The sequence below is a fragment of the Ruegeria sp. CK2 genome (assembly GCF_056536585.1).
In genome coordinates this window covers 1-57671 of record NZ_JBQFPW010000016.1, presented here as the reverse complement: position 1 = coordinate 57671, position 57671 = coordinate 1, and the positions used below count along the sequence as shown (strand labels likewise).

Here is a 57671-nt window from a genome sequence, read left to right as displayed (position 1 = left end):
AACAACACTCCCGATGATGAACAGCGTTGGCGCCCTGAGCGCGGCCGTGCGTGCATCCGTGGCGATCCGGTCAAGGCGCGACAGCAGGCGGCATTCATCCGGGGTGGTTGCATTACTGACGGCCAGAACCGGGGTGGACCCGGACAGGTTTTCAGTCATCAGACCCATGGCAATCTGGCCGATATTGGCGACGCCCATATAGATCACAACCGTCGAGTCGGGATCAGCCAACCGCTTCCAGTCGAGATCAAGAACCTTGTCAGCCTGTCGATGCCCGGTGACAAACTGAACCGATGTTGCCAGACCACGATGTGTCAAAGGCACTCCGGTCGAGCTGGAGGCTCCCTGCGCGGCCGTAATGCCAGGGGCATATTCGACTGCGACACCGCGCGCGATCAGATACGCGGCCTCTTCCGAACCACGACCAAAAACCATCGGATCGCCGCCTTTCAGACGGGCCACATTGTGCCCAGCGCGGGCCTGTTCCAGCAAAATCTCGTTGATTCGATCCTGCGGGACGGTGTGGCATTTCGGGGCTTTCCCAACGGGGATCAGCTGCGCCGCGTCCGCATGCAGGGCAAGGATGTCGTCCGAGACCAGACGATCATAGACCACCACATCGGCCTGTTGCAGCATCCGCAGCGCGCGCAGGGTCAAAAGCTCGGGGTCACCTGGACCGGCACCGATCAGAAAAACCTTACCACTCATGTGTAAACTCGCTTGTTCTGAATGTCTTCTGAACCCGGGATGTCCGGCAGATCCCATCTGCGGATCCGATGCGAAACTGGGACGTTGCTGGGTGAACCGGGCGTGTCATGGTGTGAAGGTGGCGCAGTATCTGCGCAGCTTCCTTGACTAAAGTTAAGGAGCGTGGGATTTGCGACCGCGCCCCTTTGATCTTGCCAGTAGTTCGCCATTGGTCAGGGCTCGACCGTGATCATCCCGATCATGTTCTGTGTCTCCCAATGCGGCCCGCACAGGTAGTTCTGCGGACCGGGGGTGAGGAAGGTCATTTCCACGGATTCTTCCGGGAACAGCCGATCGCTTTCGGGTGCGCTTCCATCTTTCAACAGCACGCTGTGGCTGGTGCGTTTGTCCACGTTGACCCATCGCACCGTGGCCCCTGCCTGCACCGTTAGGTCGGCGGGGCAAAAATTGTACTTGTACATCAATACCAGCTCAGCCTCGTCAACTGATGACGAGGGCTGATCGAACATCTCCAAATAGCGTTCTTCAGCCTCGGCGCAGACGGCAGCTGCGTCTTCATCCGCAGCAAACGCGGGGGCTGCGAACAACAGCAGAGAAGGAAGAAGCCGGTGGGGTTTCATGGTCCATGTCTCCGTTCCGAAAATGGGTTGAGGCCGCATAGCCCGGCCTCAATCCTCTATTGCTTGATCACGTTAACAAAGGCGCTGTCGTCATCCAGCGCCAGGCTGGTATCCAGCGTCACGTGGTGGAATCGCGCGGCGGCAAAGTCATCGTGAATGGCAAAGCCAATGGTGTAGGTCTGGCCAGGTTCCAGTGGCACGTCACCGGGCGCGCCAGAGTTCAAAGGACGGGAAAACACCACGGTCCACACACCTCCAGACAACTCGGCCGACGCTGCGATCTCACCTTCGTTGACCACACGCTGTTCCAACAGGTAACCATTTGAGGCGCTGCCATCTGCATAGACGCGCATCAGGTCGAGGAATGTGCCGTCCGTCAGGTACTGCTCGATCTGTGCTTCGGCTTGCAGCTTGTCCCAACCACCCAGCGCTTTGCCACGGCGGCCTTTGACTTCAACCTCGGTACGGCTTTCGCTGATGTATTTGGTCACCGTGTCCTGAGCCGTCATGCGACCCGCGACATCGCCATTGGCAGCAATTGCATCCGCCTCGGGCGCAAAGGGCATATAGGTGTTGTCAGCATGGCACGAGGCCCAGCAACCTACCTGGTCGCCCATCTCGATCCCGGTGCCGGTGATCATCATTGCAACCTTGATCTGGTTGTCCGGATCCATCTTGCCGCCATCGACGAACGGCACCGGGTTATGGCCCGCATCCGGCCACTGCAGACGGATATACAGATTTTCGTCGTCATGGGCTGCTTGTACCGTCGCATCGATCACACCGCGCTTGCCAGGTATCGGGGTCGGTTCCAATTCACCGCCAGCCACAATCTTGTTGCCGATCATATCCAGCTCTTTGGCGTGACAGGTGGTGCACTGGTCGCCCCCTTTGGTTAAAGGGCGCGCGCCGCCGTGGAACTTGCCGTTCTGCACCCATTCAAACGAGGCCTGGCCGGGGTAGAATAGTTTCAGATCCGCGCTGGTCACAGCGGTCCAGTCGATATCCGCACCGACGTCACTGCCACCACCGCTTGCGGGTGCTGCGGCCTCTTCACCAGCAGCATTGGCGCGTTCTTCGGCCACTGCCGCATCAACAGCAGCTGCGATCTGAGCCTGCACAGCCTCTTGTTGTGCTTGGTTCGCGGCTTTTTCGGCCTCGGCCGCGGCAACCTCTTTCGCTTCGATCCTCTCAAGGCTGGCCAGATACTCGGCCGGGATTTCGCGAATGAAGGCCGGGTTCGGGGCCTCAAGCTGCTCCAGATATTCTTCATCGGCCCGTTCACGGGCATCCGAATGTGCAATCCCCTTGTGACAGTCGATACAGGTCTGACCGACCTGCATGGCGTTCAGATGCTGCTGACGGGCGCGGGGCTTCTGAAACTCGGGCATCATAGATTCAAAGTCATGGCAATTGCGGCATTCGCGTGAGTCGGTGGCTTTCATCCGCTCCCATTCGTTCATCGCCAGATGCACGCGTTTGGCTTCGAATTTTTCGCGGGTGTTGATGGTGCCAACCATCTTTCCATAAAGCTCTTTCGAGGCCTTGATCTTGCGGATCATCTTATGGGTCCAGTCCTTGGGCACGTGGCAGTCGGAACAGACCGCGCCCACGCCAGAGCGGTTCACGTCATGGATCGTGCCTGTGTATTCCTCGTAGACGAAATCGCGCATCTCGTGGCACGAGACACAGAATTCCTTGGTGTTGGTGGCTTCCATGGCAGTGTTGAACCCGCCCCAGAAGATGATGCCAGCGGCAAAGGCCACTGCGACCCCGGCCACGGGCATTCCCCAGAGGAAATACCGTCGCCAGATCGGTTTTTTCTTTTCCGGTTCGGGCTGGGTCATGTCCGGGCTCCGTTATGGCTGTTTTGGCCGCTGTGAACGGCAAGCTGATGAATTAGGCTGTTGGTTCGCCGGGACAGGACCCGGAAATCAAAGAAAGGGCGGGCGATGAGCCCGCCCTTTCCGGTGTTAGGTTTCGAACCCGTCAGGTGACGTGATTCGACCGGTTGTAGACATTGAACTTGCCGGTCGGGGCATAGAGCCCGTCGATGCGGCCTATCTCTTCCAATGTCTTGGCGTCGAAGATCACGATCTGACCGTTGGGTTCTTTCGAATCCGACAGGTTCCACTTGGAGACCCAGACCTCGGTGCCATCCGCGTTGAATTCGAAGTGAACAGCAGCGCTGCCTTCGTCTTCGGTGATCTGGATGGTTTTCACGATCTCGCCAGTCTCTTTCGAGATGACCTGCACCGATTGCTGAACTTCGGGCTCGGGGTGCTTGGTCTGGTCCGCCCAGATGTAATCCGAGTTCGGGTGAGTCCGAACAAACAGGCCGGGTCCGTCGGTTTCGACCTCGTAGCAAACCTTCCACGCGTCATCGGGACGGTTTTCGGGGTCATTACCCCAGACTGTCACGGTGCCAACGCCCAAATGGGTCGTGCCTGCAACCGGACCGCAATTGGGATCTATCCAGTTCGCCCCCGGACCGGGGTGCGGCAGCGCGGCCGTGTCGATCATCGCCTCCAGCTTGTGGGTTTCGGTATCGACAACCACCATCTTGTTCGACGCGTTTGCGGCGATCTGGAAATAGCGGCCAGTCGGATCGAAAAACCCGTCATGCAGGAATTTGGCGCTGTCGATCTTGTCGATGCGCAGGTTGTCCAGATCGGTGTAATCGACCTGCCACAACTGCCCCAGCTCCTTCACTGCGACGATCCAAGTGGGTTCGTTCGGCGTAGTGTAGATCGCTGCCACACGGGCCTCTTCCACATAGTCCCCGTCGACGTTCACGCCACGGGTCGATACGACCTTGACCGGCTCCATTGTCTGGGCGTCAACGATAGCGAAATGCGGTGGCCAGTAACCCCCACCGATGACGTATTTTCCATCGCCGGAAACAGCAACGTCACGTGCGTCGTAGGCAATCTTGACCTCGGAAACCAACATGTTTTCCGGCGTCTGCCAGAGATCGATCTTGGTCATCTTACCGTCGCGGCCCATCGTGTACCAGAAGCGACCGGGATGCTCGGGCTCTGTGATCGAGTGATGCTCGGACGCTTTGAGAACGTGCACCGCATATCCGGTCGGGATGTGCGTCAGCACCTCTTTGGTGTCACCGTCGATCACGGCCACCTTGCCCACGTCCCGTTCGATAACAACAAAGAAGTTTTCCCAGTTGCGGCCATGCAGCGGCTCGGTCGGATAGTCGGCTTCTTCGACATAGACCTTCCGGGTTGCCTTCATCTGCTCAAGCGACATCTCTGGTGGCTTGGGGGCGTCCATCATAATGTATGTCGCCATGTCCTTGATTTCCTGCTCGGACATGATGTCCGAGAAGTTGTTCATGCCGCCCTCGGTTCCCCAGGCAATGATCTTTTCAAGGCGTTCCTGCCCCAACTGAAGCGTCCCGCCTTCGGTCACGGTGCCGTCGGCTGCGGTCTTTTTCCAATGGGGTTCCAGGTTTTTACCTGTGGCGCCTTTGCGCAAAACACCATGACAGCCTGCGCATTGTTCAAAGTAAAGCTGCTTGGACGAGTCAAAGGCTTCGTCGCTTAATGCTGGCTCTTCGGCTAAGGCTGGCGCAGCGACGCTGCCCAGCAACATTGCCAAACCGACCCCGAAGGCGCGGTCCGTTTTATTGTAGCTGATTCCAAGTGACATAATCACTCTCCATTTGCGTGGTGAGGCATGCCAGAACGTGCGGCAGGCGCGGCGTCCGCTCCTTGACCAAAGTCAACGAGAGGGGCGGAATCCCGCTAAGAAACCCCCTCAATTGCGCAAAAAAGACTGCGAAAAACCTGTGTTTTAAACACATATTTTCACCCTTTTGATTTTGGTTAAGTCAGGGGCAAAACCGCACTGCTAGGTCTGGACCACACAGATTCCGGACCAAGGACAGCAGCCATGCCAGCGGCAATCACACGTATTTTTGCAGAGGGCTTTCGCATTTTTTTCCTGTTCGCCGGGCTCTACGGTTTGTTTGCTGGCGGCGCTTGGGGTGTGTGGTTGGTAATGCAGACCGGCGCTTTGCACTTCGAGGCGGCGCCATATGCGATGACCCCACCGACGTGGCACGCCCATGAGATGATTTTTGGATATGCCGCCGCTGCGTTGGGTGGGTTCTTTTTAACCGCCGTCCCAAACTGGACCGGCAGCCCTGAGGCACGCGCAGGTTTTATCACTTTGGCCGCTACGCTTTGGCTCGCAGGGCGGCTTGCGATGTGGTTTTCGGCGTCTTTATCGCCGGGTGTGGTGGCTGTGATCGATCTGGCATTTGTGCCGGTTCTTGCTGCCAAGATCGCCAGCCAACTGATCCGCCGGCCAAAACCGCAGAACATGGTATTTCTGGCTCTGCTTACATTCATATGGCTCGCCAATCTGATGACCCACCTGGAATGGGTCGGTGCAACAGATGAGACGTTGCAGACCGGCTTGCGCGCCGGTCTGCTGACGCTTTGCGCCATGATCGCGATACTGGGTGGTCGGATCACACCGGCCTTTACCCGCAACGCGATGAAGCGGGCCGGTGAACCCGAAGCGGCCTGGCCGGTATCTGCCGCGCGTCTGGACAAGCCGGCACTGGGGCTGGCCTTGGCCCTACCGCTGAGCGCTTTGGCAGTTGGCGCAACCGGTTTTACCGGCGTTCTGGCTGTGACGCTGGGAATAGTGCAAGCCACGCGAATGGCACGTTGGCGGGCGGGTTGGGCCCTGCGCCAGCCGATTCTGATTGCTCTGCATCTGGGTCTTGGCATGCTGTCACTGGGTCTGGTGCTATGGGGATCAGCAGTATTGGGCTATGGCAATGAAGTCGCCGCATTACACGTTCTTGGCATTGGCTGCGTTGGCGGCATGACCCTGGCCATGATGAGCCGCGCCGCGCTGGGTCATACGGGTCGAGCTTTGGTCGCGCCGCCGTCGATGGCCGCAGCTTATGGGTTGATGGCTGTTGCGGCTTTGCTCAGGTGGTTTGGATCAGGGATAGATGCCGGTTACTTGACCGCAATGCTGGTGGCGGATGGGCTCTGGATTGCGGCCATCGCGCTGTACCTCATTGCCATGTGGCCCGCACTTACCGGATCGCGCTTGGCCTCACAGCCCTGACAGGACGATTGGTTTCCTGCGGCCCGTCTTGACTTTCGTTAAGGCAGTCGCGTCACCCCGTCTTCATTGTGCTTCTACTAGCTAATCGGCGCAAAGGAGAGCGCGATGCGAGAAGTCATGACAAAGAGCATGGCTCGCAATATTTTCTATGGCGGGTCACTGTTCTTCATTCTTATCTTTGTGGCCCTGTCGGCCCATTCCCATCTGTACATCGTCAATTCCGAGAACGCGGCGAAACTGGATGACAGCGTCGTCCGGGGCAAACATATCTGGGAAAAACACGCCTGCATCAACTGCCATACGATTCTGGGTGAAGGGGCTTACTTTGCCCCCGAAGTCGGCAACGTGATGACACGTTGGGGCGTTCTGGACGACCCGGAATCGGCCTTTGAAGCCCTCAAAGGCTGGATGGAAGCGCAACCGACCGAAATTCCCGGTCGCCGACAGATGCCGCAATTCAACCTCAGCGACGAAGAAATCCGCGATCTGACCAACTTCCTGATCTGGACAGACAATATCGACGCTCAGGGCTGGCCCCCGAATGAAGCGGGCTGAGAAGGGAACGGAGAAATGAAATACGAATCCCAAAAAATCGCCTATGCCTACTTTGCCGTAGCGATGGGCCTTTTCGTGATCCAGGTGCTGGGCGGCCTGCTGGCAGGTTGGATCTATGTATCCCCCAATTTCCTGAGCGAGCTGCTGCCGTTCAACATCGTGAGGATGCTGCACACCAACGCGCTGATCGTCTGGTTGATCCTGGGCTTCTTTGGCGCGGCTTACTTCCTGATCCCGGAAGAAGCCGAGCGTGAGATACACTCGACCAAGCTGGCCTATCTGCAGCTGCTGATCCTTGTGGTCGGCACGCTGGGCGTGGTGCTGACCTATACGTTCAACTTGTTTGAAGGGAACTGGTTGCTGGGCAAAGAGGGGCGCGAGTTCCTTGAGCAACCCAAATGGGTCAAGGCCGGTATCGTCGTGGCGGCGCTGATCTTCCTTTACAACGTGTCGATGACCGTTCTGAAGGGCAAGAAGACCGCGATCACCAACATCCTGTTGCTGGGTCTCTGGGGTCTGGCGCTGCTGTTCCTGTTTGCCTTCTACAATCCGGGCAACCTGTCCTTGGACAAGCAATACTGGTGGTATGTTGTTCACCTGTGGGTCGAAGGTGTCTGGGAACTGATCATGGCCTCGATTCTGGCCTACCTGATGCTGAAGCTGACAGGTGTGGACCGCGAAATAGTCGAGAAATGGCTCTATGTCATTGTCGCCGCCGCGCTGTTCTCAGGCATCTTGGGAACCGGCCACCACTACTACTGGATCGGTACCCCCGGTTACTGGCAGTGGATTGGATCGATCTTTTCAAGCCTCGAAGTGATCCCGTTCTTTGCGATGATGGCCTTTGCCTTCGTCATGGTTTGGAAGGGTCGTCGGGACCACCCCAACAAGGCTGCGCTGCTGTGGTCGCTGGGCTGTGCCACGCTGGCTTTCTTCGGTGCCGGTGTCTGGGGATTCCTGCACACGCTGCACGGGGTTAATTACTATACCCACGGCACACAGATCACCGCGGCCCACGGTCACCTGGCCTTCTACGGTGCCTATGTCTGCCTCAACCTGGCGATCTTCAGCTATGCAATGCCGATCCTGAAAAACCGGGATCCGTATAATCAGGTGCTGAACATGGGATCCTTCTGGCTGATGACCAGCGGCATGGTCTTTATGACGTTCGTGCTGACCTTTGGTGGAACCGTTCAAACGCATATGCAGCGGGTGATCGGTGATTACTTCATGGACGTGCAGGATCAGATCGCGATCTTTTACTGGATGCGCTTTGGATCTGGTCTGGTCGTGGTCCTTGGCGCGCTGTTGTTCATGTACGCCATCTGGGTGCCCCGGAAAGAGATCATCGAACCTGGTGCCGCTGAAACCCCTGCGGAGTGATGGATATGGATGGCTCCTTACAAATGGAACCGGGGGCGGTTGACGCCCCCTTCTACCTCGCCCAAGGCGACGAATGCGACTTGTTCACCGCCGCTTACAACAACGACCTGCCAGTCCTGCTGAAAGGTCCGACGGGCTGCGGGAAGACCCGCTTTGTCGCGCATATGGCCGCCCGTCTCGGCCGCCCGCTTTACACCGTGGCCTGCCACGATGACCTTGCTGCCGCCGACCTGATCGGGCGTTATCTGCTGAAAGGCGGGGAAACCGTCTGGGTCGATGGTCCGCTGACCCGCGCGGTGCGCGAGGGAGCTATTTGCTATCTGGACGAAGTGGTCGAGGCCCGCAAGGACGTGACTGTCGTGTTGCACCCGCTGACCGACGACCGGCGCATCCTGCCAATTGATCGCACCGGAGAGGAGCTTGAGGCCACCCCCGGCTTTATGCTGGTGGCATCTTACAACCCCGGATATCAGAACATCCTTAAAACCCTGAAACCCTCGACCCGGCAGCGGTTCATCTCGCTGGAATTCGACTTTCCTTCGCCTGAGATGGAAGCACAGGTTGTCGCCGAGGAAAGTGGCTTAACGCTCGAACGCTGTAAGCCACTCATCAGGTTGGCGGGCAAGCTGCGTGGGCTCAAGGGGCAGGATCTTGAGGAAGGTGTCTCTACCCGTTTGGTCGTTTATGCCGCGACACTGATCGCGCAAGGCATGTCAACAGACCGCGCCATCCTTGCCGCTATGATCGAGCCTCTGACCGATGACGAGGATGTCAAACGCGGGCTCCTCGATCTTGTCACGGCTGTCTTTGGGTGAGGCCAACTGATGGTTAAGATCGATTTTGAGCCATGGGAACCCGAAGAAACAATCGGGAAACTGTGGCACACCCTTGCCAGCCGCCTTGATGCACCCCAGGTGCACGATGGAGCCGCGGTCGACCTTTCCGAGGTCGCGGGGCGGCTGGCCGTCCTCTTCCGAGGATTGGGGGGTAGCCCGGGCGTCGAATTGCGCCCGGTCTCGCCCGAGGTCTCGCACCACCGCCTAAGCTGGCGACGCAGGTTGGGGACCGAAGTGGAATTGATGCCGCGCGCCTCGTTTGATGGCGAAGTGTTGCGATTGCCAGATCGGCTGGCCGTATTTCCAGCTCGCGAAGCCAATGGCGCACTGTATGTCTGGCTTGCGGCTGTCGCTGCCCACGCCGGAACCCGAATTGAAGAAGAAGACCCCCTGCGCGCCGATCTCAGCGCTCTAACAGCTGCGCAAGCGACGGTCTTGGCCACGCTGGACGATGCCCCCGGCCTGCGCCCGCTTTACACAGAGCTTTGCAAAGGCTTGCTGCACCAGCGCGATATTCCGAACCTGCCACCTGCAGAAGCCGCGGTCGAAGACCTGATCCGCCACATGCTGGGAGATCCTCAGCCCATGCCTGCGAAAGGCGAGCAGCTGTTGATGCTGGACAACGAACTCACCGCGCCGCGCGGGTACCAGAATTTCCGCCCGGTCCCTTTGTGGCCCGACCTGCGTGCCGTTGGGTTTTCCGAACACACCGAAGTTGAAAACCCCGATACCGAAGGCCCGCCTGAAGAAACTGGCGAAAAAACCCACCGCGCCCGCCGCCGCAAATCCGATCAAGCCTCGCGCAGTGACAGTTTCATTCTGCACAAGTTCGAAGCAATCCTCAGCTGGGCCGAGTTCCTCAATATCAACCGACGCATTGATGACGACGATCCCGACAATGCCAAAAAGGCCGCTGACGATCAGGAAGAGATCGGCCTTGGGCAAATCTCCAAAGGGCCGCCCACCAAGCTGAAACTGCATCTGGATCTCGCGCCCGAGGATGTGAACCGCGAGCGTTTGTCGGGCCGAATTCTCTATCCCGAATGGGACGTGCGCACCGGACGGTATCTGCCTGATCACGTCAACGTCCTTCTCTCGGATGCCGATATCCGCGAGGATGCCGCCGAATTCGGCAAAGACCCCGCCACCGCCCGCCGCATCCGCGCCGTCAAACGCCAGTTCGAAGCTCTTCGCCCAGGCCGTGTGATGACGCGCGGCCATCTGGATGGAGATCAACTGGATGTCGAGGCCGCCGTGCGCAGCGCCGTGGACCGAAAAGCCAGCGGTGAAGGAAACGAGCGCATTTGGATGCAATCCCGCCCAGAGGCCCGCGATCTGGCGGTATCGATCTTGCTGGATGTCAGCCGGTCCACTGAAAGCGCTGTCACAGGTCGCGCGGTGATCGACATCGAACGCGAAGCACTGGCGGCCCTGGCATGGGGTCTGAACGCCTGCGGCGATGATTTTGCCATCCATGCCTTCAGTTCGCTGAAACGCCAGCGTGTCTATGTCCAGCGCTGCAAGCGTTTTGATGAAGCTATGGGCACAACGGTTGAGCAACGCATCGCGTCGCTGCGGCCTGGCCACTACACCCGTCTTGGTGCAGCGATCCGCCATTGTTCGTCTGATCTGGCAGACCAGTCCCGCAAGCGTCGTTTGCTGCTGGTGATCACTGATGGCAAACCCAACGATCTGGACCATTACGAAGGCCGTCACGGCATCGAAGACACGCGGCAGGCGGTCCGCGAGGCCCGTCGGGTTGGCCAATCGGTCTTTGGCCTCACCATCGACAAAACCGGAAAAAGCTGGTTCCCACGCATGTTTGGGCAAGGGGGGTTTGCTGTCATCCCCGACCCACAACGCCTGACCATGGCCCTGCCGCAGATCTACCGCCAACTGGTCGGCGCATGAGCGACGCATCCCTCATCGACGAGCTGCCGGGCGAGTTGCTGATGTGGGTGCTCATCATCTCGGAACTGCTAGTATTTGGCGCAGGGCTTGTCGCCTTCATGAGCGTCCGCCTGACCGACCCGGTTGGCTTTGCCGAGGCGCAGTCTCATCTGTATCGCACCGGTGCGGCGCTGAACACGGCGGTTCTGGTCACATCCGGACACCTGGCGGCACAAGCGTTGCATTGGCGCCGTGCCGCCCAGCGCGTCGCGGCACGAATAGCCCTGATTGGCGCGTCCGCACTGGGTGTCGTTTTCCTGTTCATCAAGAGCACGGAATACGCAGGCAAAGCGGCGCAGGGCATCACCTTCGAGACCCACCCGTTTTTCATGTTCTACTATCTGCTGACGGGGTTTCACGCCGCCCATGTGCTGGCAGGTACTGCTATCCTGCTGCTGGTTGCCTGGCGGGATGACCCCCGCAACGTCGAGGCTGGCGCGCAATTCTGGCACATGGTCGATCTGGTGTGGATCATGTTGTTTCCAGTGATCTACCTGTTGGGATAAGAGCGGTGCCCAAAGCTTCATCTTTTCGCAAATACTCCCGCCGGAGGCACCCTAACCCTCTCTCATGCGCATGGCTCACTCTGTTGACGCTGAGTTCTGTCACAGCGCTACTGACGAAGCTGCCCGGCATGCCAGAGATTGCCGCAGCGGGTATACTGTTGCTTGCCTTGATCAAAACACGCGTAATTCTCGCCCGCTACCTCGACCTTGCCCAAAGTCCGGCCTGGTTGCGCGGGTTCACATTGGTTCTGACGGCTTTGGCGGTCGTGATCTTTGTTCTCTATTTGATTTGAGTGCGGAAAAGCCGCCCGACCGGGCGGCAATTCTCCAAACAAGTGACGCTTTGACTATTGTGCCGCCATCGGCATCCTTGCGATCTGACACCGCTGCCACAGAACCGACAATGCGCCGACCAGATGGGCGATATCTTCGTCCGTATGAACCGGAGATGGCGTGATCCGCAGACGCTCGGTGCCCTTGGGAACGGTTGGGTAGTTGATCGGCTGGATGTAAATACCGAATTCCTCCAACAGTGTGTCCGAGATGAATTTGCATTTGACCGGATCACCAACCATCACCGGGATGATGTGGCTTGGATTGTGCAGGTATGGAATACCTTCAGCATCTAACCGGGCTCGAACCTGTGCCACGCGGACCTTTTGCAAATCACGTTCACAATTTGACCGTTTCAGATGCCGGATCGAAGCCGCTGCGCCTGCCGCAATAGACGGTGGCAAAGCCGTTGTGAAGATAAACCCACTGGCAAAGCTGCGCACAAAATCACACAGCGCCACCGATGCCGCGATATAGCCGCCGACCACGCCGAATGCTTTGCCCAGTGTGCCTTCGATCACTGTCAGGCGATGCATCAGACCTTCGCGTTCGGCAATACCGCCACCACGTGGACCGTAAAGCCCAACGGCATGGACCTCATCCAGATATGTCATGGCGCCGTACTTGTCGGCCAGATCACAGATCTCTTTGATGGGGGCGATATCGCCATCCATGGAATAGACCGATTCAAAGGCAATCATCTTGGGGGCGTCACGATCTGCGGCAGCCAGCTTGGCCTCAAGATCTGCCAAATCGTTATGCCTCCAAATCACCTTCTGCGCGCGCGAATGGCGAATGCCTTCGATCATCGACGCGTGGTTCAATGCATCCGAGAACACGATCAAGCCTGGGATTTTAGCAGCGAGCGTTCCCAGGGCAGCCCAGTTCGACACATAGCCCGAGGTAAACAACAGCGCGGCTTCTTTGTCGTGCAGATCAGCAAGCTCTGCCTCCAACAGGACGTGATCATGCGTTGTTCCGGAGATGTTACGCGTGCCGCCTGCGCCCGCGCCACAACGGTCCAGCGCGTCATGCATAGCGCCGATTACCGCAGGATGTTGTCCCATGCCCAGGTAGTCGTTCGAACACCAGATCCGCACGTCGCGATGGATGGTGCCATCAGTCTGCCGCGCGTTTGGGAAAGACCCGCAGCGCCGTTGCAGGTCGATGAAAACGCGGTAGTTTCCTTCGTCCCTCAGATCATCGAGGCTGCCGCTAAAAAATCGCTCGTAATCCATCTCGCTTGCTCCCGGGAATACTGGCTTTGGCCGAGCGTAGGCGCGCGGCGCCCCCGGTGACATGACAATTGTCAAGTTCGGGCAACAGAAAAAGACGGGTGCGCGAGATACCGGTTTCGGATAGCCTGTAGATGAGGGATGTACCGGTCAGATCACCGACCAGGGAAAAGGGGGACCCTTCGTGGCGTATGAAGCACAAAAAGCGATCGCTCGACAGTCGCTTTTGCTTAAGAGCTTACCGGAACACCATATCGACACGTTGCTCAGCCATGCGATCTGGCGGGAATATGACAGGGGCGAGACGATCTTTCTTCAAGAGGAAGAAGCCAAGGCCATTCATGTGGTGCTGGCGGGATGGGTCAAATTGTTCCGCATGTCACCATCCGGCGCCGAGGCTGTGGTAAGTGTCTTTACCCGTGGCGAAAGCTTTGGTGAGGCTGTTGCCTTGCGCAATGTCCCCTACCCTGTTTCCGCTGAAGCTGTATCCCCTTGCCAAGTCATGCATCTGCCCAGCCCGGTTCTGCTGTCCCTGATGCGCGAAGACGCGGAAATCGGCGTTTCGATTCTGGCGGCTACGTTTACCCATTTGCATTCTCTGGTGTCCCAGCTTGAACAACTGAAGGCGCAGACTGGTGCGCAAAGGGTGGCCGAGTTTTTGTTGAACCTGTGCGACAGTGACACCGGGGATTGTGATGTTGAACTGCCATATGACAAATTGCTGATTGCCGGACGTTTGGGCATGAAACCCGAGAGCCTGAGCCGCGCGTTCTCACGGTTGAAATCCGTTGGCGTTAAGATCAACCGAAACCACGCAGAGATTGCCAATATTGAAGCATTACGGGATTACGCTGACAGCGACCATCAGAGAGGCCGCCTGGCGGGCATCGCTGCGGTTCCCCGCAGCGGGAACCAATCTTAACGGATTTTCTTACCTCGTTCCGCGTTCACCGCGCTCGGGCCGCTGGGAATCACTAATGTCTCAAAGCTGTAGGTCTTTACCCGAACCGGCCTTCGCGCCTTTCAGGAAACCTTGCGCGGCAGTTGCTGCGGCGGTGATGTGCGCCTCAACAGCCTGACGGGCGGCATTCGGGTCACGGCTGAGGATCGCATCGTGGATTGCCGTCAACTGTTTCAGCCCCTTACCGTCGCGACTGCGGGTCGAAAGCGTCAAGGCGCGTAGGCGACTGATCCTACCGTTAAGGCGCTGAACAATCTCCCAAGCTACGATATGTCCCGCCTCCTTGAAGATAAGCTCGTAAAAGCGCGTCGTGGCCTGCAAGAGATTGGCCCATTCAGTGTCACCCATTGCCGTCTTTACAGCGTTCAGGGCGCGGTCAAGTTCGGGGGCAAAATTCTGCCCATAACGTTGGGCACAGGCCGCAGCTGCTGCGCCTTCAAGTAACAGGCGTACATCATAAATCTGCTTGGCTTGAGCCCAGTCCAGGGTCGAGACAACGGGGCCACGGTTGGGAAGGACTTCCACCAGACCCTCCGCTTCCAGAAAACGAATTGTCTCGCGGATCACCGTCCGACTGACGCCAAGCTGATCACAGAGCGGTCGCTCGACAAGTCGCTGACCAGGGGCAAAACGTCCATCAATGATCGCTTCGCGCAACCTGTCTTGCACAATATCGCGCAGGGTCTGTGGCGCTTTGTCGATTTTTTGCAAAGGGGGTTCTGAGGATTTCATCAGGGATTTCGTATCCGCGTTGGGTTCTGAGGACAAGTAAGATTGACCTATCATAGTATGGTATACCATATTACCAATCGAATCACATCATCAAAGGAACACCCAATGCCCGCTGAGGTTCGCAAAACGCTTCTGTATGAAGAAAATACGCTGATCGAAGGCGGCAAGGTGGCTGAAAACCCGCTAAAGCTGATTGCTGCGATGGCTGTAATCCGCAACCCATGGGCCGGTGCGGGCTTTGTCGACGACCTGTCCCCCGAGATCCGCGATTGCGCCCCGGGACTGGGGCAGATGCTGACTGAAATGATTTTGAACGCCGCCGGGAGCGGCGACCATGTCGAAGCCTATGGAAAATCTGCAATCGTCGGATTGAACGGTGAAGTCGAACATGCCTCGGCCCTGATTCACACCTTGCACTTTGGCAACCACTATCGGAACGCGGTCGGGGCAAAATCTTATTTGTCGTTCTGCAACACGCGGGGTCCGGCCAATGCGCCGTTGATGATCCCATTGATGGACAAGAACGACGGGGGCAGGCGGTCGCACTATCTGACGATCCAGACGTCGGTCGCGGATGCGCCAGCTGCGGATGAGATTCTGATCGCGCTTGGGGCCTCGATCGGTGGTCGCCCGCATCACAGGATCGGCGATCGATATCAGGACCTCAAGGAATTGGGCCATGACGTTGACAACCCGGCAGCTGTCTGAGTCTGCAAGCCACGTGACGTTCAGAGATCACGGCGCGGGTACGCCTGTGGTTTTGCTGCATGGCGTTGGAATGCAATCAGCCGCCTGGGAACCGCAGATCGCCTCGCTGTGCCAAACCGGTCGGGTGATCGCAGTTGATATGCCGGGACATGGGGGCAGCGCGCCCTTGCCAATGGACAGCCAATTGCCCGATTTCGTGGCGTGGTTGCATGATGTCGTACAAACCTTGGACCTTGGCCCAGTGGCCGTTGCAGGGCATTCCATGGGCGCGTTAGTCGCTTTGGGATTTGCTATTGAATACCCGGATTTGACGTCCCGTGTCGCCTTGCTGAATGGCGTCTACCGCAGGGATGCCGCCGCCACCGAGGCGGTGATCGCGCGCGCAGCAGAAATCACTGCAGGCCGCTTTGATCTTGAAACCCCACTTACGCGATGGTTCGGCAACAACCCCATCGAAAAAACTGCACGAGCCAAGGTCGCGGAATGGCTCAGCTCGGTCGATCAAGATGGATACGCCACAGCCTATGCCGCCTTTGCACGTGGTGACGCAACATATGCCGACAGAATGGCATCGCTAGAATGCCCATTGCTGGCAATCACAGGTGACGGTGACCCAAACTCGACCCCTGAAATGGCAAGCGCCATGGCGGCAGCCGTGGAAAATGGTCGCGCTGTGATCATCAAAGGGCATCGCCATATGGTAAACCTAACCGCACCTGACACTGTGACGGCGCATCTTTTGGACTGGCTCGACCAGGGCCAGCCCATCCTGCAAAGGAAGCTGCAATGACCCCGAATGATACGCGCGCTTTGCGCAATGCTTTTGGAACTTTCATGACCGGCGTCACAGTTGTGACCTCGCAGGATAAATCCGGTCACCCGCTTGGATTTACCGCCAACTCGTTCACTTCGGTGTCGCTGGATCCGCCCTTGGTACTGGTCTGCCTCGCCAATAGCTCGCGCAACTATGACGCCTTGGTGCAGGCCGAGGGGTTTGCCGTAAATGTCCTGTCCGAAACCCAGATCGACATTTCGAATACTTTTGCGCAACCCGTCGAAGATCGGTTTGCAGACATTGACTGGCGCCACGGGCCGCAAGGTTCACCGATCCTGGACGGCGTGTCGGCTTGGTTTGATTGCACCTTACATCAGACCGTGGACGCGGGTGATCACGTGATCCTGATCGGTGCTGTCAAAGCCTTTGACAGCGCATCGGCACCGGGGCTTGGATATGCGCAAGGAGCGTATGTGACGCCTTCAACCGCGGCAGAGGCGCTTTCGCAAAACACCAATCTGGTCGTGTCCGCCCTGATCGAGCGGAACGGAGAGATATTGCTGGTCGATGATGGAGCCGGAGGGCTTGGGTTGCCCGAAATGGTCGCAACCAAGCTGGGGGCGACGACGGCACTGAAACAGCTGATCGAAAACACCGGCCTGACGGCGCAGCCAGGATTTGTCTATTCCGTGTTTGAAGATATCGGTCGCAAAATTCAGCACATCTCGTTCCTGTGTCAGGCTGAACAGGGTATCCCGAAGACCGGCGCTTTTGTGCCACTGGAGGCGTCGTCTTTTCACGATGTCACGGATCGCGCCATCCTGACCATGCTGGAACGTCTGGCCGAAGAAGCCGAGCTTGGTAACTTCGGCATCTACTATGGCAATCAGAATTCAGGCGAAGTTCGCCCGGTCGCGACAAAGGGTCTTTGAAATGCACTTTTCCTTGTTTGTTCATATGGAGCGCACCTCGCCAGATCAGGATCAACGCCAGCTGTATGATGACTTTCTAGCACTTGCCAAAATGGCCGATGAAGGCGGCATGCATGCTGTCTGGACCGGTGAGCATCACGGGATGGATTTCACCATTTCGCCGAACCCGTTCCTCAATCTGGTCGATCTGGCGCGGCAAACCAAAAACGTGCGGCTGGGCACAGGTACCATCGTGGCACCGTTCTGGCACCCGATACGGTTGGCAGGTGAGGCCGCAATGGCGGATATGATCGTCGAAGGTCGTCTGGATCTGGGCATTGCGCGCGGCGCCTATAACTATGAATACCAGCGCATGATGCCCGGCATGGACGCATGGGAGGCTGGCCAGCGCATGCGCGAAATTATTCCCGCGCTACAGGGATTATGGCAAGGCGACTATGCGCAGGATGGCGAATTTCACGCGTTTCCGACCGCGACGTCTTCGCCCAAACCTGTACAGGATGGCGGGCCGCCAATATGGGTTGCCGCGCGCGATCCCAACACACATGAGTTTGCGGTCGAAAACGGGTGCCATGTACAGGTCACGCCCCTTTGGCAGGGCGATGAAGAGATCATCCGACTTATGGAGACGTTCAATGCGGCCTGTGCGAAATTCCCAGATGTTCCGCGCCCCAGGATCATGTTGCTGAACCACACCTATATCGCCTCGGACGCGGAAGATGTCAGGTTGGCGGCTGAAGAGATCAATCGCTTTTATTGTTATTTCGGCGCGTGGTTCAAAAACGAACGGCCCGTGTCTCAGGGGTTGATCAAGACCCTGACGGACGAAGAAATCTCGGCGCATCCGTTCTATTCACCCGAGGCAATGATACGCGACAGTATTATTGCAACGCCCGAGGACGCGATCAAGCGCATCAAGGCCTACGAGGATCTGGGATATGACGAGTATTCGTTCTGGATCGACAGCGGGATGAGTTTCGAGCGCAAAAAGGCATCGCTGGAACGGTTCATCAAAGACGTCATGCCAGCCTTCGCCTGAGGAGAAGAAATGCAGCAGTTTCAACAATATATCGGCGGCAGGTTCTCGGACGGGTCCGCGCGATTTGAAAGCCGCGATCCCGCAACCGGGTCGGTTTGGGCGATGATGCCCGAAGCGAAAACCGCAGATGTGAACGCAGCGGTGGACGCGGCCGAAACGGCGTTCTTCGCATCGGAATGGGCGGGGATGACGGCCACTGCCCGTGGTAAGCTTTTGTACCGTCTTGCCGATCTGGTCGCTGAAAACGCGCAAGTGTTGGCTCAACTGGAAACCCGAGACACGGGTAAGATCATCCGCGAGACATCGGCTCAGATTGCCTATGTCGCCGAGTATTACCGGTACTATGCCGGGCTTGCCGACAAAATCGAAGGGGCGCATCTGCCCATCGACAAACCGGATATGGAGGTCTGGCTGCGGCGCGAGCCTGTGGGCGTCGTGGCCGCAGTGGTGCCTTGGAATTCGCAATTGTTCCTGTCGGCTGTGAAAATCGGGCCTGCTCTGGCTGCGGGGTGCACGGTGGTTTTGAAAGCGTCCGAGGACGGCCCTGCCCCGATGCTTGAATTTGCTCGCATCTTTGATCAGGCCGGGTTTCCTGCCGGTGTTTTGAATGTGATCACCGGTTTTGGACCCGAATGCGGCGCGGTGCTGACCAGCCACCCCAAGGTCGATCATGTTGCCTTCACCGGTGGGCCGGAAACTGCGCGCCAAGTGGTGCGAAATTCTGCTGAAAACCTTGCATCGACGTCATTGGAACTGGGCGGGAAATCACCGTTCATCGTGTTCGAAGACGCCGATATCGAAAGTGCGGTCAACGCGCAGATCTCGGGTATTTTTGCAGCCAGCGGCCAAAGCTGCGTCGCAGGATCGCGATTGATCATATCCGGCAAAATCAAAGACGCGTTCCTGACCCGTCTGACGGAAAAAGCGGCAAGCGTCGTGATTGGCAGTCCCGATGACATGGCAACCGAGGTCGGCCCGCTTTGTACTGAAGGTCAGATTCGAACAGCCGTTGACTTGATTGCAGCGTCTCAGGCTGCAGGGGCCAAAGTGATCACTGGTGGATCACCTCTGGATTGCGACGGTAACTACTTCCCCCCCACAGTCATTGATTGCTCGGACGCGCCAAACGCGCCGTGTCTGACGAATGAGTTCTTCGGGCCAGTGTTGTCTGTTCTGAGTTTTGACACCGAGGATGAAGCACTGCAATTGGCAAATGACTCCAAATTTGGGCTGGCGTCCGGTGTGTTCACCAAGGACCTGACCCGCGCACACCGCATGACGCGCAGCCTTCGTGCCGGGGTCGTGTGGGTCAACACCTACCGGGCGGTCAGCCCGATTGCGCCGTTTGGTGGGCACGGTTTGTCCGGGTTTGGGCGCGAAGGCGGCCTACAATCCGCGTTGGATTATACCAAGGTCAAAGCGATCTGGTTGCGCACCAGCGATGATCCGATCCCAGATCCGTTTGTTATGCGCTAGCCCGATGGGCTGAAGCGCCTCAGATATTCGTCAGATGGGCACCCAGCCTCTTCAACATGCGGCAACACAACTCTAGCTGTTCCAGTTCAAGATACTCATCTGGTTTATGGGCCTGATTTATGGAACCGGGACCACACACAACCGCATGTGTGCCTAGTTGTTGGAACAAACCGGCCTCGGTTCCAAATGCAACAAGGTCGGTTCCGTTCGCACCCGTCAGTTTGGTCACCAAATCCCGCGCAGCGTTCTGCGCCATAGGCTCAAGCCCGGTAACCTCGGCTATGGTTTCAAGCTCAATATCGGCCAGCGGGTGAACGGCTTTCATCCCGGGTTTCAGCGTTCCATCGACGTAGTCGGCCACCTTGCTGTTGACAAAATCCGCGTCGGTCAATTGAACCGGGCGCATTTCCCAATCGACCTCGGCCTTTCCAACAATCACGTTATGAGCCACGCCGCCCGAGATGCGCCCGATGTTGATGGTACTCCACGGCGGGTCGAACTTGCTGCTTTCGGGTGCCCTTGCTTTCAACGCTTCGCGCAGTTCCAGCAATTTTGCCACATAGCGCGCGGCGTATTCAGCCGCATTCACCCCGACATCCGGCGCCGATCCGTGCCCTTCAAGACCAGTGAACCGCGTGGTGTATTCGTAACACCCTTTGTGGCCTTCAATAACCCGCATCTCGGTGGGTTCACCGACGATTGCAATATCAGGGACAATTCCTTTTTCTAGCAGATCCGCGACCAGGTTTTGTGCGCCCAGACACCCTGTCTCTTCATCATAGGTGAACGCAAAATGCAGTGGCTGGCTTAGGCACGCGGCATCAATCTGTTCAGCCAGCGCTATGGACGCCGCGATGAAACCCTTCATGTCGCACGTTCCGCGGCCGTAGAGCTTGCCGTCCCGTTCCGTCATGTCAAAGGGGTTGCTGGTCCAATCCTGATCGGTGACAGGCACGACATCGGTATGGCCCGACAGCATGATACCGCCGGGCAGATCTGGCCCCAGCGAGGCAAACAGATTGGCCTTGGCGCCGCTGTCATCATGGGTCACGATACACCGCGCGCCCAGCGCATTCAGCTGTTCCGAAAGATAGTCAATGAGCTGCAGGTTCGAATCCGACGAAACCGTTGGGAAAGCGATCAAATCCCGTAAAATCTCGACAGAACGGTTCAGCATTCCAAGATCACAAGCAAGCTGTGCGAAAACGAGGGAAAGCGGGCGTTTTCCGATTGCATAGATGCGGGGTCAGTGTGCGACATCGACAATTCCGTTGCGGGACAAATCCAGTTGACACAACTGCACCAATCGGCTCACGTCAATAGGTCGAGTATTTGGAGGGGAAATGCGGCTTATCAACAACCCACATCGGGGGGGACAGAAACTGATCCCATCCGCGCCTTACCCTTCAACAAATGCGGCGCGTGTCGCAGATTTGCTTTCACGATGCCCAGCGGCAAAAGAGACACCGCTTGTCGAGGCTGAAGGCCTGGCGCCTGTCGCGCGCCTGTGGGTCAAGGACGAACGACACCGCATGAATCTGGGTTCTTTCAAGGCCCTCGGGGCGGCTTACGTGATCGCACGGCACGCAGCAGACAAAACGGACGCGCCTGGCGCGACGACTTTGAACGGCACTACTTACGTGACGGCCAGCGCTGGCAATCACGGGATGAGCGTTGCAGCCGGCGCAAAGATTTTTGGCGCCAATGCCGTCGTATATATTGCCGAAACGGTTCCTGAAAGCTTTGCCGAACGCCTGCGCGCGCAAGATGCGCAAGTGGTTCGCAGTGGCCACGACTATGCCGCCAGCATGGATGCGGCCAGCGCCGCCGCCCGCGACAATGGGTGGATTTTGCTGTCTGATAGTTCCTGGGAGGGATACTTTGAACTGCCTCACACCCTGATGGAAGGCTATCTTCAGATGGCGTCCGAGGCGGTTGATCAATGTTCCGAAACCCCGAAGCATATTCTGTTGCAAGCAGGCGTTGGTGGCCTTGCAGGCGCCGTCGCGGCCTACGCCCGAACAGCCTGGGGCGACGCGCCGGACATCATCGTTGTCGAGCCCGAAGTCGCACCCGCCCTGCAAGCCAGCATTGAGGCCGGGAAGTGCGTTTTCGCTGATGGGCCAGACAGCATCATGGGGCGTCTCGACTGCAAGGAACCGTCGTTGATCGCATTGAACGGCTTAGCGAGAGACGCGGATCGTTTCCTGACCTTGACCGATAGTGAAGTGACCGATCAGTTGTGTGCAATGGCCAAAGCCGGGCTTGAAACCACAGCTTCGGGCGGGGCCGGAATTGCCGCTGTGCTGAACCGCGACATCAGGGCCGCCTTGGGCATCGATGCAGGGTCACGCGTCTTGTGTTTTCTGTCCGAAATCGCCGAATGAGAGGTTTTGATCAGGTCGAATTTGAAGCGCGCACACAGCGCGCCCAGGATCTGATGAACGCATCGGGTCTTTCGGCCCTTTTGCTGACCACCGAAACGGACGTGCGATATTTTACGGGGTTTCTGACCCGCTTCTGGGAAAGCCCGACCCGCCCCTGGTTTCTGATCGTTCCGGCCAACGGTACGCCCGTAGCGGTAGTCCCGTCCATCGGAGCGGCGCTGATGGGTCAAACATGGATCAATGACATTCGAACCTGGATCGCACCTGACCTGCACGATGACGGTGTATCATTGCTGGCTGACGCGCTGAATGAACTCACCCCCGGCGACGGCACAATCGGGATGCCCGACGGACACGAGACGCATGCACGCATTCCGCTGGCCGATCTCAACCGTTTGTACGGCGAGATAGGTGGGCGCAATATAGCAGGGGACAACGGGATCCTGCGTCAGCTACGAATGGTCAAATCTGCCGCCGAGATTGCCAAGATCGAGACCGCATGTGACGTTGCAGGTCGCGCTTTTGCGCGCGTGCCCGACATTGCCCGGGCCGGGGTGGCACTGGACGAGGTGTTTCGCAGGTTTCAAATGCTGTGCCTTGAGGAAGGCGCTGATTGGGTGCCCTATCTGGCCGGTGGTGCGGAACCCGGCGGTTACACAGATGTAATCTCACCCGCGCGCGCTACGCCCTTGGTGGATGGCGATGTCTTGATGCTGGACACCGGTCTCGTCTGGGATGGATACTTCTGCGACTATGACCGCAACTGGTCCATCGGCTGTGCCCAACCAGAAGTGAAATCGGCTTATGCACGGCTTATCGAAGCCTCGGACGCCGCCTTTGACTTGGCAAGGCCCGGGACCACAGCGGCGGACCTGTTTCACGCCATGAACGCGGTGCTTACAGCAGATGCCGAAAGCACGGATGCCGGGCGTCTGGGGCACGGTTTGGGAATGTCTTTGACCGAGTGGCCCTCGCTTATTCCGACGGATCATACCGTATTGCAACCGGGCATGGTGTTGACACTTGAACCGGGCATTGCGGTCAACAACAAGATCCTGGTTCACGAAGAAAACATCGTTATCACGGAGGGTGATCCGCGCTTTATCAGCCCGCGTATCGGGCCGGAGATGATCGAACTATGACTCTGATTCCCTACACACTGGACGCGGATGATCCCAAAGCCACACCGATGGGGCTGATCGTTCTGCAGACCGACGAAACACTGGAACCGGAGTTCAGCGCCTATTTCTCGGACCGGGCGTACCCGATCCATGTCAGCCGTATTCCAAGCGGCATTGAAGTGACCACAGACAGTTTGGCTGAAATGGAAACCGCCCTGCCTGCAGTAGCCGGATTGTTGCCCAGTGCCCGGCCCTACCGCGTTGTCGGTTATGGGTGCACATCTGCCAGTTCCGTCATCGGATCTGATCGCGTGGCGCAGCTGGTCAAGCAAACCTGCGATACGGTCGAGGTCACAAACCCGCTGCGGGCCGCTGCAGCTTGCGCCGAAGACCTCGGCGTTTCAAAATTTGCCCTTTTGTCGCCCTATATTGAAGAGGTCAACGTCCCGCTGCGTCGTGCATTTGCCCAAAATGGCATAAGCACGGATGTCTTCGGCACGTTTGGCGAAGCAGAGGAAGCAAAGGTTGTTCGTATCTCGGGTCAGTCCGTTATCGACGCTGCGACGCAGTTGGGCTCGGACCCATCAGTGGATGCCGTTTTTCTGAGTTGCACCAATCTCAGGACCATGTCGGCCATCCCAGAGATTCGCGCCAGAATCGGAAAGCCGGTGCTTTCCAGCAATCAAAGCCTGGCATGGCATATGAAGACGCTAAATAACGCGAATTGAGTTATCAATTCGATATCTCAATTGGCAAAAACAGCATTCATTGTTGCATTACATGTTCGGCTTGGTCTTAACTGATTCCACTGATCAATGAAATCCGATGCCTTCGGATAATCATTTGACGAAACAGGGGGTCTTGTGACCGAAACATCAAACGACGCCGCGTTTGTCGAATTTCAACGCGTTCAAAAGTCTTATGATGGCGAAATTCTCGTCGTTAAGGACCTCAATCTGGCTTTGCCAAAAGGTGAGTTTCTGACAATGCTTGGGCCGTCAGGGTCGGGCAAGACAACTTGCCTGATGATGTTGGCCGGGTTCGAAACCGCCACCCATGGTGAAATCCTTCTTGATGGGCGCCCCATCAACAATATCCCGCCGCATAAGCGCGGAATAGGCATGGTTTTTCAGAACTACGCATTGTTCCCGCATATGACAGTGGCCGAAAACCTCTCATTCCCGTTGGAAGTCCGTAAAATGGGCAAGTCCGACCGTGAGGCAAAGGTCAAACGCGCGCTGGATATGGTACAGATGGGCGAGTTTGGCAGTCGTCGGCCCGCGCAATTGTCGGGGGGGCAGCAGCAAAGGATCGCTCTGTCACGCGCTCTGGTGTTCGAGCCCGAGCTTGTTCTGATGGACGAGCCTTTGGGCGCATTGGATAAGCAATTGCGCGAGCACATGCAGTTCGAAATTACCCGGCTGGCGCACGAGTTGGGGATCACCACCGTGTATGTCACCCATGACCAGACCGAGGCGTTGACAATGTCCGACCGCGTGGCCGTGTTTGACGATGGGCGCATTCAGCAACTGGCACCGCCCGATCAGCTGTATGAGGAACCAGAAAACAGCTTCGTGGCGCAGTTCATCGGTGAGAACAACACTTTGGAAGGTGTCGTGAAATCGATCGATGGCGACACCTGCGTGGTTCAGTTGGATGACGGGTCCGAAATTGATGCTGTTCCGATCAACGTCCACAAGGCGGGCGAGCGGACCAAAGTGTCGATCCGGCCGGAACGGGTCGAATTCAACAAAGACCGCCTGCACGCCGATGCGCATACGCTGAAAGCTACGGTCAAAGAGTTCATATATATGGGCGATGTTTTCCGGTTCCGCATGTCGGTGGCTGGCAATGACGAATTCATTGTCAAAACACGCAACGCGCCGGACGCCGTCCGGCTTGCCCCCGGTCAGGAGATCGAGATTGGCTGGCTGGCTCAAGATTGTCGTGCGTTGGACGCATAGACCAAGCTGCGCGAAACAAGCGGAGCTAAGCTGAGGGACCGGCTGGTGAAAACCCGTGCATTGGCCGAACAAATACAAGACGGGATAAACTGGGAGTAACACATGAAACCAACAAAAACCTTACTGACGGCTGCTGCTCTGGCGACGGCGGCGGGCAGCCTGTCTGCCGAAGAGATGACCATCGTGTCCTGGGGCGGCGCTTATTCCAATTCACAGCTGAAGGCCTATCACGAGCCCTATTCGGAAAAGACAGGTGTCACCATCCTGAATGACGACAGTTCGGCAGAAGCGGTGGCAAAGCTGCGCGCCATGAACGAAGCGGGCAACATCACGTGGGATGTGGTTGACGTCGTGGCTGCTGATGCGATTCGTCTGTGCGACGAAGGTCTGGCGATGGAGATCGACCCGGACACCATGCTGGCGCCAGCACCTGATGGCACATCCGCCGCAGATGATTTTGGTGACCTGCTCGTCAGCGACTGCTTTATTCCGCAGATCGTTTACTCGACCACTTTCGGGTATCGCACCGATATGGTGGGTGACACCCCGCCAACCGATATCTGCGCCGTTTTCGATCTGGAAACCTATCCGGGCAAGCGTTCGCTGGAAAAGCGCCCGATCAACAACATGGAATGGGCGCTACTGTGTGACGGCGTAGCCAAGGACGACGTTTATAGCGTTCTGGAAACCCCTGAAGGTCAGGATCAGGCGTTGGCCAAGCTTGGCACTATCAAGGACAGTGTCGTTTGGTGGTCTGCCGGTGCGGACACACCGCAACTTCTGGCGGATGGCGAGGTTGTCATGGGCTCGACCTACAACGGTCGTCTATTCAGCGTGATCGAAGAGCAGAAGCAACCTGTAGCCATGCTGTGGGACGCACAGGTGTTCGATCTGGATGGTTGGATCATCCCGGCAGGCCTGAGCGAAGAGCGTCAGAAACGCGCGCTGGACTACATCATGTTCGCAACCGACACCCAGCGTCTGGCAGATCAGGCCAAGTACATCTCGTACGGTCCGGCCCGCGCATCTTCGGCTCCGCTGGTTGGTCAGCACGCCGACCTGGGCATCGAAATGTCGCCGCATATGCCGACCGATCCGGAAAACGCCAAGAACACGTTCCTGTATAACTACGAGTTCTGGGCAGATTACCGTGACGACATCGACGCCAAATTCCAGGCGTGGCTGGCGCAGTAAGCTCCGCTTGCATTGATAAATCTGTCGAGGGCGGTGCGCCGCCCTCTGACCCAAGAAAAACCAAGGGGCAACGATGACTGACGCAAGCCAAAACGCGGGACCTATGCTGGCAGCGGACGGTACACCGCTAAAGCAGTCGCTGGCGCGTTCTCTACGACGGCAAAAGCTGCGTGCATTGCTACTTGTGGCCCCTCTGCTTCTGTTCGTGATGTTTTCCTTTATCGTCCCGATCGCCTCGATGCTATTCCGCTCGGTTGAAAACGGCATTGTAGAAAACACGCTTCCGTTGACGGTCCAGGCGCTGAGCACATGGGACGAACAAAGCGGCGAATTGCCGGAAGAAGACGTTTACGATGCGTTTGTCCGCGATATGGTCGTTGCCATCGACAACAAACAGCACACCCGATTGGGATCGCGTCTGAACTACGAAGAAACCGGTATGTCTTCGATGTTCCGCAGGTCCGGTCGTCAGCTGAATAAGCTGGACCCCGAAACCGACGGCCCGTTCAAGGACCAACTGATCGAGATTCACGACGGCTGGGGCGATCTGAAGACCTGGGCCGTGATCAAAACCCACTCACCCGCGGTCACCAACGGCTATTTCCTGAACGCTGTGGACATGCGCCGCACACCCGAAGGCGCGCAATCACAGCCCGAAGACAAGCAGATCCTGATTAAGTTGTTTGGCCGAACGCTGTTCATGTCACTGGTGATTACCGCGTCCTGTATCCTGTTGGCCTACCCGGTGAGCTACCTTTTGGCGACCTTGCCGATGCGTGTGTCGAACCTGCTGATGATCCTGGTGCTATTACCGTTCTGGACATCCTTGCTGGTGCGAACGTCAGCTTGGAAGGTTATGCTGCAACAACAAGGTGTGATCAACGATACGCTGGTCTGGCTTGGGCTTGTCGCCGATGATGCCAGGCTGATCATCATCAACAACCAGATCGGCACGATCATCGCCATGACGCACATCCTGCTGCCGTTCATGATCCTGCCGATGTATTCCGTGATGCAGACGATACCGCCATCTTACACGCGCGCGGCAAAATCCATGGGCGCAACCAACTGGACAACGTTCTGGCGCATCTACTTCCCGCAATCCATTCCTGGGATTGGTGCGGGCTCGATCCTCGTCTTTATTCTGGCGATCGGCTATTACATCACGCCCGAGATCGTTGGCGGCACCAAGGGTGTCTTCATTTCGAACCGGATCGCCTATCACATCTCGTCCTCGCTGAACTGGGGGTTGGCAGCCGCCTTGGGCACGATCCTGTTGGCGGTGGTACTGCTGCTCTACTGGGTCTACGACAAGATCGTGGGCATCGATAACGTGAAGTTGGGATAATCAAGATGGCAGCACTTACACCAATATCCCGCAAACCCATGTCCGTCGTCCTGCCCATCGTGGCGCTGGCTGGTGCTTTCGCCGGCATGTTTGTCGGCGCTGGCAACGGATCGATCCCCTTGGGCATTCTGGGCGGCGCTGTTCTGATGACAGGCTTGGCTTGGGTCTTTATCAACGTTCTCAAGAATGAACAGATGGCGCGCTGGATCACTATTCTGGCCTTTGGGATCGCCGGTATTCTACTGTCAGGTCCGATGGGCGGCGTTTTGGGGCTGCTGGGCGGCTGGTTCTTTGCTTGGTTTATCTATTGGTTGTACGAAGGGCGGTACCGCCAAAAGCTGCTGCCCTACCTGACGGCGAAACAGGTTTTTTATCACTATCTGTTCCGGGTGATCTGCGGCGCGATCTTTGTCTTTCTGATCACGCCCATCCTTGTGGTCCTGCCCCTGTCGTTCAACGCGCAGGACTTCTTCACCTTCACGCCCGAGATGTTGCGGCTGGACCCCGAGGGGTACTCACTCAAGCATTACCGTGACTTCTTCACCAACAATGAATGGCAGCGCAGCTTCAAAAACTCGCTGATCATTGCGCCCATCGCCACCGTCATTTCGGTGTCGCTTGGCACATTGGCGGCGATCGGGCTCAGCCAATCCCATGTGCCCGGACGGCGCGCAATTATGGGCATTTTGATATCCCCTATGATCGTACCCCTGATCATCTCGGCCACGGGCATGTTCTTCTTCTACAGCGACATCGGGCGGTTCCTGGAGGGTACGCTGGGTATGAACAAGAACTTTGTGGGCTATCTGAAGGTCATCCTTGCTCATGCCGTTTTAGGCATTCCCTTTGTGATCATCACTGTGACTGCCACACTGGTCGGCTTTGACAGGTCCCTGACACGCGCTGCCGCCAATATGGGGGCTGGTCCGGTGCGCACGTTCTTTTCGATCCAGATGCCGCTGATCCTGCCGGGTGTGATCTCGGGCGGGTTGTTCGCCTTCATCACCTCGTTCGATGAGGTTGTCGTGGTGTTGTTTGTGGGATCGGCCAGCCAGAAAACGCTGCCATGGCAGATGTTCACTGGCCTTCGTGAACAGATCAGCCCGACCATTCTGGCCGTGGCAACGATCCTTGTGGTGCTGTCCATCGGGCTGCTGGCAACGGTCGAGTTGCTGCGGCGGCGGTCGGAACGCTTGCGGGGTCTCTCGCCTGCTTGACGGGGCGTCCTGTCTGATCTAACGATTCACCCGTTCACCCCAGTCGCGATGGCGTCGCGGCATCATCGGGGGTGATCGGCTCTCGGACCCCGAGACCGCCTGTCCTGAACGCCGGGACATGTGGCCGGGTATTGCCGCCCGGCATAGATGAGAGACCAAAAGATGAGTGATACATCAAACCGCCCCGAATTCTTCACCTGTCACAACGGCGAAAAAGCCGCCCTGCCGTTCAGCAAAGACGAATACGCACGCCGATTGACTGCGCTGCGATCGATCATGGCCGCACGTGATATTTCCGCGGTACTGCTGACTTCGATGCAGAACATCGCCTATTACTCGGGCTTTCTGTACTGCTCGTTCGGGCGTCCCTATGGCTGCGTGGTCACGCAAGATGCCTGCACGACCGTCTCGGCCAATATCGATGCTGGTCAACCGTGGCGACGTTCGGTCGATGACAACGTCATCTACACCGACTGGAAACGCGACAATTACTGGCGCGCGGTCGCCGACCTGATCGAAGGTGCCAAGCGCATTGGGATTGAAGGCGACCACATGACGCTTGCCGCCCGCGACACCGCGTTGGCAATGCTGGGAGCGCCGGAGCTGGTCGATATCGCGCCGGACACGATGGCGGCGCGCATGATCAAGTCAGCCGACGAGATCGCGTTGATCAAAGGCGGTGCTCATACCGCTGACGTCGGCGGTGCCGCCATCCATGCGGCAATCCGCGAAGGCGCAACCGAGATCGAGATTGCGATGGCAGGCCGCGATGCGATGGAGGCGGAAATCGCCCGTGCCTACCCCGATGCCGAATATCGCGACACCTGGGTGTGGTTCCAATCCGGTCTGAACACCGACGGCGCCCATAACCCGGTGACAAAACGCGCACTGCAAAAGGGCGATATTCTGTCGCTGAACACGTTCCCAATGATCTCGGGCTACTACACCGCGTTGGAACGCACGCTGTTTCTGGGTGAACCGGACGCCGACAGCCTGCGCCTGTGGAAAGCCAACGTGGCAGCGCATGAGCTGGGCCTGAGCCTGATCAAGCCCGGTGCCACCTGTTCCGGCATTACTGCTGAAATCAACCGCTTCTTCGCGGATGAAGGCCTACTGCAATACCGATCCTTCGGGTACGGTCATTCATTCGGTATCCTCAGCCACTATTACGGGCGCGAAGCCGGGCTGGAATTGCGCGAAGACATCGACACCGTGCTTGAGCCGGGCATGGTTGTCTCGATCGAGCCAATGTTGTGGATCCCCGAAGGCCAACCCGGCGCAGGCGGCTACCGCGAACACGATATTCTGGTTGTTGAGGAAGACGGGGCCGAAAACATCACCGGCTTCCCGTATGGACCGGGCCACAATATCATCGGAGCTTAAGCTTCGGGTGGGGCTGTCTGGCCCCACCAATTACCGCCGGGCGCGTTCGTGGAAGATGAAGCCCAGAAAGTTCAGCAACAGCTGCGCCGCCAGAATCTGCGTGCTTTCCATCGGATCATAGGCCGGAGCGACTTCGACCAGATCGATGCCAACGACATCCCCGCGTTTGGCAAGCCCCTGTAGAATTTCCAACACGTCATAATAGAGAAACCCACCATGGCTAGGCGTCCCAGTGCCCGCAGCGATAGACGGGCAAAACGCGTCGATATCTATCGTCACGTAGTACCGCGCACCTGCAGGAATGCGGTCCAGCACTGCCTCAGGCCCCAATTGCCGGACCTGACGGACGGAAAGGATATCCGATCCGCGTGCGCGGGCATCCTCGTAGCCTTCTTTTGCCGTTGAAGACACGTTGCGAATGCCCAACTGGGTCATCCCCGAAACATACTCCTTTTCGATGGCCCGCCGCATCGGATTTCCGTGCCCGTTGGTGACACCATGGCGTTCATCAACAAAATCAAGGTGCGCATCGATTTGCACTACGTGGATGGGACCATGTTTGGCGCAGTCATCCGCAAAGGCCGAAATGCAAGGAATGTTGACGGAATGGTCGCCACCGATAACCAGCGGCAACGCGCCGGCATTCAATATCTTACGGACGCCAAATTCGATGTTCTGGTGGCTCTCATCCGTTTTGGTGTGGATGATATCCGCATCCCCCAGATCGACCATCCGCACCGAGCCATCAAGGTAGGTCGCATCGTCTTCGTGATCATAAGCCCCAGCATGCCCAAAGCTGAACAGGGTCGAGGCGTCACGGACCGCTCGTGGGCCAAACCGCGCACCCGCGCGCCATTGCGTCCCGAAATCAAAAGGCGCGCCCAGAATGCACACATCGGCCTCAATCCTGTCCCAATCTTCCACGTAGGGAGATTTTCCAAATGTCGCGATCCCCGTGAACGGTAGGTTCAACCTGCCAGACGTATATCCATGATTTTGCACTCTCTGTCCCTTCGACGGTTTCCTCAGGCACTTTAGGAGAATTCCGAGGGCCGAGCGCTAAGATTTTGCAAGCGGCGCGCATTTTTAAACAGGCAGGTCGACACCTAGGTCCGATCGGGTGCCCGTCTTGACGCGATCATCTCCAGCAACTGATCTTTCGTGCGCTGGATGTGACGCACCAAAAGCTGGCAAGCCTCATCTGTCTGGCCTGATTTTGCCAGCTCCAAAAGCTCCTGATGCTCTCTCTTGGCCGGGGCCCGCTGCTTCATCACGCTCAGGTGCATTCGGACATAGCGGTCCGACTGCAGGCTGATGCGATCCAGCACTTCACAAGTCAGGTGCCGACCTGAGGCCGCGTATAGTGCAGAATGATACCGGTGGTTCAGGGCGCCCCATGTTCCAACATCGTTGCCATCATATGACGTCTCCATCTCGACCAGAACCCGTTCGCAATTCGCGATGTGTTGCGGTGTCATATTCGGAATCGATCGGCGAAACAGATCCTCTTCGATCAGGCATCTCAGATCAAAAATTTCGCCAATTTCTTCCAGAGAATGCTTGGTTACAGCTCCGCCCCGGTTGTTGGCCCATTGGACCAACCCTTCAGCGCTAAGACGCTTTAGCGCTTCCCGGATTGGCATGCGCGATACGTCATATTCCTCAGCCAGGGCTTCCTGACGGATGGTTTCCCCTTCAGCAATCTCGCCGCTCAGAATCCGTTCGCGCAGGTCGTTTGCAATAACGTCCGGAAGGCTTTGCTTGGCAATCACGCGTTTCCCGGACATCTCAGCCTCCTGTCGTGGTGTGGTTTTGCCGACCACAGCAATGCAAGTTGAGTACAGGGATCGCAGTCATTTCACTGAAATCAAATTTCACCACTGTTACACCCCCCAGGTATCCGACAACCGATAACCGCCGGGCCAGGGGTCTTCCGGATCAAGCATGTGTTGGTGAATTCCGGTGATCCAGCCACGGCCGCTGATCTCGGGAATAACTGCAGGTCGGTTGCGCACTTCCGACGTGTCTACGATTTGTCCCACAAATTGCGAGCCGATAATTGAAACGGCCTCAAAACTCTGCCCCCGTACAATCTCACCTTTGGCATGCATCAGCGCCAGCCTTGCGGATACGGCTGTCCCGGTGGGTGAGCGATCAACCTTCCCCGGCTGGATCGCGACAGCAGATTTACCGGTCAAACCGGTGTCTGATTGGGTCAGTGGCCCGCAGAAAGCACAGAACGAGATATGATCCCAATCGGGGTTTTCGGGATGCGTGAACCCAAGCTGTTCGTTGGCAGCATTGGTAATTGCCACACCCAACCGGGCGATGTCACGTGCTTCGTGCTCAACGATTTCAAAGCCAAGAGACTTGGCATCAACGACCACGAAACTGTCGCCGCCATAGGCTGTGTCGACAGTTATGGATCCCAGACCTGGAACATCCAAGGGCACCGAAATCTTGTCGACAAAGCTGGGTAGGTTTTGCACGAAGATGCGTTCGGCCTTGCCGTTTTTGCATTCCGCCCGAACGCGGACCAGACCACCCGGCGCTTCAAGCACCAGATGGGTTTCCGGTTCCCGCATCGGAATGATCCCACCGTCCAGCAACACAGTCGCAACACAAATCGAGTTCGACCCGGACATAGGTGGCGTGTCTTCGGGCTCCATAATGATCCACGCCGCATCCGCGTCGGGACGTTTGGGCGGAACCAGTAGGTTCACATGGCGGAACACACCACCGCGAGGTTCGTTCAGCACAAAGTTCCTGAGCGTCTCATCCTGCGCGATAAAGGTTCTTTGATCCCAAAGCGTATCCCCCGGCGGAGGAGTGACACCGCCGACAATGACGTCGCCAACTTCGCCCTCGGCATGCGCGGAAATGACATGGATGGTCTTACAACTGCGCATGCGAATCCTCCGTATCAGAAGCGGGACGCCGCAAAAGGCGACAGATCAATGGTCGGTGTGGCGTTCGTCACCAAATCTGCCACAAGCTCTGCGGTTCCTGCGGATTGAGTCAGCCCCAAATGGCCGTGTCCAAAGGCGTATAGTACTGCTGGAGTGTTTGCCGATCTGTCGATCACCGGAAGACTGTCCGGCAATGACGGGCGGAACCCCATCCAATGAGTGCCACCGCTAATGTCGAGATCAGGCAGAAACTGTCCCGCTTTTGCCAAAAGCGCGTCGGCGCGTTTGTAGTTCGGCGCCAGTTCAAGGCCGCCCAGCTCGACTGCGCCTCCGACCCGAACACCGTCATTGATCCGTGAAACGACAAACCCGTGCCCGCCAAAAGTCAGATGGGTGCGCAGGTCAAACGCCCCTTGTGGCAGGGTCGTATTGTAACCACGCTCGGTTTCCAGCGGGATGTGGTCGCCAAGATGCTTCGCCAACCTATTAGACCAAGCGCCAGCGGCAACGACGACCTGACTTGCCCGGACATCGCCACTTGGTGTATTTAGAACCACACCATCTTCCACCGGCGTCAACGCGGTGATCTGAGTGACATCAATCGGACCCCCACGGGTTTGGAATTGTAACGCGAGATGCTGGGTCCATTTCTGCGGATCAACAGTGTTCAACCAGGTAGGCGTAAAGCCTGCATGGGTGAAGCGGCGATTTAGCCCGGGCTGAATCTCGGCGATGGCGTCCGGGCTGTGCAGCAGGTCAAACGAGATGCCGCGTGTCTTGCGCAAGTCCCAATCCTTTTGACTGGCGCGGAACTCGGCTTCTCCTTCGAATAGCTGCAGCTGGCCGTCGCGCTGCATCAAGGCTTCGCCATTCACATCAGCGATTTGCCGATCAAGCGCTGCGCGAGAATGATCCATAAGGGCAGATTGCGCATTGATCGAAACCTCATAACGATCACGCCAGCTTGCGCGCCAGAACCTGAGCATCCAGGGGGTTATGTTCAAAGCATAGGCAGGTGGAACGGACAGGGGGCCCAGCGGATCCAGCAACCATTTCGGCGCCTTGCGCATGATACCGGGTTTGGCCAATGGTTCGATTTCAGCAAAGGCAAAGGCTCCGGCATTGCCACGCGACGCGCCAGCGGCAATTCCTTCGCGGTCCAGCACAAGTACATTGCGACCCCGTTTTTGTAGCTCGAGCGCTGTACTGATGCCGATGATACCGGCACCGATCACCACAATATCGTTCTCTGTTTCAAGCCGCATAGTGTTGTTCCGCCGAAGAGGTGGGATCGCAGGAGCCGCTGACAGATCAGTCCCCAGCTGGCGTCAGCTGTAGATACCTGCCCGAAACGGATCGTCGTCGTCAAAGATCAGTTTACCTTCGGCCATCACATAGGCCTGCCCGGTCAGCGAGGGGGTCACACCGCCGTTTCGCCCGGGCTGGTAAGACAGTCTATAAGGGCTGCCGATCACGCTTTCCTGCAGGATTTCTTCCCGCGGTGCCAAGCGGCCCGCGGCAGCGAGACACGCCAACCGCGCAGAGCTGCCTGTGCCGCAAGGCGATCGGTCGTACTGATCATCCGGACACAGCACGAAATTGCGACCGTGAACACCTGCATTCGGAGAGGTACCCTGAAAGATGACGTGATCGACGGGCTCGTGGTTCTCGCCACCAACCCCCTGCGCCACGCAAGCTTCGCGGATTTCGATTGCCATATCTGTCATGTGACGGATGTTACCCGGCACCACACGTATTGGGCTTGGCTCGACTATAAAGAACCAGTTGCCACCATAGGCGACATCGCCGGTTACCGCGCCGTAGTTTTTTGTTTCGACCGTGACAGCCGTCTGCACGAGGCGGCTTTCGACATTGGTGACTCGCACGGTATTCGGATCCAGCACGTCTATCGTTACCACGCCAGCCGGGGTTTCGATCTTATGAGACCCCGTCCCAATCCGACCAAGATGTGCAAGCGTCACGCCTAAACCAATAGTACCATGTCCACACATCCCCAGCACCGCGTCGGCGTCAAAGAAGATCACTCCGGTCTCGCAGCTGGGATCCACCGGGTCGACGAGCAGCGCTGCAACCATGCCGGGCTGCCCGCGTGGCTCCAGTAGAACGGATTTGTAGAATGCTTCATGCTCCGTAGCGAGTCTTTGGGCGCGGATTTCCTGCGGCCCGGACCCCAAATCCGGACCGCCCTCCAGAATTACCCGCGTGGGCATTCCACCTGTATGGCTGTCGATTACATGCATTCAGCGATAATCCCACCCTGACGGGACCAGTCGGCAAACCAGGCGCGGAACAAAGCATATTGCTTTTCGCAATAGTTACGCTGCGCATCGGTCAATTCATCGGTTTCGTTGAAGTGGAGGCGATATTCCTCCTCACCATTCAGCACCAACAAGTGTTTGTAGTAGAGAACTAGGTCTGTGCCCTCATCAAAACTAGCGAGAACGCCAAGGGCCTCCTCCAGTTCAAGCGCACGTTTCCGAGCTTCGGCATGGCCTGCGGCGGCTTTCTGAGAGAGCGCCGCCAGAAGCAGGGCTTCTTTCGGAAGGGCTGTTCCGATCCCGGTAATCGATCCGGTGGCCCCGCAATTCACAAACCCATGGTAGACCTCGGTATCTACACCCACCATCAGGGTGACTTCGTCATCTTTGGATGTGATATGCTCTGCCGCATAGCGCAGGTCGTCCTTGCCACCGAATTCCTTGAACCCAACAAGGTTTGGATGCGTGGACCGCAACGCGAAGAACAGGTCTGCCTTGGTGGCAAAACCATAGACCGGGCTGTTGTAAATGATCGCTGGCACATCAGGTGCCGCCGTCAGAATTGCTTTGAAATGATGTTCCTGCGCCGCCATGGATGACCCACGCGACAAAACCCGCGGGATCACCATCAAGCCGACGGCGCCCACCTTCTGGGCATGAGCCGCATGCGCCACCGCTGATTTCGAGTTGATCGCGCCGGTTCCAACTACAACCGGAAGACCCGCAGCCGCCAGACGTTCGACCCCCTCCATCCGTTCAGCGTCGGTCAAAAGGGGCCAGTCCCCCATCGAGCCACAATAGACCACTGCAGACATCCCGGCCTGGATCATCTCTTTGCCCTTTTTGACAAGGGCATCGTAATCCGGCGTCCGATCCGCTTTGCAGGGTGTCATCAAGGCCGGCATGGTGCCAGAGAAGATCGTCTTGGGCATTTCGCGTCTACTTTCCTGAACGTTTCAAAAGCTGCCAGAGCAACGACTTGCCGGACCAGTTCACACTGAAAGGCCTGCCAAAGACGTCTTATGGGATATTGGATACAAAATCCACAGATAATTTCACCTGAGGCCCATAACCCGTTCGCCAAAATATCTGGCACTTCCAGGTGACCTGTTTCCCGACCAAAGAAACAGAACGCCGCTAAGCGCCCTGCTCAGTAGATTAAGTTCAACATCAAGAGAGAGACCACCAAGAATAGAACTGTCATGACCCCACCGGAGCGCACAAAATCCATAACTTTATAGCCCGCAGGGCCCATGATCAGAGCGTTCACCTGATGCGTCGGAATGATAAAGCTGTTGGAGGTCGAAATAGCCACTGTCAGCGCAAAGACGGCAGGATTGCCGCCGGCCGCGACCGCAATCGATACGGCGAGTGGAACAAGTAAAACCGTGGCTCCGACATTTGACATCACCAGCGAAAAGGCCGTGGCCAATATCGCAACGCCGGCCTGAAGTGCCCAAATCGGCCAGCCGTTGAGAATGATCATGATCTGCTGGGCAATCCACGCGGCAGTTCCGGTATTCTGCACGGCTTGCCCCAGCGGTATGAGGCAGGCGAGCAGGAATACAGTGTTCCATCCGACGGCGCGATAGGCCTCGTCGACGCTAAGCACTCGGGTGAGCATCATTCCGGCCGCTCCGGTCAGCAAGCAAAGAGACAATCGAACGTCAGTGAACAAAATCAGTGACAGTGAAATTGCGAAAAACGCCAAGGCCCACCCGACCTTTTGCGGACGCAGTTCATCTTGCGGAAAGTCCGTTGTAACGACAACAAAGTCCGGATCCCGTTTGATCCGCATCAGGTTGTCCCACCTAGTGTGGGCAACCAGCATGTCCCCAGCATGAAAGTTTTCAAGCCCGATCTGGGTAGAGTCATGTGTTTCTGACTCGACGTGGCTGAGGGTTTCCTCGCCTCGGTGGATGGCAAGCAAGGACATGCCATAGGTCTTGCGAAACAAAAGCTCACGAGGGCATTTTCCGATCAGCTTGCTGTCGGGTGTCACAACCACTTCGGCAATTCCGGCATTGGTAGGCGCAAACTCTTCGACAAAGATATCCAGTTCCGGAAGAACGGTCAGCCCAAATTTCTGCGCGAATTCCTCCACGACCCAGCGTCGTCCAATGATGGCAAGCCGACAAGGCGCGGCAATCTCGGCCGTTAAAACCTGCACCATTGAGGTCTTACCACGGTAGAATGTCGAGATAATGTACAGGTGGTTTTCATGGTTGATATCAGCCAGAACCTGCCCCACCAAAGGGCTTTCGGCTGGCACTATCACCTCAAAAACATCCGCTTTGAGCCCGTAGACACGTTGCAGATACTCCTGCGTACCCTGCCCCGTCCCGGTGTTTTCAGACCCGGTGCCACCAGGCAGCACCCACCGCCCCAGCAGTAGGAAATACGCGATCCCAGTCAGAATTAGGGCCGCCCCTATAGGCGTTACCGAGAAAAGGCCAAACGGCGCTATTTTTTGACCTTCCGGCAGGCCTTCGTTTGCCGTCAGGATTAGATCGTTCAGCAATATCAGTGGCGACGAACCAACCATCGTCATTGTGCCACCCAAGATGGCGCAAAATCCCATGGGCATCAGCAGCCGCGACAGGGGAATCCCGGACCTTGACGATATTCGGCTGACGACCGGCAGAAACAATGCTGCCGCCCCGACATTCTGCATGAAGGACGAAATAACACCGACGGTACCCGATATGATCGGCAAAACCCGACCCTCGGATGTGCCGCCGTACTTCAGAATAACCGCCGCGACCTTGTTCATGATGCCCGTTTTGTCCAAACCCGCGCCGACGATCATGACCGCGATGATGGAAATCACGGCGTTTGAGGCAAACCCATCAAAAAGATGCGTAACATCTGCGAGGTTCTGAAGCCCTGGCGCGTAGCTCAGCAGACCAACAATCACGAGGACCAATATGGCGGAAAGATCAATTCTGACAATTTCGGATACAAACAGAAAGACGGTAAAGGCCAACAGAGCGCAAACCACTCCCATTTCAAACGTAAAGGCCACTTGTTCCACAGAATTCACCGAGACGTTGTCTTCTTTTGTCTAAAGAGAACAGTTAAACCATCACGCCCACGCTGTCATGAAATTTCGGTTTTCGCGACACAAACGAAATAAAATTTCAAACCTCGCCGATAGCTGCGTGCCCTTCACCTGTTCACACAAGAGAATGAGACTGCTCCTCTAGTAAATCGCAGCGTACTTTCCAACACTGGTTTGATTACGGAAGAATAAGGCTTCGCAGTGTGGGGCCTGCTTGCGTTGTGAGCTACTCAGAACGCACAAATCCGCCTTTCTGAGTCTTGTTTGTTTTAGTGGTTGCGGGAGGGCGCGACCACCTTTGTCGAACGCTGCTAAGGTGTCTGGTTTGAAGTTCAGGAAGCCGACACCAGCAAACCTCTGTCGACGCTACTGTCACGCGCTACTTGCTTGTCGTTCACTGAAGCACGGATAGGGTAGCGATCTGGATAAGGTCAAGCTTGCGAGTCTCTATAGTTTTGCAAATTGGAGAGTTTCGGAATACTGGCGGTTTTTGCCATCAAGTAAGTTTGCCAAAAACCTTAGAAAATAGCGTTGACCACCATCCAGCTACTCTTCTTCAAGCAATTTGGGATCACTCGAAGCCTTATTCGGCGAAATTGACGTATTTGGCATTTTGATACCAGTTGGAGATCTCCATTCGTAGGGACAAAAGCACAAGACCCTATCAAAGGTTAGATCGCCAAATACTCTTCCCTAAGCTGGCTATTCTCCAATACATCGTTTGCTGTACCGTCAAAAACGATGCTTCCAGTATCCAAAATGATCGCTCGATCAGCCAGTTCGAGGGCGCGGACCGCGTTTTGCTCGACGATTATTGTGGTCATACCTTGTTGCTTAACGTGGACAAGTGTCTTCTCGATCTCGTCGACAATTACCGGGGCCAAACCTTCATAAGGTTCATCCAACAACAGAACTTTGATGTCTCTGGCCAGCGCTCTCGCAATCGAAAGCATTTGCTGTTCGCCGCCGGACAAGGTGATCCCTTCTTGTTTGCGACGTTCGCCAAGTCTCGGAAATAATTCGTAGAGCCGTTCCAACGACCAGCCAACCGGAGGTGCGATCTGGGCCAGCTGCAAGTTTTCTTCCACGGTCAGCCCTGGAATGATCCGCCTGTCTTCGGGCACAAGTCCGAGACCTTCTGTTGCGGCCTCATAGCTGGCCATCTTGTGAAGAGGTTGATGATCGAGCCAAATTTCCCCGCGCCTGACTTCTGGATCCCCTAAACGAGCTATCGAGCGCAACGTCGAAGTCTTTCCAGCACCGTTTCGGCCCAATAAGGCCAAAATTTCACCTTCGTGCACGTTAAAGCTAACACCCTGAACGATGTAGCTTTCGCCATAGTATGAATGCATATCCCACACGGACAGAAACGCCGGGGCCGTGCTGGCTATGTTTGCGTTCTTCGAAAAGTCAGGTTTCTCGTTCATAGCATTGACCTCACGCTGCTTCGCCTAGGTAGGCTTCTCGAACCTTAGGGTGGCCGCGGATTTTTTCCGGGACATCTTCGACCAACGGGGTACCTTGCGCCAGGACAGTAATCCTTTCGGCAAGGCTGAACACCACATGCATGTCGTGTTCGATGATCGCGATGGTAATGTCCCGTTCATCTTTGATCTGCTTCAGCAAATCGATTGTGTTATTGGTGTCCGCTCGCGCCATACCGGCGGTGGGTTCATCAAGCAGCAAAAGTCGAGGGTTTTGGCTGAGGCACATGCCAATTTCCAGCCGCCTCTTGTCGCCACGCGAAAGCGACGCTGAATGCATATGACGTTTATCCGCCATATTCATTTCCTCAAGCATCGCTTCGGCCTGCTCAACAATCGCTGTTTCGTTGGCAATCGTCTCATAGGCGTGCATTCGGAAGGCACCATCCCGCATCGCGAAAATTGGGATCAGCATGTTTTCCATAACCGTCAACTCACCGAATATCTCCGGAGTTTGGAATACTCGGCTTATACCCATCTGGTTGATCTGATAGGGCTCAAGACCAAGAACCGAAGCATTGTCAAACAACACGGCACCGGTATCAGGCATCAACTTACCCACAAGGCAATTGAGCAAAGTTGACTTTCCTGCACCGTTTGGGCCGATAATGGCGTGAACCGAGTTTTCTTCGACACTCAGGTTTACATCGGTAAGGGCCTTGAGGCCACCAAACCTCTTGCTTACGTCTTTGACTTTCAGGATTGCCATCGTCGCTTACCCCTATTCTGCCGGCTCGGATTCGCCCGACTTGGTTTCATCGGTTTGTGGCTTCTTTCGTTTCAAGCGGTTCAAGATGCGCTGACCTCCTTCAACAAGACCGCCTGGAAGGTAAATCACGACAAGCATGAACAAGATGCCAAGTGTCAGATGCCATCCTTTGCCGATGAACGGGTGTATGACGAATACAACGGCGTCCTCGAGCCCGTCTGGTAGGAATGCAAACCAACTGTGAAGCACGTTGTCGTTGATCTTTGAGAAGATGTTCTCAAAGTACTTGATGAAACCTGCTCCCAGGACCGGTCCAATCAGAGTGCCAGACCCACCGAGAATGGTCATTAGAACAACCTCACCCGAAGCGGTCCACTGCATACGTTCTGCGCCTGCCAACGGGTCCATGGCCGCCATCAGCCCGCCAGCCAGACCAGCATACATGCCCGAAATGACAAACGCCGCCAATGTATAGGGCTTGGAATTCAGGCCAGTGTAGTTCATCCGTTGCTGGTTTGATTTTACGGCGCGAAGCATCATACCGAATGGCGAACGGAAAATGCGGATCGCCAGATAAAACACCACCATCATGATCACGGCGCACATATAGTATCCGGCGTTGAAGTCGAAACTCCAGGCCCCGGCGTCCAGAGTATAGGTCGCACGCATCGGGACACCGAACAGATGTGGCAAGTCCGGAGCGTTCGCACTCTGCAAAATCTGCGGGTCGTCTGAGTAAACTTGCAGCCCTGTTTCGCCGTTAGTGAGGTTAAACTTTGGGTTGGACAAAACCGAATAGGCTAAGGCAAAACTCATCTGTGCAAAGGCCAGAGTCAGGATTGAAAAGTAGATTCCCGAACGACGCAGACTGACAAAGCCGATGAGTAGTGAAAACAAACCTGCCACGACAACACTCAGCGCGATAGCGGGGATAACGCTGTAACTGAGCAGTTTGAACATCCAGACGGCAGAGTACGAACCTACCCCCAGAAAAGCCGCATGGCCAAAGGACAGATAACCCGTCAGGCCGAACAGAATGTTAAATCCGATCGCGAATATCCCGAAAATCACGAAGCGCTGCATCAGGTCCGGGTATCCCGCGTTGAACTGCGCCATTGCACTGTTGGTTGGGAACGGGTTCAGAATGAACGGTGCCAACAACGTGAGGATAGCAACAACGATGAGTAAGCTGGTGTCTTTTTTATTCAGTCCCAACATTGTTTATTCCTCCATCACGCCTTTGCGGCCCATCAACCCTCGCGGGCGCGTCAGCAGCACGACGATGGCAACAAGGTATATGATGATCTGGTTGATGCCGGGTATCGTAGTGGTGGCCCAGGTCGTTGAGGCAAAGCTTTCCAAGATACCCAAAAGGAACCCTGCCAATACTGCCCCAGGCAATGAACCCATGCCGCCGACAACAACCACGACGAAGCTGAGAACCAGAAAGTCCATACCCATGTGATAATTTGGAGGGTTCAGCGGCCCGTACATCACTCCGGCAAGCCCAGCTACAGCAGCGGCGATGCCGAACATGATAGTGAATCTTCGGTCAATGTTGATACCCAAAAGCCCAACGGTTTCGCGATCCGCCATCCCGGCCCTGACAACCATCCCAAAGGTTGTGAATTGCAGGAATGAGAAGACCGCACCGATGATTGCGACAGCAAAGCCAAAGTAAACCAACCGCCAGATTGGATAGATTATTGCGTTCGTATCAAAGCCGACCATGATGCCTAAATCAATCGAGCCGCTTAGCGCATCTGGCGCAGGTGTCTGGATAGGGTTCGCACCAAAGAAATACTTGACGATTTCCTGCAGAACGATTGCCAAGCCGAAGGTCACAAGAATCTGGTCTGCGTGCGGGCGCTTGTAGAAATGCTTGATTAAACCTCGTTCCATCACATACCCGACCAGCAACATGATCGGGATCGCAAAAAGAATGGCCAGCGGGACGGACCAGTCAATGATTGTGGCGCCAACCTCTGGACCGAACCACGCTTCGACGTAAGGGGTTTCAACCTTTAACGGGTTTCCCAGAAAATCCTTCTGGGTTTCGTCAAGAGTTTCGAAACTCAGGCCCATGAGCTTTTGCACGGTCACGGCACAGAACGCACCGATCATGAACAGGGCCCCGTGGGCAAAATTCACCACACCGAGCGTGCCGAAGATCAAAGTCAGGCCCAACGCGATGAGCGCATAAGCCGAACCTTTGTCCAGCCCGTTGAGTATCTGCAATAGGATGGCGTCCATCGGCCCACCTCAAGGTTGGTCAGAATGTGTTGAGCGGTATCGGTCGGGCTGATTTACCCGGCCACAAGTGTCTGGCCGCCGAGTGGCGGCCAGATCTCAGCCAGAGTTTTTTAAGCGCCGGGATTACACTTGCCCAGTTCGCCGCCAGCAAACATCGGATGCTCAGGATCGTACTCGACCTGCGCGCGCGGTGTGATCTCCACGATTTCCAGCGTGTCATACTCGTTGGTCGGGTTTTCCTTGCCCCGCACAACCAGTACGTCCTTGAAGCACTGGTGATCCGCTCCGCGATACCAGGTCGGGCCGTTGCCCAGCCCGTCAAACTCAAAGTCCTCCAGCGCCTCTGCAACACCACATGGGTTGAAGGTGCCTGCGCGCTCACACGCGTCTGCATACAGTAACGTCTGTGCATAACAGGTCTGGGCGGAGTTTGACGGTGGCTTGCCATACTTTTCACCGAAGGATTTCACGAAGGCTTTGGTGCCCTCATCCTGCAGCTGCCAGTTCCAGTTCATCGAACCCAGCACGCCTTTGATGTTCTCGCCCGCGCCAGCGGCCATCAACTCCGAGTACAATGGCACAACGATCTTGAAGTCCTTGCCATTCGCGACTTTGTCGAGCAGCCCGAACTGAATGGCGTTGGTCAGTGAGTTCACCATGTTCCCGCCGTAGTGGTTCAGAACCAGAACATCAGCACCTGAGTTCAAAACCGGCGTGATGTAGGACGAGAAGTCCGTCGATGCGAGCGGTGTTTTGACCGTGTTAACCGTTTCCCATCCCATGGCTTCCGTGGATGCAACAATCGACTCTTCCTGGGTCCAGCCCCAATTGTAGTCGGCCGTCAGATGATACGCACGACGTTCTTTACCCATCTCAGCTGCAAGTACTGGCGCCAGCGCGGCGCCCGACATGTAGGCGTTGAAGAAATGGCGGAAACCATTGGCTTTCTTGTCTTTGCCCGTGGTGTCATTCGCGTGGGTCAGACCGGCCATGAAGATTACGCCAGCTTCTTGGCAAAGGCCTTGAACAGCAACAGCCACACCCGAGGACGATCCTCCGTTGATCATGATCGCCCCGTCTTTTTCGATCATGGATTTGGCCGACGCACGAGCAGCGTCCGACTTGGTCTGGGTATCGCCAGTAACGAATTCGACTTTCTTGCCAAGGATACCATTGCCCTTGAGAACCTTCGAAGAGAAGGTATTCATGCAACCGCCATCGCCTTCACCGTTCAGGTGTTCGACGGCTAATTGCTGAGCGAGCAACTCATCATTGCCTTCTTCAGCGTAAGGTCCGGTTTGAGGTACGTTAAAACCCAAAACAACCGAAGAGCCTGTCGGCTCATTCGTGTAAGCTGCGGCAGATGAAGCTGTAAAGATAGTAGGTAGGGCTAATCCGGTACTTGCGACGGCACCAGACTTCAACACGCCGCGGCGTGTGACGTTTTTGTTAGTCATAGATTCCTCCCATTTTCACTTTCCAACGCCTGGCTCCTCTTCCAGATGATGGAAAAGCACATTCGTGCAAATTGAGTATGGAGACACCCAGAAAAATTAGACAATAACTATCTAATCTTAAAATATAATTTTGTAAACTTCTCAACAGATTATCGGAATTTCTGTCTATAAAACCATCATTTCTATATTTACTTATTATATTTACACGATAATTTTGTAAAGCTTTCGACATAACCCGCCGGAGTTGGCTCGATATTCGATAAGGAACATTTTAGAAATGTGCCGGGCAGAAAACTGAGTTCCCCATACAGTTGAATACTCGTGAAAGCATACAAACTTGAAGGTGTCTGTTGGCAAGGTGCCAAGGAAGCAGCCGAGAAGCCGGGATAAAGCGGTTGTTGGCGCGATGCGCAGCATATGTCAAATGGGCTCGAAGCGGTCATCTGATGCTTTCGGTGGGTCATAGATCCAGCTTTGGCGGTTGCAAGGTCTGGAAGGCGGACAAAACAGACTTTCGCCGCGCCTGCAATTTGCTAGGCAAGGCACGGATTAGCTGGCCACCTTCCGGACTTTCGCTGCATGCGCAGTACCAGTAGCCACGAACGTCCGTTTTACGCAGAATAGCAAACTTTGCAAATTTTCGTGGATGTCAGCTTCGAGCCTAAAGCCTCGGCGCAATTTCAATCACTCTGTATGCCTTGCAAAATGGTTGCAGCTAAGACTTGTAATGAAGACTCGTAATCCTCGGTTTTACGCCGTTCCCTTCGAATAGTGTTGTTTTCATTGACACATTGCCTTGCATGCGATCCGCTAAACTACGTCATCTGTTTTAACGCAAGGATTTGATGTCATGCCAGAATCGCTCAACCTGCATAAATTTGAAAACCTAAGTCCTTTCCAAATCAAAGACGAACTTATCAAGTTGGCGCAAAAAGAGGCGCGGCAGATGGCTCTGCCATATCTCAATGCCGGTCGAGGGAACCCTAACTGGATCGCCACTAAAGCGCGGGAGGCATTTTTCCTTTTAGGACAATTCGCTATGACAGAAGCACAGCGCCATCGCAATGAGCCGCAGGTCGGTCTGGCTGGGATGCCGCAAGGGCCAGGCTGTTATGACCGGCTAAAAACGTATTGCGCCAAGTCGGTTGAAGGAAACGGCCCTCCAGGTGCGGAAACTTTGGTGGCCGTAGTGGATTTTGCGATTGAGAAGTTTGGTTTTACACCGGACGATTTCGTGCTTGAGCTGACCGACGGTATTGTTGGCGACCACTACCCGATGCCCGACCGTTGCATGGAACACAACGAGGCGATTGTCCACGAATACGTTATGTGGGCGATGTGCGCGGGCCACCGACCGGATGCGAAGTTCGATATCTACGCGGTTGAGGGTGGAACCGCTGCGATGTGTTACATCTTCAAGGCACTCAAGAACCAGCGGTTGCTGAATGCCGGCGACACCATTGCGTTGGGTACACCGATTTTCACACCCTATCTGGAAATGCCGGTACTTGAAGACTATGGGCTGAACACAGTGGATGTATCTTCGAAAGAAGAGGACCACTTTCAACTGAACGACGATGATTTCGAACTTCTGTCCGATCCGAAAGTCAAAGCGCTGTTTCTGGTTAACCCGGGCAACCCATCATCTGTTGCAATCAGCCCCGAAGTCATGACCAGGCTTGTTGAGTTCGTAAAAACCCGCCGTCCGGACCTGATCATTTTGACTGACGACGTTTACGGGACCTTTATTCCAAACTTTCAGTCGGTCATGGGGCATCTGCCTGAGAACACCATCGGGGTCTATTCCTACTCCAAGTATTTTGGTTGCACCGGATGGCGTTTGGGTGCGATTTTGGTGGCCGAGAACAACATCTTCGACAAGATGATTGCGGAGGCTACGGACGAAACCAAGGCCGTCGTCAACGCCCGGTACGAAACGTTGACACCTGATCCATCCTCGTTCAAGTTCATCGACCGGATCGTCGCCGACAGCCGCGATGTTGCGCTGAACCACACCGCAGGTCTGTCACTGCCGCAGCAGGTGATGATGACTTTGTTTTCACTGGTCGAGCTTATGGATGAAGAGAAAACCTATCAGAAATTCTGCTGGGGTATTCTGAAACATCGCTTTGACGAATTGGTCGAAGGGATGGGCATCGAAGTTCCCGATAACCCGCTGTTCGACAAGTACTACGGTATCATCGACTTCGAATTCTGGCTTCGTAAATACGTGGGCGAAGAGGTGGTTGAGTGGATCAAGGAGAATGTTCACCCGCTAGATATATCCTTCAAACTGGCTCAGGATCACGGGATCGTTTTGCTGAATGGATCGGGCTTTGACGCGCCTAACTGGTCGGCGCGGGTCTCGTTCGCCAATTTGGATGATAGTGCTTACCGCCAGATCGGAATTGCAGTGCGCGCGGTGGCCACTGGCTACGTGCAGGCCTACCGTGCCTCGAAAGGACTTCCCTTGCACGGTTGAAATCTCGCAATAGCGAAGAGGAACGGATCAGCGGGATGATTAGCACACACGCTGATCTCACCCTTCAAAACTTTGATCCCGGTTGCCTCGCCCGTTTCGGCTCGACTTACGCAACAAAAGCAACAACCAGCGGCCCCCAAAGCGTCAGAAAGATGTTGGCCACGGCATAGGTCATGGTGAAGGCTGGTGTGGGTGTCGAGTTCCCGGCTTTTTCCAACAGTGTCGCAAAACCAGGATTGCCCGAGCGTGATCCGGTCACAACCGCGCAGGCCTCAACCGGGTTTTTTATGCGCAGAGCGAAATAGTTGATCGGGAACTGCACGATCATGGGCATCAAAGTAACCACTACACCCAAAAGCAGCAGCGTGATCCCATATTCCTGAATTGCCTCTAGTGCAGGTTTGCCTGCATTGAGGCCAACGACACCAACAAACACAGCTAAACCAAAGCTCTGAAGGAAATTCGCGGCCCCACGGTTAATACCGCCGATCTTGGGTCGCCGGATGCGCAAATAGCCGATGATCAATCCTGTAACAAGGCAACCGAGGCCGGACCCCAAAGCCACCTTCGTTCCCGCGATGACAAAACTGATCTCTCCTATCAGATAGCCGATGGCCACGCCGATCCCCAATGCAATGAAATTGGTGACCGAGGCCGAGGGCGGCACGTAGCCCGCAACTTTCGCAACTCGGTTCAGGTCGTCCTTGTGACCGACAATGCTGACCTCGTCACCTGCGTGGATCTCAGTGTTGTGCAGGACGGGGACATCATGGCCCATGCGGGTGATCTTTGAGATGTGAACACCGCGCCTCTGATCCGCGGTCAGAGCCTCGCGCAATTCCGCCAACGTTTTACCAGTCAGTCTGCGGTTGGTGACCACTACGTTACGACGTTCCTCTACAACTGTCAGTTCAGGAGGATACTCTCCGATTTCCCCACTGGCGCTACCCTCGAACTGAGTCAAAGTCGCGACGAGCCCGGAGACGACCACAACATCTCCGGCATTGACTACTGTTTCAGGAATCGGATCCACGGGAGCGCCATCGTGGAGTAACCGTTCGACGATCAGATCGCCATCATAGCCGCTTTCGATGTCTTTGACGCATTTTCCAGCAATGGTTGCATCGCCATTTACTTGATAGGCTCGGGCGTCAAACCGGTTCATAGGAAGGAACTCACCTTCCTCTAGTTTGCGACCGCCGCCGCTGAGTTTCTGAGCCAGCTTAATCGCTTCTTGCCGCAGGTCGACACGCATAATAATTGGAATGACACTAACTGCCAATATTGGGCCGATTGAGCCGAAGATATAAGTAACCGAGTATCCTACGGCGATATTGGTTTTCAACTTTTCCGCCTCGTCTGCGGCCAGCCCAAGCAGATCGATGGCATTTCCAGCGGTACCAATGATTGCAGATTGTGTCAGGCCACCAGCGGCCAATCCAGCCGCCAGCCCTTTATCCAAGCCGGCCAACCGCGCAACGACTATAACAAAAAACAACCCCCAGAGCGTCATCATAAACGCGGCAAGTAACTTGGTCAGCGCAGTTCGGTTCAGGGCCGCAAAAAATTGAGGCCCGCCATTGTAGCCGACCATAAATATGAAGAGGGAAAAGAAAACATTCTGAACATCGGTGCTAAGGTTGATACCGCCGATCTGGCCAATGAAAACCGCTACCAACAACGTGCCAGCGATGCCCCCCAGTTCGAACTTGCCGACCCGAAGCTTTCCGACGCCGTATCCCAGACCCAGACAAAGAAACAGTGCCATGATCGGGAAAGCGCGCAGCTGTTCTGTAATCAATTCCATTGTGAAATCTCCCGCGTCCCAACGCTGGTCGTTGCCGCTCAAGATACAGCGCCTAACTGTATTGAAAACAAAAAAATTTAGACAACCGGTGTTGTGCGGACATTTCGAAACTACTTGGAACAAACTCTTTTAAAGGGCAGATGCATTTGCAGCCAAAAAAACTACTTTGGAAGGTAAGTCACGCCATTCACTCATTGTTTTTGGGGAGTGAGTCTTGGACATCTCGATGGATTTTTGTGTTCCCTTCGGAGATGCTGCAGATATTCTCACGTAAGTTGTAGCGAACAGAGGTTTTTTTCTGACCTGATCTGCAGGAATGAAGCCATAAGTTTGAACTTCGGGTGACTGTGTACAGGACTGAGCAGCCTCATAAACGGAGTTAAGTCTTCAGTCTCTTTCTCAGACAATTTCAGTTCCAAGAGTATGGCAGCGTTGTTGGCGTGCAACTTTTCTTGGGTCTACTGGAAAACAACCAGCAATTTTACGCTAGTGAAAAGACGATCATCCAAGCTGGCAGGTTTTTCCGCTAACCTGCCAAGTGCGGCTCAAATCCAATGTCCGCTTCAGGATGGACCTGCTGAATGCACCCGCAGCGGCAAAGTCACTCGGCAATGGCTGGTAAGGGCTCCTGAGCGGACGTCCGACGCTTTCGTAAAGGCTTGCAGTCTGTCGCGACGCGATCAGCGGCGGCAGTGCGGGCGCGGGCGCCGTTATAGACAAGCGACCCCAACCTGTTCGGTGGGAACCTATCATTTCAGTATATAAAACAGTTTCGCTGTTCTTGCCGACTACTAACCCTTGCGGATCTCCACTTTAGTGGCGTCCGACTTCTTGGGCTTTGTCTTTGGGATAGTAATTGTCAGAACACCATCCTTTATATGAGCGTCGACCTTATCTCCCTCGGCGTCGGGTGGCAGACGGAAAGAGCGGCTGAAAGATCCATATTGCCGCTCTGAAAAGAACCAGGTCTCGCCCTTTTCTTCACGCTCCGTCCGCTTCTCGCCCGTAAGCGAAACCACCCCGTCTTCAACGCTTAGGTGGATGTCCTTTTCTTCTACGCCCGGCAGTTCGACGGCAATTCGGTACGCATTGTCATTCCCGGCAGCTTCAGAAGCTGGAGCCAACCACTCTGCTACTCGCTGGCCCATCTGCCGGAAGGGATCATAGATTGAGGGCCAAAAGCCACTGGTGTGAGATTTCTCGACCATCTTTGAACTCCTTTTGCTAAATGGTTCGCTAGGATTGTGTATCCGCTGATCTCGAAGTTCATTGACCCTGATCAACTCTAGCAACTAGGACGTCAAAACCATCTATCGGCCGCTTTTGGTGTGGCACCGCAAGATTCCGGTAGGGCTCGAAGCGGTCATATGACGGTTTCAGTAGGCCATCAGGCCGGTTCAGACGGCATCAGGGTCTGCTCTGCGGCCCCATAAGAGACATTCACCATTCAACCCAGCGCGGCGGCGCAGCTTTTGCCAGACCGGAACTTCCCTACCACGTAGTATCTGGTCTCCTGTGAATTCACACACTCCAAAAAACTTGTAGCTCAACTGCCGTTGGCGCCTGAGGGTTCGTACGGCCGCAACATTGGAACCCATCTTAGCACCGCCGCCTTGTGCCGTAGGTACTCCTCGCCAAAGCGTCGTTTCAACTCCGGCTCTTCTACGAATATGAAGCATACCGTATTGAGGAGAAAAAACACTAACGCCCAGCTAATCAGGAGCGGGCTGTTCAGCGCCACGGCTTCAGCCAATATCATTAGGATGACCGATGAAAGCATGGGATTGCGTACGAAACGATAAGGTCCACTGATCACAAATTTTTGAGGTGGATCCCACGGTGCAGGAGTTCCATGCCCATCATGAGCAAACAGCTTCATCGTGTTGGCAGCCAAAACAAGCGCGGGGACAGCCAACATCGCCGCCACAGTGCAATGGAGACGAGTCCCGACACTTACGCCAAATCGCCAGCGTTCGCTGAACCGCTGGATCAAAACTGGGATGTAAATCAGCGCTGTTCCGGGAAGGATAAGCACTGTTTTGGTCATTGGCCAAAACATGGAGTAGACTTACCATATCTTGTCTATCGTCGGGATCGCGCCGCACTAGATTTTCATTTGCGGAAATCATTTGACGGGACAATCATGCCTTGAAGCTTTGGGAATTCTCATATTTCTGTCTTGGAGTTGTTCATCTTTGTGACCTGAATTGCTACGATTGTAGTTGAGGCAACAAGCAGGACATCGCGATGCGCAATGCAATCTTCTTTCCCCTAGCGGCATTGTTCCTGGTGGCCATCATGAACATCGAACCGGCAGCCGCCGCCTCGCTCGGACGATACGAGGTATTTGGCGTCGAAGACGGTGACATGCTGAAAATGCGTGGTGGGCCTGGAACAGGCTACATTGTGATCGTTGGTCTGCCAAATGGAACCGCCGTACGAGTTCACAGTTGCGAGCAAACCGGTAGCACCCGATGGTGCCGTGTTTCCTTGGAGCGCGCACGTGGGCTCAAGGGGTACGTCTCTTGGGCATACTTGCGAAAAATTTGAAACAACGGTGATCAGCGTTATTAACCGAACAGTATACATGAAGTGTCGACAGAAGAGGCCCTCCCGCTCTAGTTGGCACTGCTTACATGAGCTTTGAACTGACTTGTGAGCCACAAAGGAGTCGGCCCTTCAATTGAATCGGTGAAGTCATTCGCGGCCCAGAGCCGACCTTGAGCACAGTCTTTAATGCTGCGGTCGCAGCGCGGACTCAGGACTTTAGCTGCAACCGCAAAATCGCAATCAGCTTGGAGGTCGGGACCGCGGGAGATGTGCGCATTGACCGAGCATTTCCTGTTTTCTGCTCAGCAGAATGATTGCCACTGGCTGGCAAACCACCTTTGCTGCAAACTTGCCCTTATTCTTTCAGGCAGGGTGTTCGATTGTTCTCGCGTTTACTCAGTGTCTTTACGGGCGTTTTTCTTCACGCAAACATCGCACGCCTGACAACGATTCTGCTTTTCGTGTTCTCTAGCGTATCCGCATTTGCTCAGGTACCCGATCCCGACCTCGATGCCATCGAAGAACATGTCCGTCGAACGCTTGAACGTGATCGCGTACCGGGCGCTGCCATCGCCATTGTTCGGCGATCGCAGGTTCTGTTCCTGCAGGGTTTTGGTGAAGATGGCCGCGGTCGGCCCGTTCACGAAGACACGTGCTTTGTGATCGGATCAATGAGCAAGGCATCACTGCATTGGTTGCGACGCGTCTGATCGAAGCGGGACGCTTGGCGCTCGACAGTCCTGTCGGTGCAACACTGTCCGAACTGTCAGACATGGGCGGTTCCGTCTGGCACGACATTACTCTGCGTAAGTTGCTGACACACACGAGTGGTGTACCAACCCGAACGCCGGACTTGCCGCCGGATACATCGCTCGCACATCACATTGAGGTTCTTGCGGATGTAGAATTGAATGACCCATCCGCGGCGCGCCATGCGTATTCGAGTGCCAATTATCTTCTCGCGGCACGCATGTTGGAAACGGTCAGCGGCACATCATTCGACATACTTCTGGCGGATCAGGTATTCACCCCGCTCGGCATCGAACAAAGTCGAGCGCGACACGAAGAATGTCGATCCACGGGCCACCAGTATTGGTTCGTCTGGCCCAGGCCTGCTGATCACCCACTCGAACCCGGGCGTCTGGCCACGGCGGGGATAACAGTAAGTGTCTCGGATATGGCGAAGTTTCTCCAGTTCCAGTTGGGTGATGGAACGTGGGGCGAGGAGACAGTCCTCAGCGCAGCAGGTCTTGCTGAGATGCACGACGGGACGGCCCAGGGCGACGGCTTCACCTACGGGTTGGGTTGGCGAAACGCCGATCTGGCCGGAGTTCGAACGGTCCAGCATGGCGGCGTCCTGCCCGGCTTTCGGGGAAAGATGATCCTTCTTCCCGAGCAGGACGCAGCTGTCGTGGTGCTGACAAACGCGTCCTCGGTGTTACCACTGCCGATCCAACCAACCAGCCATCGGCTCGCCAACGATATTGCCCTTCACTTGGCCGGAGGGCCTCTCGGACTACCAAAGCTCGGTTATCGGACCTGGCTGATATTGTTCTGGAGCGGGTTGGGTCTTGTGTTACTCCACCAGTCAGTCACCTTTGTGCGCATTGTGATGGGGCGGGACCCAGCGCGCCATCCGCTTCGAAGTGCAGCCGCCGATATTGTAATGGTGCTCGCGGTCGTTCTTGCTTTGCCTTGGGCTATCGGTCTTTCGCTTCGAAGCATCGTGGTCCAGACGCCGGATCTCACCTTGTGGTTGGCGGCAATGTCCACAATGGCGGTCTGCGCCGCCATCATTAGAGTGTTTCGCGCGCGGGCGGACTGACGCAGCTTTACCCTCTAACATTCTACGCCTATGTGTTAGCCGTTTCTGGGCGGCAGAATACCGTCCCGCTGACACATATCCCTCAAGAAAATGTGATTTTTAACGGTTCGTTGACACCGATCAAAGCGCTGAAAACCAGGATCTGCTAGTGCCCTCGCAAGTATAGGGACAGGAGATGAAAGCATGGGAATGGCGATAGCCAACAACGTTGCACAAGAGACAAACAAATCGGCGGCTTCAGACGGAGCGAAGCTGGTTGCGAATGAGATGCAATCGATTCCGAGCCCTGAAAGGGTTCGCCACGCGTTCGAAAGCGGCGAATACCCTTATCGACGAAAAATGTCCCGACGCTTGTACGAGGCCGAAAAAGCCAAGCTCCAGGCGGAACTGCTCAAAGCTCAGATTTGGGCACAGCAGACCGGACAGAAATTCGCACTACTCTTTGAAGGACGTGATGCAGCTGGTAAAGGCGGCACGATAAAACGGTTTATGGAGCATTTGAATCCGCGAGCGGCCCGAGTCGTCGCATTGAACAAGCCCACCGATGAAGAGCGCGGACAGTGGTACTTCCAGCGCTACGTTCAGGAGCTGCCCACCTCCGGTGAAATGGTTTTCTTTGATCGGTCCTGGTACAACCGAGCAGGTGTTGAGCGGGTAATGGGGTTTTGTGACCCCAACGAATATCTGGAATTCATGAGACAAACCCCTGAACTGGAACGCATGCTCGTGCGGTCTGGCATTCGGCTTTACAAGTACTGGTTCTCGGTCACACAGCCAGAGCAGAAGAACCGGTTCAAAAGCCGTGAGACAGATCCCTTGAAACAATGGAAACTGTCTCCCATCGACAAGGCCAGCCTCAACAAGTGGGACGACTACACCGAAGCAAAAGAAGCGATGTTCTTCTACACAGACACAGCAGATGCTCCGTGGACAATCGTCAAGTCCAACGACAAAAAACGGGCTCGACTGAATTGCATGCGTCACTTTTTGTCTACTTTGGAGTACCCCGGAAAAGACCTCGGGGTCGTCGGGGCTCCGGACCCACTAATTGTTGGGCAGGCAAATCACGTAGTACACCGATCAGATCACATCCTTGGCGCTGCTCTACATCCGAAGGCACGCAAAAAGGCAAACTGAGTGCATGTCGTTTCACGTGACACATCTGCGCAGACTCCAGGTAAGGTCTAAAGAACTCATCGCAGCGTTGGGTGCGAAAAAATGCTGGTGTTTCGGCTGTTTTGATCCATTCAAGGAAATTCGCATTAATGCCCGAGGAGTGATTTGTACGTTAATCCCACTGGAGAAGGAGAGGAGTATGATCAGTACTCGTCGTTTCGCTTTGACATGGCTTGTCACAATGCTTGTTGCATCATGCTCAGAATTCGTCCGGGACGATAACGTGATGCCTACCCGCGCTGACGGAGAAGCGTTTTTTTTGGCCAATTGTTCGTCTTGTCACGGCGTCGAGACTCGAGGGAATGGTCCAGAAGCTGCCGGTTTGCTTGTTGTGCCGCCGGATCTGACCACACTAAGCAAGAGAAATGGCGGAAGTTTTCCGCAAGCACGTGCTTTGAGCTACATCTATGGCGATCCTCAAAACAGCCACCTCTCCAGAGTGATGCCTGAGTTCGGCGGTGCAATGGTAGAAGACCTTGTCCCAGTTGAAATAGAGGGTGTATTAACCCCGACACCAAGAGAGCTCGCCGGACTGCTGTTCTATCTTGAAAGCATCCAACGGTAGAACAAGTGTTAATCCGCTATCGACCGGTGCCGACTGGAAGGCCATGACGGCCCAATGCTGCCGTCCAACCATAGTAACCGATGCTGCGGCGCGACCCGTCATTCCGGACTTTCGCTGCGCGTGCGTTGTTGAGCGACCGATGAACTCGCACACTGCGGGACTATTCTGCCGTTCTGGATGTTGCGGCCGATGTCGGCTTTGGTATTTGATCGCGTCGGTCTGAGCTCCAGCCTGAAGTTCAGCCCAAAAACTCGGCCGCTTGGGAGGAGATGATCAGTCTGGGCAGCAGCTTTTTGCGCAACGACTTCAAGAGCAACATTTATGGTCGCAAAGCAACGACGTTGCAGACATACACGATCCAAATGGCGACGCAACTCCTAGAGGAGATTTGTATGACAGAGCATCACTCAAACATGACGCCTAGCCCCTGCCCGACGCGGACAGCAACGAACGAAGTGAAGTGGCAGCAACAGAATCAGGCGGGAAATCCTCAATGATCAGTTTCGAGGTCGCCGATCGCTGGCAAGGCGGGTTCCTGGGTGAGATCACGATCACAAACACAACCGACCGGACCATAGAGGACTGGTCTTTGGATTTTGACACCACTGGGTATGCAATCCGTGGCGCATGGGGTGGTGATTTGGGTATTCATGGCAACATGACCAACTTTGAGGCCAAGGGTTGGACGACCAATATCGCCCCCAGTCAGTCAGTCACTTTCGGCTTTGCGGCTGTGGGCGAAGAACCCTCAGAACTGGGAAGCCTCGTTTTTCAGGCGAACATGGAAGATGGCAGCACGATAACCGTGCCTGAAGGCGCAGAGCCTGCAGGCGGGATACCGACCACGGATGATGACGGCGTTACGCTTCCGCTTGGTGGAGACGACGGTGAGCCCTTTGGTGCAGCCGACTACGACGCCGTTCTGAACAAATCCATGCAGTTTTACTATGCCAATTATGCGGGCGATCTGCCTGACGATCACCCGATTTCGTGGCGTTGGGATTCAACGCTTGATGACGGTTCGGATGTCGGACGCGATTTGTCTGGCGGCATGTTTGACGCGGGCGACCATATGAAGTTCGGCTTGCCGATGGCTGGCACCGCAACGACCCTTGCCTGGGGTGGGCTCGAGTTTGAGGACGGATACATAGGCACGGGCGCCTATGACGCGTTAAGTGACCATCTGCGCCAGCTCAATGACTATTTCCTGAATGCTTATGACGACAAAGGCACGGCGGATCTATCGGATGACGTGTTCCATGCCCAGGTGGGGGACGGCAACGACGACCACGCCTTTTGGGGCGCCCCGGAGGACATGCTGATGGATCGTCCAGTCTATTCCCTTGATGCTGAAAACCCCGGAACAGAGGTTACCGCCCAAACGGCCGCCGCCATGGCCTCTGCATCCATGTTCTTCCGCGCGCAAGGCGATACGGTCTACGCCGACGAGTTGCTCGAAAATGCCGTTCAGCTGTTCGAATTCTCCGAGATGTATTTGGGAAAATACACGGACACCGTGACTGATGCCGCACAATTCTATTATTCCTGGAGCGGCTATGAGGACGAGTTGTCATGGTCTGCAAACTGGCTTTACCAGGCCACCGGAGACGAGGCCTATCTGCAGAAATCCATCGACTACTATGTGGAGCCGAACACCCGTTTTGCCTATGGCTGGGACAACATGAGTAACGGCACCACGCTTTTGCTGGCGCAGCAAACGGGGGATGCACAGTATATTGATGATCTGAACCGGCATCTGGATTACTGGATGGAGGACATCGCGACCACGCCTGGGACCGACACCAACGATGGCCTGGCCTGGGTCGATCAATGGGGGGCTAACCGCTATGCAGCCAATACATCACTTCTGGCCACGGTTCACGCGAAACATCTGGCTGAGGCTGATCCCGATGACAATGCGAAGCGGGTAGAGGATTTGCTGGATTTCGCCTCTGATCAAATAGATTTCATGATGGGCGACAATCCGGATGAACAGAGCTTTGTGGTTGGCTTCGGCGAAGATTTCCCCCTGAACCCGCATCATCGCAGCGCATCAGGCAAAACGCATGTGGAGGACCCCGAGCCCAACGCCTACATCCTCCATGGGGCGCTGGTCGGCGGCCCCGCCCGGAATGGTGATTATAACGATGTGCGCAGCAACTACGTCTCAAACGAAGTTGCAACGGATTATAATGCTGGTTTTTCGGGTGCAGTGGCGGGCGTCTATGAGGGCCTGGTCTACGACGACTGGATGTGACACCGTTCAATATACCCAAAGCAGTCGTTCATGCGCCGTGCAGCGTTTTACAATTTGGGCTCTCCTGACGCCTTCGCCGCGATCTACACTAAAGGCCGGTCTGGTAAGGCACGATTTTTGCTGCACGCCGCATGAACTGGCGCGAGGCGGACAAAGCTGCCGACAAGTCAGTTTATCGAGATGTGTGAAAACGGCCCATAAGAGACATTCGGCATGCTGTTGCCATGCTGCGTTTGCAACCCTCTTTCCGGACATTCGCTGCAGGCGCAAAATTCGGCGCTGGTCGAACTCACACACTGCGGACGAACTGTGAATTCGCTGCATCTGCCGCTATGGCGGCTTTCTTTTTGACGTTTGCCAAGCCAAGCTTCAATCGTGCCGTGCGGTA

Annotated in this window: 50 protein-coding genes and 1 pseudogene (1 of these 51 running past the window's edge); 27 read left to right on the top strand and 24 right to left on the bottom strand. The window is 55.8% G+C overall.

Annotation, left to right across the window (positions count from 1 at the left end; translation table 11 throughout):
- The 4 genes from cobA to ACR0BU_RS20230 all read right to left on the bottom strand — a co-directional run.
- A protein-coding gene (gene cobA / locus ACR0BU_RS20245) for a uroporphyrinogen-III C-methyltransferase (RefSeq protein WP_480736620.1) crosses the window boundary here: on the bottom strand, positions 1 to 708 show its 5' portion. Its footprint begins 54 nt before the window's first position; only the first 708 of its 762 coding nucleotides appear in the window; its start codon is at positions 706 to 708; its stop codon lies beyond the left edge, outside the window.
- A gap of 212 nt (positions 709 to 920) precedes the next feature.
- Complete coding sequence (locus tag ACR0BU_RS20240; RefSeq protein WP_298937591.1) at positions 921 to 1328, bottom strand: cupredoxin domain-containing protein; 408 nt, start codon at positions 1326 to 1328, stop codon at positions 921 to 923.
- Positions 1329 to 1384: 56 nt separating this feature from the next.
- Positions 1385 to 3175 (bottom strand): NapC/NirT family cytochrome c, encoded by a 1791-nt coding sequence (locus tag ACR0BU_RS20235; protein WP_480736621.1) that lies wholly within the window; start codon positions 3173 to 3175, stop codon positions 1385 to 1387.
- Positions 3176 to 3317: 142 nt separating this feature from the next.
- Entirely contained in the window at positions 3318 to 4994 is a 1677-nt protein-coding gene (locus ACR0BU_RS20230; protein ID WP_480736622.1) for a cytochrome D1 domain-containing protein, read from the bottom strand.
- Between the two features lie 243 nt (positions 4995 to 5237).
- Between ACR0BU_RS20230 and ACR0BU_RS20225 the strand changes: the two genes are divergently transcribed.
- From ACR0BU_RS20225 to ACR0BU_RS20195, 7 genes are all read left to right on the top strand, one after another.
- Complete coding sequence (locus ACR0BU_RS20225; RefSeq protein WP_480736624.1) at positions 5238 to 6434, top strand: NnrS family protein; 1197 nt, start codon at positions 5238 to 5240, stop codon at positions 6432 to 6434.
- Positions 6435 to 6539: 105 nt separating this feature from the next.
- On the top strand, positions 6540 to 6989 hold the full coding sequence (locus tag ACR0BU_RS20220; RefSeq protein WP_299084427.1) for a c-type cytochrome: 450 nt from the start codon (positions 6540 to 6542) through the stop codon (positions 6987 to 6989).
- Positions 6990 to 7004: 15 nt separating this feature from the next.
- Positions 7005 to 8372 carry a cbb3-type cytochrome c oxidase subunit I gene (locus ACR0BU_RS20215; protein ID WP_299084429.1) on the top strand — a complete coding sequence of 456 codons (1368 nt, stop codon included), beginning with the start codon at positions 7005 to 7007 and terminating at the stop codon, positions 8370 to 8372.
- Between the two features lie 5 nt (positions 8373 to 8377).
- Positions 8378 to 9187: an AAA family ATPase gene (locus tag ACR0BU_RS20210; RefSeq protein ID WP_480736626.1), complete on the top strand. Its 810-nt coding sequence runs from the start codon at positions 8378 to 8380 to the stop codon at positions 9185 to 9187.
- A 9-nt stretch (positions 9188 to 9196) separates the two neighbouring features.
- On the top strand, positions 9197 to 11119 hold the full coding sequence (locus tag ACR0BU_RS20205; RefSeq protein ID WP_480736627.1) for a nitric oxide reductase activation protein NorD: 1923 nt from the start codon (positions 9197 to 9199) through the stop codon (positions 11117 to 11119).
- Complete coding sequence (locus ACR0BU_RS20200; RefSeq protein WP_480736629.1) at positions 11116 to 11664, top strand: cytochrome c oxidase subunit 3; 549 nt, start codon at positions 11116 to 11118, stop codon at positions 11662 to 11664. The genes ACR0BU_RS20205 and ACR0BU_RS20200 overlap by 4 nt, the downstream gene beginning before the upstream one ends.
- Positions 11625 to 11957 (top strand): cytochrome C oxidase subunit IV family protein, encoded by a 333-nt coding sequence (locus ACR0BU_RS20195; protein WP_480755757.1) that lies wholly within the window; start codon positions 11625 to 11627, stop codon positions 11955 to 11957. The genes ACR0BU_RS20200 and ACR0BU_RS20195 overlap by 40 nt, the downstream gene beginning before the upstream one ends.
- A gap of 54 nt (positions 11958 to 12011) precedes the next feature.
- Here the strand turns inward: ACR0BU_RS20195 and hemA are convergent, their stop codons facing one another.
- Positions 12012 to 13235, bottom strand: a complete 1224-nt coding sequence (hemA, locus tag ACR0BU_RS20190) for a 5-aminolevulinate synthase (protein WP_480736633.1) — start codon at positions 13233 to 13235, stop codon at positions 12012 to 12014.
- A gap of 181 nt (positions 13236 to 13416) precedes the next feature.
- On the opposite strand from hemA, the gene ACR0BU_RS20185 reads away from it, so the two are divergent.
- Positions 13417 to 14154: a Crp/Fnr family transcriptional regulator gene (locus tag ACR0BU_RS20185; RefSeq protein WP_298937632.1), complete on the top strand. Its 738-nt coding sequence runs from the start codon at positions 13417 to 13419 to the stop codon at positions 14152 to 14154.
- 60 nt (positions 14155 to 14214) lie between these two features.
- On the opposite strand, the gene ACR0BU_RS20180 is transcribed toward ACR0BU_RS20185, so the two are convergent.
- Positions 14215 to 14925 carry a GntR family transcriptional regulator gene (locus ACR0BU_RS20180; RefSeq protein ID WP_480736635.1) on the bottom strand — a complete coding sequence of 237 codons (711 nt, stop codon included), beginning with the start codon at positions 14923 to 14925 and terminating at the stop codon, positions 14215 to 14217.
- Positions 14926 to 15030: 105 nt separating this feature from the next.
- On the opposite strand from ACR0BU_RS20180, the gene ACR0BU_RS20175 reads away from it, so the two are divergent.
- The 5 genes from ACR0BU_RS20175 to ACR0BU_RS20155 are packed head-to-tail and all read left to right on the top strand — an operon-like array spanning position 15031 to position 19855.
- Positions 15031 to 15633 carry an amino acid synthesis family protein gene (locus ACR0BU_RS20175; RefSeq protein ID WP_299084442.1) on the top strand — a complete coding sequence of 201 codons (603 nt, stop codon included), beginning with the start codon at positions 15031 to 15033 and terminating at the stop codon, positions 15631 to 15633.
- Positions 15605 to 16423, top strand: a complete 819-nt coding sequence (locus tag ACR0BU_RS20170) for an alpha/beta fold hydrolase (protein ID WP_480736637.1) — start codon at positions 15605 to 15607, stop codon at positions 16421 to 16423. The genes ACR0BU_RS20175 and ACR0BU_RS20170 overlap by 29 nt, the downstream gene beginning before the upstream one ends.
- Positions 16420 to 17340 carry a flavin reductase gene (locus tag ACR0BU_RS20165; RefSeq protein ID WP_480736638.1) on the top strand — a complete coding sequence of 307 codons (921 nt, stop codon included), beginning with the start codon at positions 16420 to 16422 and terminating at the stop codon, positions 17338 to 17340. The genes ACR0BU_RS20170 and ACR0BU_RS20165 overlap by 4 nt, the downstream gene beginning before the upstream one ends.
- A 1-nt stretch (position 17341) precedes the next feature.
- Positions 17342 to 18379 carry an LLM class flavin-dependent oxidoreductase gene (locus ACR0BU_RS20160; RefSeq protein ID WP_480736639.1) on the top strand — a complete coding sequence of 346 codons (1038 nt, stop codon included), beginning with the start codon at positions 17342 to 17344 and terminating at the stop codon, positions 18377 to 18379.
- Between the two features lie 9 nt (positions 18380 to 18388).
- Positions 18389 to 19855 carry an aldehyde dehydrogenase gene (locus ACR0BU_RS20155; RefSeq protein WP_480736640.1) on the top strand — a complete coding sequence of 489 codons (1467 nt, stop codon included), beginning with the start codon at positions 18389 to 18391 and terminating at the stop codon, positions 19853 to 19855.
- Between the two features lie 19 nt (positions 19856 to 19874).
- On the opposite strand, the gene argE is transcribed toward ACR0BU_RS20155, so the two are convergent.
- On the bottom strand, positions 19875 to 21032 hold the full coding sequence (gene argE / locus ACR0BU_RS20150) for an acetylornithine deacetylase (protein ID WP_480736641.1): 1158 nt from the start codon (positions 21030 to 21032) through the stop codon (positions 19875 to 19877).
- 166 nt (positions 21033 to 21198) lie between these two features.
- Between argE and ACR0BU_RS20145 the strand changes: the two genes are divergently transcribed.
- The 8 genes from ACR0BU_RS20145 to ACR0BU_RS20110 all read left to right on the top strand — a co-directional run bounded on the left by ACR0BU_RS20145 (position 21199) and on the right by ACR0BU_RS20110 (position 30469).
- Complete coding sequence (locus tag ACR0BU_RS20145; protein WP_480736642.1) at positions 21199 to 22242, top strand: pyridoxal-phosphate dependent enzyme; 1044 nt, start codon at positions 21199 to 21201, stop codon at positions 22240 to 22242.
- Positions 22239 to 23384, top strand: coding sequence for a M24 family metallopeptidase (locus ACR0BU_RS20140; RefSeq protein ID WP_480736643.1), 1146 nt, complete (start codon positions 22239 to 22241; stop codon positions 23382 to 23384). Before ACR0BU_RS20145 ends, ACR0BU_RS20140 begins: the two co-directional genes overlap by 4 nt.
- Positions 23381 to 24091 carry a maleate cis-trans isomerase family protein gene (locus ACR0BU_RS20135; RefSeq protein WP_480736644.1) on the top strand — a complete coding sequence of 237 codons (711 nt, stop codon included), beginning with the start codon at positions 23381 to 23383 and terminating at the stop codon, positions 24089 to 24091. The genes ACR0BU_RS20140 and ACR0BU_RS20135 overlap by 4 nt, the downstream gene beginning before the upstream one ends.
- Before the next feature lie 135 nt (positions 24092 to 24226).
- A complete protein-coding gene (locus tag ACR0BU_RS20130; protein ID WP_298937615.1) occupies positions 24227 to 25327 on the top strand; it encodes an ABC transporter ATP-binding protein in 1101 nt (366 codons plus the stop codon).
- A gap of 102 nt (positions 25328 to 25429) precedes the next feature.
- Entirely contained in the window at positions 25430 to 26521 is a 1092-nt protein-coding gene (locus ACR0BU_RS20125; protein ID WP_298937616.1) for an extracellular solute-binding protein, read from the top strand.
- A 73-nt stretch (positions 26522 to 26594) separates the two neighbouring features.
- A complete protein-coding gene (locus ACR0BU_RS20120; protein ID WP_480736645.1) occupies positions 26595 to 27869 on the top strand; it encodes an ABC transporter permease in 1275 nt (424 codons plus the stop codon).
- Positions 27870 to 27874: 5 nt separating this feature from the next.
- A complete protein-coding gene (locus ACR0BU_RS20115; RefSeq protein ID WP_480736646.1) occupies positions 27875 to 29086 on the top strand; it encodes an ABC transporter permease in 1212 nt (403 codons plus the stop codon).
- Positions 29087 to 29248: 162 nt separating this feature from the next.
- Positions 29249 to 30469 carry an aminopeptidase P family protein gene (locus tag ACR0BU_RS20110; RefSeq protein ID WP_480736648.1) on the top strand — a complete coding sequence of 407 codons (1221 nt, stop codon included), beginning with the start codon at positions 29249 to 29251 and terminating at the stop codon, positions 30467 to 30469.
- Between the two features lie 30 nt (positions 30470 to 30499).
- Here the strand turns inward: ACR0BU_RS20110 and speB are convergent, their stop codons facing one another.
- From speB to ACR0BU_RS20050, 12 genes are all read right to left on the bottom strand, one after another.
- On the bottom strand, positions 30500 to 31471 hold the full coding sequence (speB, locus tag ACR0BU_RS20105; protein ID WP_480736649.1) for an agmatinase: 972 nt from the start codon (positions 31469 to 31471) through the stop codon (positions 30500 to 30502).
- Between the two features lie 104 nt (positions 31472 to 31575).
- Positions 31576 to 32256, bottom strand: a complete 681-nt coding sequence (locus ACR0BU_RS20100; RefSeq protein ID WP_480736650.1) for a GntR family transcriptional regulator — start codon at positions 32254 to 32256, stop codon at positions 31576 to 31578.
- 96 nt (positions 32257 to 32352) lie between these two features.
- Positions 32353 to 33378, bottom strand: a complete 1026-nt coding sequence (locus ACR0BU_RS20095) for a trans-3-hydroxy-L-proline dehydratase (RefSeq protein ID WP_480736651.1) — start codon at positions 33376 to 33378, stop codon at positions 32353 to 32355.
- A gap of 14 nt (positions 33379 to 33392) precedes the next feature.
- Positions 33393 to 34643 carry an NAD(P)/FAD-dependent oxidoreductase gene (locus ACR0BU_RS20090; RefSeq protein WP_480736652.1) on the bottom strand — a complete coding sequence of 417 codons (1251 nt, stop codon included), beginning with the start codon at positions 34641 to 34643 and terminating at the stop codon, positions 33393 to 33395.
- 63 nt (positions 34644 to 34706) lie between these two features.
- Positions 34707 to 35639 carry a 4-hydroxyproline epimerase gene (locus ACR0BU_RS20085; RefSeq protein WP_480736654.1) on the bottom strand — a complete coding sequence of 311 codons (933 nt, stop codon included), beginning with the start codon at positions 35637 to 35639 and terminating at the stop codon, positions 34707 to 34709.
- A complete protein-coding gene (locus ACR0BU_RS20080; protein WP_480736656.1) occupies positions 35630 to 36589 on the bottom strand; it encodes a dihydrodipicolinate synthase family protein in 960 nt (319 codons plus the stop codon). The genes ACR0BU_RS20085 and ACR0BU_RS20080 overlap by 10 nt, the downstream gene beginning before the upstream one ends.
- Positions 36590 to 36807: 218 nt before the next feature.
- A complete protein-coding gene (locus ACR0BU_RS20075; RefSeq protein ID WP_480736677.1) occupies positions 36808 to 38664 on the bottom strand; it encodes an SLC13 family permease in 1857 nt (618 codons plus the stop codon).
- Positions 38665 to 39389: 725 nt separating this feature from the next.
- Entirely contained in the window at positions 39390 to 40145 is a 756-nt protein-coding gene (locus ACR0BU_RS20070; RefSeq protein WP_298937626.1) for an ABC transporter ATP-binding protein, read from the bottom strand.
- A gap of 10 nt (positions 40146 to 40155) precedes the next feature.
- Complete coding sequence (locus ACR0BU_RS20065; protein WP_298937627.1) at positions 40156 to 40911, bottom strand: ABC transporter ATP-binding protein; 756 nt, start codon at positions 40909 to 40911, stop codon at positions 40156 to 40158.
- Between the two features lie 12 nt (positions 40912 to 40923).
- Positions 40924 to 42129: a branched-chain amino acid ABC transporter permease gene (locus tag ACR0BU_RS20060; protein WP_480736658.1), complete on the bottom strand. Its 1206-nt coding sequence runs from the start codon at positions 42127 to 42129 to the stop codon at positions 40924 to 40926.
- Between the two features lie 3 nt (positions 42130 to 42132).
- Positions 42133 to 43164 carry a branched-chain amino acid ABC transporter permease gene (locus ACR0BU_RS20055; protein ID WP_298937629.1) on the bottom strand — a complete coding sequence of 344 codons (1032 nt, stop codon included), beginning with the start codon at positions 43162 to 43164 and terminating at the stop codon, positions 42133 to 42135.
- A gap of 110 nt (positions 43165 to 43274) precedes the next feature.
- Positions 43275 to 44621, bottom strand: coding sequence for a substrate-binding protein (locus ACR0BU_RS20050; protein WP_298937630.1), 1347 nt, complete (start codon positions 44619 to 44621; stop codon positions 43275 to 43277).
- 850 nt (positions 44622 to 45471) lie between these two features.
- Here ACR0BU_RS20050 and ACR0BU_RS20045 point away from each other — a divergent pair.
- Positions 45472 to 47103, top strand: a complete 1632-nt coding sequence (locus tag ACR0BU_RS20045; RefSeq protein ID WP_480736659.1) for a bifunctional aspartate transaminase/aspartate 4-decarboxylase — start codon at positions 45472 to 45474, stop codon at positions 47101 to 47103.
- A 106-nt stretch (positions 47104 to 47209) separates the two neighbouring features.
- On the opposite strand, the gene aspT is transcribed toward ACR0BU_RS20045, so the two are convergent.
- The 3 genes from aspT to ACR0BU_RS20030 all read right to left on the bottom strand — a co-directional run bounded on the left by aspT (position 47210) and on the right by ACR0BU_RS20030 (position 50957).
- Entirely contained in the window at positions 47210 to 48910 is a 1701-nt protein-coding gene (aspT, locus tag ACR0BU_RS20040) for an aspartate-alanine antiporter (RefSeq protein WP_480736660.1), read from the bottom strand.
- A 791-nt stretch (positions 48911 to 49701) separates the two neighbouring features.
- A complete protein-coding gene (locus tag ACR0BU_RS20035; protein ID WP_480736662.1) occupies positions 49702 to 50118 on the bottom strand; it encodes an Hsp20/alpha crystallin family protein in 417 nt (138 codons plus the stop codon).
- A gap of 338 nt (positions 50119 to 50456) precedes the next feature.
- Positions 50457 to 50957, bottom strand: a complete 501-nt coding sequence (locus ACR0BU_RS20030) for a methyltransferase family protein (protein ID WP_480736664.1) — start codon at positions 50955 to 50957, stop codon at positions 50457 to 50459.
- Between the two features lie 251 nt (positions 50958 to 51208).
- Between ACR0BU_RS20030 and ACR0BU_RS20025 the strand changes: the two genes are divergently transcribed.
- Complete coding sequence (locus ACR0BU_RS20025; RefSeq protein ID WP_480736678.1) at positions 51209 to 51460, top strand: SH3 domain-containing protein; 252 nt, start codon at positions 51209 to 51211, stop codon at positions 51458 to 51460.
- A 392-nt stretch (positions 51461 to 51852) separates the two neighbouring features.
- Here ACR0BU_RS20025 and ACR0BU_RS20020 read toward each other — a convergent pair whose 3' ends face one another.
- On the bottom strand, positions 51853 to 52104 hold the full coding sequence (locus ACR0BU_RS20020; protein WP_480736679.1) for a hypothetical protein: 252 nt from the start codon (positions 52102 to 52104) through the stop codon (positions 51853 to 51855).
- Here ACR0BU_RS20020 and ACR0BU_RS20015 point away from each other — a divergent pair.
- The 4 genes and pseudogenes from ACR0BU_RS20015 (at position 52030) to ACR0BU_RS20000 (ending at position 57283) form a co-directional block, all read left to right on the top strand.
- Positions 52030 to 53285, top strand: a pseudogene (locus ACR0BU_RS20015) (serine hydrolase domain-containing protein). The gene ACR0BU_RS20020 and the pseudogene ACR0BU_RS20015 sit on opposite strands and share 75 nt — an antisense overlap.
- A 267-nt stretch (positions 53286 to 53552) precedes the next feature.
- Positions 53553 to 54422 (top strand): polyphosphate kinase 2, encoded by an 870-nt coding sequence (gene ppk2, locus ACR0BU_RS20010; protein ID WP_298938370.1) that lies wholly within the window; start codon positions 53553 to 53555, stop codon positions 54420 to 54422.
- Positions 54423 to 54600: 178 nt separating this feature from the next.
- Positions 54601 to 55026: a c-type cytochrome gene (locus ACR0BU_RS20005; RefSeq protein ID WP_298938366.1), complete on the top strand. Its 426-nt coding sequence runs from the start codon at positions 54601 to 54603 to the stop codon at positions 55024 to 55026.
- Between the two features lie 493 nt (positions 55027 to 55519).
- A complete protein-coding gene (locus tag ACR0BU_RS20000; RefSeq protein WP_480736665.1) occupies positions 55520 to 57283 on the top strand; it encodes a glycoside hydrolase family 9 protein in 1764 nt (587 codons plus the stop codon).
- Positions 57284 to 57450: 167 nt separating this feature from the next.
- Here ACR0BU_RS20000 and ACR0BU_RS19995 read toward each other — a convergent pair.
- Positions 57451 to 57671 (bottom strand): hypothetical protein (locus tag ACR0BU_RS19995; RefSeq protein ID WP_480736667.1); only part of this gene is annotated, 221 nt, incomplete at its 5' end.

What these genes read in the sequence shown, in the direction of transcription:
- ACR0BU_RS20240 (WP_298937591.1), bottom strand. Translation starts at nt 1,328, where the DNA reads ATGAAACCCCACCGGCTTCTTCCTTCTCTGCTGTTGTTCGCAGCCCCC.
- ACR0BU_RS20235 (WP_480736621.1), bottom strand. Translation starts at nt 3,175, where the DNA reads ATGACCCAGCCCGAACCGGAAAAGAAAAAACCGATCTGGCGACGGTAT.
- ACR0BU_RS20230 (WP_480736622.1), bottom strand. Translation starts at nt 4,994, where the DNA reads ATGTCACTTGGAATCAGCTACAATAAAACGGACCGCGCCTTCGGGGTC.
- ACR0BU_RS20225 (WP_480736624.1), top strand. Translation starts at nt 5,238, where the DNA reads ATGCCAGCGGCAATCACACGTATTTTTGCAGAGGGCTTTCGCATTTTT.
- ACR0BU_RS20220 (WP_299084427.1), top strand. Translation starts at nt 6,540, where the DNA reads ATGCGAGAAGTCATGACAAAGAGCATGGCTCGCAATATTTTCTATGGC.
- ACR0BU_RS20215 (WP_299084429.1), top strand. Translation starts at nt 7,005, where the DNA reads ATGAAATACGAATCCCAAAAAATCGCCTATGCCTACTTTGCCGTAGCG.
- ACR0BU_RS20210 (WP_480736626.1), top strand. Translation starts at nt 8,378, where the DNA reads ATGGATGGCTCCTTACAAATGGAACCGGGGGCGGTTGACGCCCCCTTC.
- ACR0BU_RS20205 (WP_480736627.1), top strand. Translation starts at nt 9,197, where the DNA reads ATGGTTAAGATCGATTTTGAGCCATGGGAACCCGAAGAAACAATCGGG.
- ACR0BU_RS20200 (WP_480736629.1), top strand. Translation starts at nt 11,116, where the DNA reads ATGAGCGACGCATCCCTCATCGACGAGCTGCCGGGCGAGTTGCTGATG.
- hemA (WP_480736633.1), bottom strand. Translation starts at nt 13,235, where the DNA reads ATGGATTACGAGCGATTTTTTAGCGGCAGCCTCGATGATCTGAGGGAC.
- ACR0BU_RS20180 (WP_480736635.1), bottom strand. Translation starts at nt 14,925, where the DNA reads ATGAAATCCTCAGAACCCCCTTTGCAAAAAATCGACAAAGCGCCACAG.
- ACR0BU_RS20175 (WP_299084442.1), top strand. Translation starts at nt 15,031, where the DNA reads ATGCCCGCTGAGGTTCGCAAAACGCTTCTGTATGAAGAAAATACGCTG.
- ACR0BU_RS20170 (WP_480736637.1), top strand. Translation starts at nt 15,605, where the DNA reads ATGACGTTGACAACCCGGCAGCTGTCTGAGTCTGCAAGCCACGTGACG.
- ACR0BU_RS20165 (WP_480736638.1), top strand. Translation starts at nt 16,420, where the DNA reads ATGACCCCGAATGATACGCGCGCTTTGCGCAATGCTTTTGGAACTTTC.
- ACR0BU_RS20160 (WP_480736639.1), top strand. Translation starts at nt 17,342, where the DNA reads ATGCACTTTTCCTTGTTTGTTCATATGGAGCGCACCTCGCCAGATCAG.
- ACR0BU_RS20155 (WP_480736640.1), top strand. Translation starts at nt 18,389, where the DNA reads ATGCAGCAGTTTCAACAATATATCGGCGGCAGGTTCTCGGACGGGTCC.
- argE (WP_480736641.1), bottom strand. Translation starts at nt 21,032, where the DNA reads ATGCTGAACCGTTCTGTCGAGATTTTACGGGATTTGATCGCTTTCCCA.
- ACR0BU_RS20145 (WP_480736642.1), top strand. Translation starts at nt 21,199, where the DNA reads ATGCGGCTTATCAACAACCCACATCGGGGGGGACAGAAACTGATCCCA.
- ACR0BU_RS20140 (WP_480736643.1), top strand. Translation starts at nt 22,239, where the DNA reads ATGAGAGGTTTTGATCAGGTCGAATTTGAAGCGCGCACACAGCGCGCC.
- ACR0BU_RS20135 (WP_480736644.1), top strand. Translation starts at nt 23,381, where the DNA reads ATGACTCTGATTCCCTACACACTGGACGCGGATGATCCCAAAGCCACA.
- ACR0BU_RS20125 (WP_298937616.1), top strand. Translation starts at nt 25,430, where the DNA reads ATGAAACCAACAAAAACCTTACTGACGGCTGCTGCTCTGGCGACGGCG.
- ACR0BU_RS20120 (WP_480736645.1), top strand. Translation starts at nt 26,595, where the DNA reads ATGACTGACGCAAGCCAAAACGCGGGACCTATGCTGGCAGCGGACGGT.
- ACR0BU_RS20115 (WP_480736646.1), top strand. Translation starts at nt 27,875, where the DNA reads ATGGCAGCACTTACACCAATATCCCGCAAACCCATGTCCGTCGTCCTG.
- ACR0BU_RS20110 (WP_480736648.1), top strand. Translation starts at nt 29,249, where the DNA reads ATGAGTGATACATCAAACCGCCCCGAATTCTTCACCTGTCACAACGGC.
- ACR0BU_RS20100 (WP_480736650.1), bottom strand. Translation starts at nt 32,256, where the DNA reads ATGTCCGGGAAACGCGTGATTGCCAAGCAAAGCCTTCCGGACGTTATT.
- ACR0BU_RS20095 (WP_480736651.1), bottom strand. Translation starts at nt 33,378, where the DNA reads ATGCGCAGTTGTAAGACCATCCATGTCATTTCCGCGCATGCCGAGGGC.
- ACR0BU_RS20090 (WP_480736652.1), bottom strand. Translation starts at nt 34,643, where the DNA reads ATGCGGCTTGAAACAGAGAACGATATTGTGGTGATCGGTGCCGGTATC.
- ACR0BU_RS20085 (WP_480736654.1), bottom strand. Translation starts at nt 35,639, where the DNA reads ATGCATGTAATCGACAGCCATACAGGTGGAATGCCCACGCGGGTAATT.
- ACR0BU_RS20080 (WP_480736656.1), bottom strand. Translation starts at nt 36,589, where the DNA reads ATGCCCAAGACGATCTTCTCTGGCACCATGCCGGCCTTGATGACACCC.
- ACR0BU_RS20075 (WP_480736677.1), bottom strand. Translation starts at nt 38,664, where the DNA reads ATGGGAGTGGTTTGCGCTCTGTTGGCCTTTACCGTCTTTCTGTTTGTA.
- ACR0BU_RS20070 (WP_298937626.1), bottom strand. Translation starts at nt 40,145, where the DNA reads ATGAACGAGAAACCTGACTTTTCGAAGAACGCAAACATAGCCAGCACG.
- ACR0BU_RS20065 (WP_298937627.1), bottom strand. Translation starts at nt 40,911, where the DNA reads ATGGCAATCCTGAAAGTCAAAGACGTAAGCAAGAGGTTTGGTGGCCTC.
- ACR0BU_RS20060 (WP_480736658.1), bottom strand. Translation starts at nt 42,129, where the DNA reads ATGTTGGGACTGAATAAAAAAGACACCAGCTTACTCATCGTTGTTGCT.
- ACR0BU_RS20055 (WP_298937629.1), bottom strand. Translation starts at nt 43,164, where the DNA reads ATGGACGCCATCCTATTGCAGATACTCAACGGGCTGGACAAAGGTTCG.
- ACR0BU_RS20050 (WP_298937630.1), bottom strand. Translation starts at nt 44,621, where the DNA reads ATGACTAACAAAAACGTCACACGCCGCGGCGTGTTGAAGTCTGGTGCC.
- ACR0BU_RS20045 (WP_480736659.1), top strand. Translation starts at nt 45,472, where the DNA reads ATGCCAGAATCGCTCAACCTGCATAAATTTGAAAACCTAAGTCCTTTC.
- aspT (WP_480736660.1), bottom strand. Translation starts at nt 48,910, where the DNA reads ATGGAATTGATTACAGAACAGCTGCGCGCTTTCCCGATCATGGCACTG.
- ACR0BU_RS20035 (WP_480736662.1), bottom strand. Translation starts at nt 50,118, where the DNA reads ATGGTCGAGAAATCTCACACCAGTGGCTTTTGGCCCTCAATCTATGAT.
- ACR0BU_RS20030 (WP_480736664.1), bottom strand. Translation starts at nt 50,957, where the DNA reads ATGACCAAAACAGTGCTTATCCTTCCCGGAACAGCGCTGATTTACATC.
- ACR0BU_RS20025 (WP_480736678.1), top strand. Translation starts at nt 51,209, where the DNA reads ATGAACATCGAACCGGCAGCCGCCGCCTCGCTCGGACGATACGAGGTA.
- ppk2 (WP_298938370.1), top strand. Translation starts at nt 53,553, where the DNA reads ATGCAATCGATTCCGAGCCCTGAAAGGGTTCGCCACGCGTTCGAAAGC.
- ACR0BU_RS20005 (WP_298938366.1), top strand. Translation starts at nt 54,601, where the DNA reads ATGATCAGTACTCGTCGTTTCGCTTTGACATGGCTTGTCACAATGCTT.
- ACR0BU_RS20000 (WP_480736665.1), top strand. Translation starts at nt 55,520, where the DNA reads ATGATCAGTTTCGAGGTCGCCGATCGCTGGCAAGGCGGGTTCCTGGGT.